The organism is Ruegeria sp. BF7, from assembly GCF_056538605.1.
In genome coordinates this window covers 1-57314 of sequence record NZ_JBQFTM010000001.1, presented here as the reverse complement: position 1 = coordinate 57314, position 57314 = coordinate 1, and the positions used below count along the sequence as shown (strand labels likewise).

Annotated in this window: 54 protein-coding genes (1 of these 54 running past the window's edge); 35 read left to right on the top strand and 19 right to left on the bottom strand. The window is 59.9% G+C overall.

Annotation, left to right across the window (positions count from 1 at the left end; all coding sequences use genetic code 11):
* The 11 genes from cobM to mdoH all read left to right on the top strand — a co-directional run.
* Positions 1-155 carry the 3' end of a precorrin-4 C(11)-methyltransferase gene (gene cobM, locus ACR0IK_RS00270; RefSeq protein WP_480595368.1) on the top strand. 640 nt of this gene lie to the left of the window's left edge, so the window shows 155 of its 795 coding nt (coding positions 641-795); its start codon lies beyond the left edge, outside the window; the stop codon is at positions 153-155.
* Positions 148-1464: a cobyrinic acid a,c-diamide synthase CobB gene (locus tag ACR0IK_RS00265; RefSeq protein WP_480595369.1), complete on the top strand. Its 1317-nt coding sequence runs from the start codon at positions 148-150 to the stop codon at positions 1462-1464. The genes cobM and ACR0IK_RS00265 overlap by 8 nt, the downstream gene beginning before the upstream one ends.
* Positions 1461-2189 (top strand): uroporphyrinogen-III C-methyltransferase, encoded by a 729-nt coding sequence (gene cobA / locus ACR0IK_RS00260; protein ID WP_480639980.1) that lies wholly within the window; start codon positions 1461-1463, stop codon positions 2187-2189. Before ACR0IK_RS00265 ends, cobA begins: the two co-directional genes overlap by 4 nt.
* Positions 2182-2928 (top strand): precorrin-6A synthase (deacetylating), encoded by a 747-nt coding sequence (gene cobF, locus ACR0IK_RS00255; protein WP_480639978.1) that lies wholly within the window; start codon positions 2182-2184, stop codon positions 2926-2928. Before cobA ends, cobF begins: the two co-directional genes overlap by 8 nt.
* Before the next feature lie 61 nt (positions 2929-2989).
* Positions 2990-3448: a DUF302 domain-containing protein gene (locus ACR0IK_RS00250; protein ID WP_480595372.1), complete on the top strand. Its 459-nt coding sequence runs from the start codon at positions 2990-2992 to the stop codon at positions 3446-3448.
* A 79-nt stretch (positions 3449-3527) separates the two neighbouring features.
* Entirely contained in the window at positions 3528-5147 is a 1620-nt protein-coding gene (locus tag ACR0IK_RS00245; protein WP_480639976.1) for a thiamine pyrophosphate-binding protein, read from the top strand.
* Positions 5134-6318, top strand: coding sequence for a CaiB/BaiF CoA transferase family protein (locus tag ACR0IK_RS00240; protein WP_480639974.1), 1185 nt, complete (start codon positions 5134-5136; stop codon positions 6316-6318). Before ACR0IK_RS00245 ends, ACR0IK_RS00240 begins: the two co-directional genes overlap by 14 nt.
* 180 nt (positions 6319-6498) lie before the next feature.
* Positions 6499-7869, top strand: coding sequence for a tetratricopeptide repeat protein (locus ACR0IK_RS00235; protein WP_480639972.1), 1371 nt, complete (start codon positions 6499-6501; stop codon positions 7867-7869).
* Between the two features lie 33 nt (positions 7870-7902).
* On the top strand, positions 7903-9120 hold the full coding sequence (locus ACR0IK_RS00230) for an OpgC family protein (protein ID WP_480639970.1): 1218 nt from the start codon (positions 7903-7905) through the stop codon (positions 9118-9120).
* On the top strand, positions 9117-10616 hold the full coding sequence (locus ACR0IK_RS00225) for an OpgD/OpgG family glucan biosynthesis protein (RefSeq protein ID WP_480595377.1): 1500 nt from the start codon (positions 9117-9119) through the stop codon (positions 10614-10616). Before ACR0IK_RS00230 ends, ACR0IK_RS00225 begins: the two co-directional genes overlap by 4 nt.
* On the top strand, positions 10613-12481 hold the full coding sequence (mdoH, locus tag ACR0IK_RS00220; RefSeq protein WP_480639968.1) for a glucans biosynthesis glucosyltransferase MdoH: 1869 nt from the start codon (positions 10613-10615) through the stop codon (positions 12479-12481). The genes ACR0IK_RS00225 and mdoH overlap by 4 nt, the downstream gene beginning before the upstream one ends.
* 99 nt (positions 12482-12580) lie before the next feature.
* Here mdoH and ACR0IK_RS00215 read toward each other — a convergent pair whose 3' ends face one another.
* Both ACR0IK_RS00215 and ACR0IK_RS00210 read right to left on the bottom strand, forming a co-directional pair.
* Complete coding sequence (locus ACR0IK_RS00215) at positions 12581-13396, bottom strand: CE1 family esterase (RefSeq protein WP_480639966.1); 816 nt, start codon at positions 13394-13396, stop codon at positions 12581-12583.
* Positions 13393-13866, bottom strand: coding sequence for a rhodanese-like domain-containing protein (locus tag ACR0IK_RS00210; protein ID WP_480639964.1), 474 nt, complete (start codon positions 13864-13866; stop codon positions 13393-13395). Before ACR0IK_RS00210 ends, ACR0IK_RS00215 begins: the two co-directional genes overlap by 4 nt.
* Positions 13867-14090: 224 nt before the next feature.
* On the opposite strand from ACR0IK_RS00210, the gene ACR0IK_RS00205 reads away from it, so the two are divergent.
* Genes ACR0IK_RS00205 through selD form a run of 7 tightly spaced genes read left to right on the top strand, consistent with a single transcriptional unit; the run spans position 14091 to position 22174 of the window.
* A complete protein-coding gene (locus ACR0IK_RS00205; RefSeq protein WP_480639962.1) occupies positions 14091-16958 on the top strand; it encodes a monovalent cation/H+ antiporter subunit A in 2868 nt (955 codons plus the stop codon).
* Positions 16958-17317 carry a Na+/H+ antiporter subunit C gene (locus ACR0IK_RS00200; protein WP_480595382.1) on the top strand — a complete coding sequence of 120 codons (360 nt, stop codon included), beginning with the start codon at positions 16958-16960 and terminating at the stop codon, positions 17315-17317. The genes ACR0IK_RS00205 and ACR0IK_RS00200 overlap by 1 nt, the downstream gene beginning before the upstream one ends.
* Positions 17314-18852 carry a monovalent cation/H+ antiporter subunit D gene (locus ACR0IK_RS00195; protein WP_480639960.1) on the top strand — a complete coding sequence of 513 codons (1539 nt, stop codon included), beginning with the start codon at positions 17314-17316 and terminating at the stop codon, positions 18850-18852. The genes ACR0IK_RS00200 and ACR0IK_RS00195 overlap by 4 nt, the downstream gene beginning before the upstream one ends.
* Entirely contained in the window at positions 18852-19349 is a 498-nt protein-coding gene (locus ACR0IK_RS00190; protein ID WP_480640765.1) for a Na+/H+ antiporter subunit E, read from the top strand. Before ACR0IK_RS00195 ends, ACR0IK_RS00190 begins: the two co-directional genes overlap by 1 nt.
* A complete protein-coding gene (locus ACR0IK_RS00185) occupies positions 19346-19615 on the top strand; it encodes a K+/H+ antiporter subunit F (protein WP_480639958.1) in 270 nt (89 codons plus the stop codon). Before ACR0IK_RS00190 ends, ACR0IK_RS00185 begins: the two co-directional genes overlap by 4 nt.
* 7 nt (positions 19616-19622) lie before the next feature.
* Positions 19623-20009: a Na+/H+ antiporter subunit G gene (locus ACR0IK_RS00180; RefSeq protein ID WP_480595385.1), complete on the top strand. Its 387-nt coding sequence runs from the start codon at positions 19623-19625 to the stop codon at positions 20007-20009.
* 5 nt (positions 20010-20014) lie between these two features.
* Positions 20015-22174 (top strand): selenide, water dikinase SelD, encoded by a 2160-nt coding sequence (gene selD / locus ACR0IK_RS00175; RefSeq protein ID WP_480639956.1) that lies wholly within the window; start codon positions 20015-20017, stop codon positions 22172-22174.
* On the opposite strand, the gene mnmH is transcribed toward selD, so the two are convergent.
* A complete protein-coding gene (gene mnmH, locus ACR0IK_RS00170) occupies positions 22165-23217 on the bottom strand; it encodes a tRNA 2-selenouridine(34) synthase MnmH (RefSeq protein WP_480639954.1) in 1053 nt (350 codons plus the stop codon). The two genes, selD and mnmH, sit on opposite strands and share 10 nt — an antisense overlap.
* A gap of 44 nt (positions 23218-23261) precedes the next feature.
* A complete protein-coding gene (locus tag ACR0IK_RS00165; RefSeq protein ID WP_480639952.1) occupies positions 23262-23927 on the bottom strand; it encodes an SOS response-associated peptidase in 666 nt (221 codons plus the stop codon).
* Between the two features lie 55 nt (positions 23928-23982).
* On the opposite strand from ACR0IK_RS00165, the gene ACR0IK_RS00160 reads away from it, so the two are divergent.
* Positions 23983-25635, top strand: coding sequence for a tetratricopeptide repeat-containing sulfotransferase family protein (locus ACR0IK_RS00160; protein WP_480595389.1), 1653 nt, complete (start codon positions 23983-23985; stop codon positions 25633-25635).
* A 63-nt stretch (positions 25636-25698) separates the two neighbouring features.
* On the opposite strand, the gene ACR0IK_RS00155 is transcribed toward ACR0IK_RS00160, so the two are convergent.
* Complete coding sequence (locus tag ACR0IK_RS00155) at positions 25699-27282, bottom strand: bifunctional metallophosphatase/5'-nucleotidase (RefSeq protein ID WP_480639950.1); 1584 nt, start codon at positions 27280-27282, stop codon at positions 25699-25701.
* Positions 27283-27390: 108 nt separating this feature from the next.
* Here ACR0IK_RS00155 and ACR0IK_RS00150 point away from each other — a divergent pair, with 108 nt between their 5' ends.
* Genes ACR0IK_RS00150 through arsC form a run of 4 tightly spaced genes read left to right on the top strand, consistent with a single transcriptional unit; the run spans position 27391 to position 29550 of the window.
* Positions 27391-27729: a DUF952 domain-containing protein gene (locus ACR0IK_RS00150; RefSeq protein WP_480639948.1), complete on the top strand. Its 339-nt coding sequence runs from the start codon at positions 27391-27393 to the stop codon at positions 27727-27729.
* Positions 27726-28157 (top strand): DUF1330 domain-containing protein, encoded by a 432-nt coding sequence (locus ACR0IK_RS00145; RefSeq protein WP_480639946.1) that lies wholly within the window; start codon positions 27726-27728, stop codon positions 28155-28157. Before ACR0IK_RS00150 ends, ACR0IK_RS00145 begins: the two co-directional genes overlap by 4 nt.
* Entirely contained in the window at positions 28154-29212 is a 1059-nt protein-coding gene (locus ACR0IK_RS00140; protein ID WP_480639944.1) for a quinone-dependent dihydroorotate dehydrogenase, read from the top strand. The genes ACR0IK_RS00145 and ACR0IK_RS00140 overlap by 4 nt, the downstream gene beginning before the upstream one ends.
* The gene (gene arsC, locus ACR0IK_RS00135; protein WP_480639942.1) at positions 29209-29550 is read left to right on the top strand and encodes an arsenate reductase (glutaredoxin); all 342 of its coding nucleotides are present in this window, start codon (positions 29209-29211) and stop codon (positions 29548-29550) included. Before ACR0IK_RS00140 ends, arsC begins: the two co-directional genes overlap by 4 nt.
* Here arsC and ACR0IK_RS00130 read toward each other — a convergent pair.
* The 3 genes from ACR0IK_RS00130 to ACR0IK_RS00120 are packed head-to-tail and all read right to left on the bottom strand — an operon-like array spanning position 29547 to position 31807.
* Positions 29547-30863, bottom strand: a complete 1317-nt coding sequence (locus tag ACR0IK_RS00130) for an MATE family efflux transporter (protein ID WP_480595395.1) — start codon at positions 30861-30863, stop codon at positions 29547-29549. The two genes, arsC and ACR0IK_RS00130, sit on opposite strands and share 4 nt — an antisense overlap.
* 6 nt (positions 30864-30869) lie before the next feature.
* On the bottom strand, positions 30870-31388 hold the full coding sequence (locus tag ACR0IK_RS00125; protein ID WP_480595396.1) for a PaaI family thioesterase: 519 nt from the start codon (positions 31386-31388) through the stop codon (positions 30870-30872).
* The gene (locus tag ACR0IK_RS00120; RefSeq protein ID WP_480639939.1) at positions 31388-31807 is read right to left on the bottom strand and encodes a PaaI family thioesterase; all 420 of its coding nucleotides are present in this window, start codon (positions 31805-31807) and stop codon (positions 31388-31390) included. The genes ACR0IK_RS00125 and ACR0IK_RS00120 overlap by 1 nt, the downstream gene beginning before the upstream one ends.
* Before the next feature lie 112 nt (positions 31808-31919).
* Between ACR0IK_RS00120 and ACR0IK_RS00115 the strand changes: the two genes are divergently transcribed.
* From ACR0IK_RS00115 to ACR0IK_RS00080, 8 genes are all read left to right on the top strand, one after another.
* Complete coding sequence (locus ACR0IK_RS00115; protein WP_170325474.1) at positions 31920-32288, top strand: MerR family transcriptional regulator; 369 nt, start codon at positions 31920-31922, stop codon at positions 32286-32288.
* Positions 32289-32569: 281 nt separating this feature from the next.
* Entirely contained in the window at positions 32570-32971 is a 402-nt protein-coding gene (locus tag ACR0IK_RS00110) for a MerR family transcriptional regulator (protein ID WP_480595398.1), read from the top strand.
* A 46-nt stretch (positions 32972-33017) separates the two neighbouring features.
* Positions 33018-34799, top strand: a complete 1782-nt coding sequence (locus ACR0IK_RS00105) for an acyl-CoA dehydrogenase C-terminal domain-containing protein (RefSeq protein ID WP_480595399.1) — start codon at positions 33018-33020, stop codon at positions 34797-34799.
* Between the two features lie 54 nt (positions 34800-34853).
* A complete protein-coding gene (locus ACR0IK_RS00100) occupies positions 34854-35066 on the top strand; it encodes a hypothetical protein (protein WP_480595400.1) in 213 nt (70 codons plus the stop codon).
* A gap of 132 nt (positions 35067-35198) precedes the next feature.
* The gene (locus ACR0IK_RS00095) at positions 35199-35837 is read left to right on the top strand and encodes a glutathione S-transferase family protein (protein ID WP_480595401.1); all 639 of its coding nucleotides are present in this window, start codon (positions 35199-35201) and stop codon (positions 35835-35837) included.
* 11 nt (positions 35838-35848) lie between these two features.
* Positions 35849-37060 carry an acetyl-CoA C-acetyltransferase gene (locus ACR0IK_RS00090; RefSeq protein WP_480595402.1) on the top strand — a complete coding sequence of 404 codons (1212 nt, stop codon included), beginning with the start codon at positions 35849-35851 and terminating at the stop codon, positions 37058-37060.
* Positions 37060-37548, top strand: coding sequence for a cupin domain-containing protein (locus ACR0IK_RS00085; RefSeq protein ID WP_480639935.1), 489 nt, complete (start codon positions 37060-37062; stop codon positions 37546-37548). Before ACR0IK_RS00090 ends, ACR0IK_RS00085 begins: the two co-directional genes overlap by 1 nt.
* A complete protein-coding gene (locus ACR0IK_RS00080; RefSeq protein ID WP_480639933.1) occupies positions 37541-39742 on the top strand; it encodes a 3-hydroxyacyl-CoA dehydrogenase NAD-binding domain-containing protein in 2202 nt (733 codons plus the stop codon). The genes ACR0IK_RS00085 and ACR0IK_RS00080 overlap by 8 nt, the downstream gene beginning before the upstream one ends.
* 65 nt (positions 39743-39807) lie before the next feature.
* Here ACR0IK_RS00080 and ACR0IK_RS00075 read toward each other — a convergent pair whose 3' ends face one another.
* The 3 genes from ACR0IK_RS00075 to ACR0IK_RS00065 all read right to left on the bottom strand — a co-directional run bounded on the left by ACR0IK_RS00075 (position 39808) and on the right by ACR0IK_RS00065 (position 42324).
* Positions 39808-40566 (bottom strand): Hint domain-containing protein, encoded by a 759-nt coding sequence (locus ACR0IK_RS00075; protein ID WP_480639931.1) that lies wholly within the window; start codon positions 40564-40566, stop codon positions 39808-39810.
* Positions 40567-40738: 172 nt separating this feature from the next.
* Positions 40739-41401, bottom strand: a complete 663-nt coding sequence (locus tag ACR0IK_RS00070) for a sulfotransferase family 2 domain-containing protein (RefSeq protein ID WP_480595406.1) — start codon at positions 41399-41401, stop codon at positions 40739-40741.
* Positions 41398-42324 (bottom strand): DMT family transporter, encoded by a 927-nt coding sequence (locus ACR0IK_RS00065; RefSeq protein WP_480639929.1) that lies wholly within the window; start codon positions 42322-42324, stop codon positions 41398-41400. The genes ACR0IK_RS00070 and ACR0IK_RS00065 overlap by 4 nt, the downstream gene beginning before the upstream one ends.
* A gap of 150 nt (positions 42325-42474) precedes the next feature.
* Here ACR0IK_RS00065 and ACR0IK_RS00060 point away from each other — a divergent pair, with 150 nt between their 5' ends.
* Positions 42475-43491, top strand: coding sequence for a hypothetical protein (locus ACR0IK_RS00060; RefSeq protein WP_480595408.1), 1017 nt, complete (start codon positions 42475-42477; stop codon positions 43489-43491).
* A gap of 1 nt (position 43492) precedes the next feature.
* Here ACR0IK_RS00060 and upp read toward each other — a convergent pair whose 3' ends face one another.
* From upp to ACR0IK_RS00025, 7 genes are all read right to left on the bottom strand, one after another.
* Complete coding sequence (gene upp, locus ACR0IK_RS00055; RefSeq protein WP_480595409.1) at positions 43493-44125, bottom strand: uracil phosphoribosyltransferase; 633 nt, start codon at positions 44123-44125, stop codon at positions 43493-43495.
* Positions 44122-45108, bottom strand: a complete 987-nt coding sequence (locus tag ACR0IK_RS00050) for an adenosine deaminase (RefSeq protein ID WP_480639926.1) — start codon at positions 45106-45108, stop codon at positions 44122-44124. The genes upp and ACR0IK_RS00050 overlap by 4 nt, the downstream gene beginning before the upstream one ends.
* A complete protein-coding gene (locus ACR0IK_RS00045; protein WP_480639924.1) occupies positions 45105-46316 on the bottom strand; it encodes a phosphopentomutase in 1212 nt (403 codons plus the stop codon). Before ACR0IK_RS00045 ends, ACR0IK_RS00050 begins: the two co-directional genes overlap by 4 nt.
* Entirely contained in the window at positions 46313-47620 is a 1308-nt protein-coding gene (locus ACR0IK_RS00040) for a thymidine phosphorylase (RefSeq protein WP_480639922.1), read from the bottom strand. Before ACR0IK_RS00040 ends, ACR0IK_RS00045 begins: the two co-directional genes overlap by 4 nt.
* Positions 47621-47624: 4 nt before the next feature.
* Positions 47625-48017, bottom strand: coding sequence for a cytidine deaminase (locus ACR0IK_RS00035; RefSeq protein ID WP_480595413.1), 393 nt, complete (start codon positions 48015-48017; stop codon positions 47625-47627).
* A gap of 89 nt (positions 48018-48106) precedes the next feature.
* On the bottom strand, positions 48107-49204 hold the full coding sequence (locus tag ACR0IK_RS00030; protein WP_480639919.1) for a cupin domain-containing protein: 1098 nt from the start codon (positions 49202-49204) through the stop codon (positions 48107-48109).
* Positions 49173-49862: a hypothetical protein gene (locus tag ACR0IK_RS00025; RefSeq protein WP_480595415.1), complete on the bottom strand. Its 690-nt coding sequence runs from the start codon at positions 49860-49862 to the stop codon at positions 49173-49175. The genes ACR0IK_RS00030 and ACR0IK_RS00025 overlap by 32 nt, the downstream gene beginning before the upstream one ends.
* A gap of 180 nt (positions 49863-50042) precedes the next feature.
* On the opposite strand from ACR0IK_RS00025, the gene ACR0IK_RS00020 reads away from it, so the two are divergent.
* From ACR0IK_RS00020 to ACR0IK_RS00010, 3 genes are all read left to right on the top strand, one after another.
* Entirely contained in the window at positions 50043-52316 is a 2274-nt protein-coding gene (locus tag ACR0IK_RS00020; protein ID WP_480639917.1) for an NADP-dependent malic enzyme, read from the top strand.
* Positions 52317-52589: 273 nt separating this feature from the next.
* Positions 52590-54479, top strand: a complete 1890-nt coding sequence (prpE, locus tag ACR0IK_RS00015; RefSeq protein ID WP_480639915.1) for a propionate-CoA ligase PrpE — start codon at positions 52590-52592, stop codon at positions 54477-54479.
* A 94-nt stretch (positions 54480-54573) separates the two neighbouring features.
* Entirely contained in the window at positions 54574-56031 is a 1458-nt protein-coding gene (locus tag ACR0IK_RS00010; protein WP_480595418.1) for an amidase family protein, read from the top strand.
* A gap of 237 nt (positions 56032-56268) precedes the next feature.
* Here the strand turns inward: ACR0IK_RS00010 and ACR0IK_RS00005 are convergent, their stop codons facing one another.
* Positions 56269-57030 (bottom strand): NAD kinase, encoded by a 762-nt coding sequence (locus tag ACR0IK_RS00005; protein WP_480639913.1) that lies wholly within the window; start codon positions 57028-57030, stop codon positions 56269-56271.
* Between the last annotated feature and the right edge of the window lie 284 nt (positions 57031-57314).

The following is a 57314-nucleotide window of genomic DNA, read 5'->3' as shown; positions in this document are numbered from 1 at the left end:
AAAGCATTTCGCGCACCGCCCTGATCATGGTTGGCCCCGCGCTGGCCGGTGAAGGTTTCGACGAAAGCTGCTTGTATTCAAAGGATTACGATCGCCGCTATCGTCCGCAAAGCGCTGACAGCCCGTGGTCGAGCTGGAGCCACGGTGATGACTAACCCTCCGGGTCTTCTGATTTCCGCGCCGTCTTCGGGCACAGGCAAAACCACCGTCATGCTGGGCCTGCTGCGTGCGTTAGCCGAAGACGGGCTGGCCGTTCAGCCGTTCAAGAGCGGACCTGATTATATTGACCCGGCCTTCCACCACGCGGCAGCGGGGCGGGCCTCGTTCAACCTCGACAGTTGGGCGATGGGGGACCCGCTGCTAGGCGCCATTTCGGCGCAGGCCGAAGGGGCTGATATCGTGGTCGCCGAAGGCTCGATGGGTCTGTTCGACGGCGTCGCCAAGCCCGGAGAGCTGGGCCACGGGTCCAGCGCCGAAACTGCGCTGCAGATGGGATGGCCTGTAGTACTGGTGCTGGATGTTGGTGGTCAGGCGCAATCGGCAGCCGCCACCGCGCTGGGGTTTCGGATGTATAACCCGGATCTGCCGTTTGCGGGCGTGATCCTGAACCGCTGCGCCAGCCCTCGGCACGAGCGGCTGACGCGCTTGGGAATGGAGCGTGCAGGTCTGCCGGTTCTGGGCGTATTGCCCCGTCGCGGAGACCTGACCCTGCCCGAACGGCATCTGGGCCTGATCCAGGCGGTCGAGCATCCCGATCTGGAAAGTGCGATTGCCGGTTATGCAGCGTTTCTGCGCGAACATGTGGATCTGGAGGCGATCAAGGCGGCGGCTTCCTCAGGCCCAATGGAGCCATCGTCAGCCGCGCTGCCGCGTCCTCCGGCGCAACGGATCGCGCTGGCCCGGGATTCCGCGTTTTCCTTTACCTATCCGCATTTGCTGGAAGGCTGGCGCGCGGCAGGGGCCGAGATTCTGCCGTTTTCGCCGTTGGCGAATGAGGCCCCTGCACAGGATGCTGATCTGGTCTGGCTGCCCGGTGGATACCCCGAATTGCACGCCGGGACGCTGGCCGCGGCGGAGACCTTCCTGACCGGGCTGCGCAAGCACGCCGAAACCAAGCCCGTCCACGGGGAATGCGGCGGGTACATGGCGCTGGGTCAGGCACTGATCGACAAGGAAGGTGTTCAACACCAGATGGCCGGTCTGCTGGGACTGGTGACCTCGTATGAGAAGCGCAAGTTCAACCTTGGTTATCGCAAGGCGGAACTTTTGGCACCGATGCCCGGCTTTACGTCCGGAGCGGCTCTGCGTGGGCATGAGTTCCATTACTCGTCGATTGTCCAGCAACCGGATGCGCCGCTGGCACGGGTCTTTGATGCTGAGGGGGCCGAGGGTCCGCAGACCGGTTCGGTCCGCGGCAACGTCACCGGCACATTCTTTCACCTGATTGCGGAGGCCACGGCATGAACGGCTTCGTTTCCTTTATCGGATCCGGCCCCGGCGACCCGGAACTTCTGACGCTGAAAGCGGTCGACCGGATGCAGAAGGCCAACGCGGTGCTGTTTGACGACCTGAGCAGCGGTCCGATTCTGAGCCATGCGCACGAGGACGCTGATTTGGTTGGTGTTGGCAAACGCGCCGGGCGGCCCTCGCCAAAGCAGGATCATGTCAGTCGCCTGCTGGTGGATTATGCCAAGACCGGTGCCCGCGTGGTGCGGTTGAAATCAGGCGATGGCGGGTTGTTCGGACGGCTCGAGGAAGAACTGGTCGCCCTGCGGGAAGCCGGAATTGAATACGAGATCATCCCCGGCATTCCCTCGGCCGTGGCTGCTGCGGCGGCAGCCGGTATTCCGCTGACGCGGCGTCTGACCGCCCGTCGGGTGCAATTCGTCACCGGCCATGACGTCAGCGGCCAACTGCCCGAAGACCTGAACCTGCCCGCGCTGGCCGATCCGGATGCGACAACCGTGGTGTTCATGGGCAAGCGGACCTTTCCCTTGCTGGTCAAAACACTCCACGATCACGGACTGCCGCTGGACACACCTGCCTTGATGGCCGAGTCGGTCTCGACACCAGACCAGAAATTGCAGCGGGCGACCATCGGCGCGTTGTCGGAACAACTTACAAACGAGATCGGCACCGCCCCGGCGCTGATCCTTTATGGGCCGCTGGCAGAGTTTGACGATGTATGACCTGACCCTGATTGGCATCGGCACCGGCAACCCGGGTCACGTGACGTTTCAGGGCGCGCAGGCCATCCGCGATGCAGATCTGATCCTGATCCCTCGCAAGGGTGATAACAAGGCCGATCTGGCCGGGTTGCGCGAAGATATCATCGCAGCCGTGACTGACACGCCACCTCAGATCGCTTATTTCGACATCCCCAAACGTCGCTCGGACGACGGCTACCTGCGCGGCGTGGACGAATGGCATGACGCGATTGCCCTGCGCTGGCATGAGGCGATCTCAGCACACCCAGAGGCGCAACACGTGGCCTTGCTGATCTGGGGCGACCCGTCGCTCTATGACAGTTCGCTGCGGATCGCTTCACGGCTGGACCCACAGCCGGAGACGCGAGTGATACCGGGCATTACGGCGCTGCAGGCGTTGACGGCCGCCCATGCGATTCCCATCAACGACCTTGGTGCGCCGTATGTTGTTACCACGGGCCGGCGCATCCGGGACGAAGGTTGGCCTGCAAATGCCACGAAAGTAGCGGTTATGCTGGACGGCGAATGCTCGTTCCAAAGCCTTGAGATGCAGGACTATGACATCTGGTGGGGCGCCTATGTGGGTATGAAAGAGGAACTGCTTATCAAGGGGCCTTTAGCCGACGTGGCGCAACAAATTCTGGAAACCCGCGCTCGCGCACGGGCTGACCATGGCTGGATCATGGATATCTATCTGCTGCAAGAACGCACGGGATTGTGAGTGCACCGCCCCGTGTTCTCTGTCATCAATAGAGCCAATCATGGTGCTGGAGGTATCACGAATGCGCGCTCTTTGGGCTTCGCTTTGCTGTCTGGTCATGCCTGCCTGGGCCGAAGAACCCCTATCCGGCTGGGCGGTTTACCCGACTGACAAGAGTTATGAGGAACTCGTAGCCGACACAAAGGCTGCAGTGAAAGAAAACGGGCTGATCGTGGTCACTCAGGCCGGACCGACCAAAGCCGCGGCCGCGCGCGGCATCGTCATTCCCGGCAATCTGGTGATCGGGGCCTTCAACAACGACTACGCTGTACGTGTTCTGGAGACCTCGGTCCAGGCGATGATCGAGGCCCCAATCCGGTTCTACGTCACCGAAAACGAGGATGGTACCGCCACCCTATCCTACAAAACGCCCAGCTTTGTGTTTGCGCCCTATGTCTACGAGGGGGGCGAGCCCCTGAGCGACATTGCCGCCGAGCTGGATACAAAGTTTCAGGCAGTGGCGGGAGCCGCAGTCAAATAGTCACACTGACGTGAACCTGCTTGCGTCCGGGCGCGTCCTCCGCAATCTCCTGTGAAACACGTTTTTCGGAGCTTTCCTGATGCAGGACCTATCCCCCCGCGCAGCGGACCTATTGGCCCAACGTCTTTTCGAGGCCGGGTGCCGCCACGCCTTTGGTATGCCCGGTGGAGAAGTTCTGACGCTGGTGGATGCGCTGGAGCAGGCGGGGATCACTTTTCACCTGGCCAAGCATGAAAACGCCGCCGGGTTCATGGCTGAGGCCGTGCATCACCGCGACGGCGCGCCTGCGATTCTGGTGGCCACCCTCGGCCCCGGCGCGATGAACGGGATTAACGTGGTAGCCAACGCGCTGCAGGACCGGGTGCCGATGATCGTTCTGACCGGCTGTGTCGATGCGGATGAGGCGCTGACCTATACGCATCAGGTCATGGATCATGCGCAGGTCTACCGTTCTATCACCAAGGGGACATTCACCCTGACCGCGCAAGGCGCGGACATCGTGGCTGACAAGGCCGTGTCATTGGCTAACCAACCACGCCCCGGCCCGGTTCATATCGACGTGCCGATCTCGGTCGCGGATACGCGCGTATCCGGGGTGAAGCGCCGTCGCCTCACCAAACCCGCCGCCGTCGCGCCCGAGGGGAATTGCGTCGAAAAGGCCCGCCGCTGGGTCGCCGACGCTGAGCGGCCCATCGCCATCGTCGGCCTGGACGTGCTCTATGACGCCTCACGCAACGTGGTACAGGCGTTTCTGGAGCATTTCAGTATTCCCTTCGTGACTACCTACAAGGCCAAGGGTGTGATCCCCGAGGACCATCCTCTCTGCCTCGGCGGCGCGGGCCTGTCACCGCTGGCCGACAAACAACTGGTGCCGCTGGTTGAACAGTCCGATCTGGTGCTGTGTCTTGGCTATGACCCCATCGAAATGCGCCCCGGCTGGCGCGAAATCTGGGACCCCGAGGAAAAGCGGGTCATCGACATCTCTGCCGTGGTCAATGATCACTATATGCATCAGGCGGGACTGAATCTGGTGGCCCATACCGGTGCCACGCTGGAGGCCATCGCCAAGGGCAACCCTGCCCGCGCGACATGGCCGGGTGGTGAGCCCGCGCTGGTCAAGGCCGCGCTGGCGCAGGCCTTCCCAACTGATGACGATTGGGGCCCAGCGGCGGTGATCGCCGAAGCCCGCGCCGCCCTGCCTGCCGAGACGCTGGCGACCGCTGACAGTGGAGCGCATCGCATTCTGCTGAGCCAGATGTGGGACTGCCACGAAGAACGCGGGCTGATCCAGTCCTCGGCTCTGTGCACCATGGGCTGCGCCGTGCCGATGGCCATTGGCCTGAAACTGGCCGAACCGGACCGTCCGGTGATCAGCTTCTCGGGCGACGCCGGATTCCTGATGGTTGCCGGAGAGCTGTCGACCGCCGCCGAAATGGGCGGCAACCCGATCTTTCTGGTCTTTGTCGATGCCAGCCTTGCGCTGATCGAATTGAAACAGCGGCAGCGGCAGATGGGCAACATGGGCGTCGATTTCGACCGCCACGATTTTGCCGCCATGGGCCGGGCCTTTGGTGGCAACGGCCATACCGTCAGCAATCGGGAAGAACTGCGCGCAGCGTTAAACGCGGCCGTCAAGGCCGACGACTTCACCGTGATCGCCGCCGAGATTGACCGTGGAGGGTATGATGGCCGTATCTGAGGGACCGCTGAAGGGCGTTAAAGTACTGGACCTATCCCGCATTCTGGCCGGGCCGACCTGCACGCAACTGCTGGGCGATCTGGGCGCCAGCGTCATCAAGATCGAAAACCCGGCAACAGGTGGTGACGACACGCGGCAATGGGGTCCTCCGTACGTTGAGGATGCAGACGGCAACCGCTCGGACCTGAGCGCCTATTTCATGTCGACCAACCGCAACAAAAAGTCCGTTGCGATCGACATCACCACAGCTGAGGGTCAGGCACAGATCAAACGGCTGGCCTCGCACGCGGATATCCTGATCGAGAATTTCAAACCCGGCGGGCTTGCAAAATACGGGCTGGACTACGCGTGCCTGTCGGAAGAGTTTCCCAGCCTCGTCTATTGTTCGATCTCGGGCTACGGCCAGACCGGGCCGAACGCATCCAAACCCGGCTACGACCTGATGGCGCAAGGCTATGGCGGGATCATGTCGCTGACCGGTGACCCCGAAGGCGCGCCGATGAAGGTGGGCGTGGGCATCTCCGACGTGATGTGCGGAATGTACGCAACTGTCGGTATTCTGGCTGCGCTGCGCCACCGCGATCAGACCGGTGAAGGCCAGCAGGTAGACTTAGCACTGGTCGATACACAGGTTTCCTGGCTGATCAATGAGGGCGTGAACTATCTGACTTCGGGTGATGTGCCACAACGGCGCGGCAATGGGCATCCCAATATCGTGCCATACGACGTCTATGAAACCGCGGATGGTCACGTCATTCTGGCGGTCGGGAACGATGGCCAGTTCCGTCGCTTTTGCGAGTTCATCGACCACCCGGAACTGGCGGAAGACCCGCGCTTTGCCACCAATCCAGCGCGGCTGGAAAACCGTGACGCCCTGAATTCGGTGCTGCGCCCGGCGGTGCAAAGCCACGACACCGCCACGGTCATTGCCGAGCTTGAAACGCGTAAAGTGCCCGTTGGCCCGGTGCAGACGCTGGATCAGGTATTCGCCACAAAACAGGTCGCTGCGCGGGAGATGCAGATCGCCATGCAGGCCGCCCCGGGCGAGGTGAAATTGATTGGGAACCCGCTGAAACTGTCCCGAACGCCCGTAACATATCGCAGTGCTCCGCCCGTGTTTGGGGCTGACACTCAGGCCGTACTGAACGCCAAAAATCCATTCGAAGATTGAAACACAGCGCCCATTTCGGCGGCATGTTGCTGAAACATGCCGTTGAATCGGCGGTTTTTTTCACGTTTTCCACACACGGCATTTCACCAATTCGAGAGCAGCAGCGATACTGATACGACGCCGCCGAAGTCTCTGCTACATCGAATATGTAGAAATTTACAATTGGATCGGATCACACGCATGAAACAAGATGTTTTCGGACAGATGAACACCCTGAGCCAGCCCGCAAGCGTCGAGGCGTGGAATGGTGTTCTGCTTGGTTTCATGGCGCATTCGGCCAGCACGCCGCTACATCTGGGCAAAGTGCTTGAACTTGAGCCCGACTTTGCCTTGGGTCACGCGATCAAAGGTCTGTTCATGGTTTTGCTGGGTCGGCGTGAGATGACGGCGGTCGCGGTTGAGGCTCTGGCAGCTGCGAATGCGGCGGTGGAACGACAGCCGGTCTCCACGCGCGAGCGGTTGTATATCGAGGCGCTGGGTCTGTATCTGGCCGACCTGCCCTCTCAGGCCGTAAAGAAGTTCGAAGAGATTCTGCGCGCCGATCCTCAGGATACGCTGGCGATGAAGCTCAGCCACGCAACGCGGTTTGTTCTGGGCGATTCGGCCGGAATGCGCCGTTCGATTGAACGGGTAATGCCCGCCTATGAACCTGACCATGCCGGACGTGGATATCTGCTGGGCTGTCATTCCTTCGCGCTGGAAGAAACGGGCGCTTATGAAAAGGCCGAGATCGCGGGACGTCAGGCGCTGTGGATGGTATCCGACGACGCCTGGGGCCTGCACGCGGTGGCCCATGTGCATGAAATGACCGGTAACGCGCAGTTGGGTCTGGATTGGCTTGCCGGGCGCGAGGACGCCTGGACCCACTGCAACAACTTCCGCTATCACGTCTGGTGGCACAAGGCGCTGATGCATCTGGATCTGGGTCAGGTTGATCAGGTGATGGAGTTGTATGACAACTATATCCGTCAGGACAAAACCGACGATTACCGCGATATTTCCAACGCAACATCGTTGCTGTCGCGGATGGAACTAGAGGGTATCGATGTCGGCAACCGCTGGGAAGAGCTGGCCGACCTGAGCGCTGCCCGGACCGAAGATGGCTGCCTGATCTTTGCCGATTTGCACTATCTTCTGGCGCTGACCGGCGACAAACGTACCGACGCGACCAACAAGATGTTGCAACGCATCCAGAAGGACGCGCAGCGCAATCAGGGGGATACTCCGATCCGCATGTCCGATCCGGGCATTGCAGCCGCTAAGGGGCTCGAAGCCTTCGGCGATGGTCTCTACGGTGCGGCATTCGACTTTTTATCGAGTGCCCGAAATGGTATGCAACTGGCAGGTGGAAGTCACGCCCAACGTGATGTATTCGAGCGCATCACAATTGATTCTGGCCTGCGCGCGGGCCGTCTGGATGCTGTCGAGCACATTCTGGACGATCGCCGCGCCAAACGCGCCGGAGGCGAGGATAATTATGCACTGGCGCGCCGCGCATTGATTGACGCGGCGCGCGACAACGGAGACGCACAAAGCGTCCCGGCTGAATAACAAAACAAAAAAACCAAGAAGGACAGAATACGTATGGCGACAGCTTCGCCCGCTTCTGATTTTGCGCCTGTGGTGGCCTCGACGGCTGCCCCTGCGCGCACGCGCGACCCGCGGCTGGATTTCTATCGCGGCATAGCGATGTTCATCATCCTGATCGCACATATCCCCAATGACCCATGGGCCAACTGGATTCCAGCCCGGTTTGGGTTCTCGGACGCGACTGAAATTTTCGTGTTCTGTTCGGGCATGGCTTCGGCCATTGCTTTCGGCGGGGCGTTCCTGCGCAAAGGCTGGTGGATGGGCACCGCCCGCGTCGCCTTCCGCATCTGGCAGGTTTACTGGGCGCATATCGCGCTGTTCTTCTTTGTCGCCATGACCATGGCGGCACTGGATCAGAGCGGGCTGTTCGAGAAAAATTATATCTCGTCGCTGAACCTGCAGCATTTCTTCAACGACCCGTCGCCGCAGATCGTCGGGATGTTCACCCTGACCTATGTGCCGAACTATTTCGACATCCTGCCGATGTATCTGGTGGTTCTGGCGATGATGCCGCTGGTCATGGGCCTGTCTCGGATCGGGTTCTGGGCGGTTGCCTTGGCCTCGGTCACGCTGTGGCTGGTTGCCCAGACCGACGTTTTAGACCTGCCGGCCGAGCCGTGGTCGGACCGTCAGTGGTTCTTCAACCCCTTCGGTTGGCAGTTGTTGTTCTTCACCGGCTTTGCCTTCATGCGCGGCTGGATTCCCGCACCGCCGGTGTCCAAGACCCTGATCTGGGCGGCGGCGCTCTTTCTGATCTTCTCGATGCCATTTGGCTCGTGGAAAGTGTTTAGCTGGATCAATGCTGCAGCCCCCGATCTGGCTGACGAAATCCGTAAGGTCTGGCCGGTCACCAAGGAGTTACGCGACAAGACAGACTTTGGCCTGTTCCGGTACCTGCACTTCCTGTCGCTGGCCTATCTGGGCTGGGTCATCGCAGGCGAGCACGGCCACCGCCTGATCGCCACCGGGCACGGAGCCGCTGCCAAAGTATGGCAATTCCTGCTGACCGTGATCACCAAGGTCGGGCAACAATCGCTGGCAGTGTTCGTATTTTCCATGGCAGCAGCACGACTTATCGGCGTCGGACTGGACCTGAGTGGGCGGGATGTTGCCAGTGTGTTCGTCGCTAACACAATAGGCTTTGCTTTGATCATCGGTGTGGCTTACATCGCCGCTTGGTTCAAGTCTCAACCTTGGAAAACAAAGACATGAATTTTACGCGTCGCGCATTTCTGGCCTCGACTTCGGCGCTTGCGTTTGCGCCGGCCACCTTTGCCACAGGAGGTGAGACTCCGTTCGATCGCAACGACGTAATCGCCATGGCCCGGGAACTGGCCAGCCAGCCTTACGCCGAACGCGAGATGGTGCCGCAGGAATGGCAGAACCTGACATACCAGCAATACCGCTCGATCCGGTTCCGTCTGGACCGTGCGCTTTGGTTTGAGACCGAAACACCCTTCAACGTCGATTTCTTCACCCCCGGCCTGTATTTCCCGCGCACGGTGAAGGTGATGACGGTCGAAAACGGGATGGCCGCGCCTGTCGCCTTTGATCTGAGCATGTTCGACAAGTCCGAGGACGTGCCGGAACTGCCGATCGACGAGACGCTGGGTTTTTCCGGCCTGCGCCTGCGCACTGAAATGCACCGCCCCGGCAAGACCGACGAGTTCTGCGTCTGGCAGGGTGCCAGCTATTTCCGCGCGATTGGACTGCACGAGGTCTATGGCCTGTCGGCCCGCGGTCTGGCGTTGAAAACCGGTGACCCGGATGGCGAGGAATTCCCCGAATTCATCCGCTTCTGGCTGGAGCGCCCCAAGCCCGGTCAGCGCGGCATGGTCGTCCATGCGCTAATGGACAGCCCCAGCGTGACCGGTGCCTATCGGTTCAACGTCACCGCTGGTGCGGATTGCGTGATGGATATCGAGGCCACTCTGTTCCCACGCGAAGAGCTGACCCATGTCGGCATCGCACCCGGAACGTCGATGTTCCTGTTCGATCAGACCAACCACAGCCGGTTCGACGATTTCCGCCCTGCTGTCCATGACAGCGACGGCCTGCTGATCCGCAACGGAGCCGGTGAGGTGCTGTGGCGCCCGCTGGCCAACCCCACGCGCCTGCAGTTTTCGTCCTTTGTCGACATGAACCCGCGCGGGTTTGGCTTGTTGCAGCGCAAGCGTGAGTTTTCGGACTATGCAGATCTTGAGGCGAATTACCACAAACGACCCGGCCTTTGGGTTGAACCCAATGGCGATTGGGGCAAAGGTGCTGTCACGTTGGTCGAAATTCCGGCCGATCAGGAAATATATGACAACATCGTAGCCTATTGGCGCCCGATGGAACCCTATGCAGCAGGCACTCAGGTCGATCTTTCCTATCGACTGGTCTGGGGCGAAGAACCGCAGCGCACGCCGATGCCGCGCGTAATCAATACTGCGATGGGTGAAAACACCTTTGGCGAAGGGCGTCTGGCCGTCATCGACTTTGAGGAAAGCGAGCTGTTCGACGATCCCGAGGCGATGACGATCTTTGTCGACTCGCCCCATGCCGCAACCTCCGAGGGCGTGCTGCAACGCAACCCCGATACCGGTGGCCTGCGGCTGGCGTTTTCGTTTCAGCCGGGCGACCGCAACCACGTGGAACTGCGCGCGCAGTTGCTGAAAGACAAACAGCCGGCCTCTGAGGTCTGGCTTTATCGCTGGACCGCATGACCCAGGATTTGCACATCATGCCCCCGGAGGCGCCTTTGGCCATGCCCGCGCAGGATTTCAGCGCGGACTTCCGGGATGCGCAGGTACCCGAGGGCCAGCGGCCCTCGGCCGGGTTCTGGCGCGCGTTGGCGTTTTCTCCGGCGATGGCGGCCACGCTGGGCCTACTGTGGGTCATGAGCGATTGGTTCGGGGCTGAAGGGATCAATCTGATCGAAGGCGTCTTGCTGGCGCTGATCTCGTTCAACTTTTTTTGGATTTCCTTTACGGTCTGCACAGTGCTGCTGGGCATGGTGTCCCTGTCGCGACAGGAACCGCCGAAACGCGAGACCCGACCGCAGCCGCTGCGTGTGGCGCTTCTGACGCCCGTCTACAACGAAGTGCCGTGGAACGTGCTTGGCAACGCCCGCACGATGCTGGAGGATCTGCGCGCGCGGGGGGGGCAGCACCATTACGCGATGTTCATCCTGTCCGACACCCGCGATCCCGAGATCGCGGCGCAGGAGCAGGACAGTGTCGAAGCGCTGCGCACCACCCTCGCCCCCGGTCTGGAGCTCTACTACCGGCGTCGTGAAGAAAACACCGACCGCAAGGTCGGCAACATCGCCGATTGGGTCAGCCGCTGGGGTGCCGATTGGGATGCGATGTTAGTGCTGGATGCCGACAGCCTGATGACCGGGCGCGCCATCCTGCGGCTGACGGACTCGCTGGCGCGTGACCCGGGTGCGGGCCTGATCCAGAGCTATCCACAGCTGATCGGCGCACAGTCGGTCTTTGCCCGGATGCAACAGTTCGCCAATGGTGTTTACGGCATCGCCTTTGCCGAAGGTCTGGCCCGCTGGTGCGGACAGGAAGGCAACTACTGGGGCCACAACGCCATCATCCGCACGCGGGCCTTTGCGACAAGTGCGGGCCTGCCAAAGCTGCGGGCCTACAAAGGTCAGGAAAAGCTGATCATGAGCCACGATTTTGTCGAGGCCGGTCTGCTGCGCCGCGCCGGTTGGGGCGTGCGCTTCCTGCCGCGCATTCGCGGTTCTTATGAGGAAACCCCGCCTACACTGATCGACCACGCCCTGCGTGATCGCCGTTGGTGCCAGGGCAACCTGCAACACCTGAAACTGCTGGGCTCGACAGGTTTTCGTGCCGTCTCGCGCTTTCACATGTTCCACGGTGCGGTCGGTTACCTGATGTCGCCGCTATGGTTCGCGCTGCTGGTAATGTGGGCACTGATCGGCCAGGGCGAGGATGCCTCGGTCCTGCACTATTTCAGCCCTGACAACCCGATGTTCCCGCAGTGGCCCGAGATGTCGGAAACCCGCCACGTGCTGATCATTCTGGTGATGTACGCGATGCTGCTGGCCCCCAAGGTGCTGGGCGTTCTGGCGCTGCCCCTAAGCGGTGTGCGCTATGCCGAGTTCGGCGGCAGGTCCAAGTTCGTGACATCCTTCCTGGCCGAGGTGATCCTGTCGATCCTCTATGCCCCGATCCTGATGGTGCAGCAGATGATTGCGGTGTTCCGCACGGCGCTTGGCATTCAAAAGGGCTGGTCGCCGCAGGCGCGCGACGGCGGCACCTACAGCCTGCGCACCCTGATCCTGTGCCACACATTGGAAACCATCAGCGGCGTCGCGCTGAGCGTCGGTATCCTGTCCGGTCTCGTCTCGGTCTGGCTGGCGCCGATCGCGATCAGCCTTGCGCTGGCAATCCCTCTGTCCGCGCTCAGTGGTGTCTCGGCCGGGGCTGCGCGGCGTATGGTCGGGATGAGAGAGGATTTCCGGGAACCTGCGATTACCCGCTCGGCCCGGCGTCACCGGGACGAACTGAAGCGTCTGATCGAAGGCAAAGGCGTCATGACCCCTGCCGAGTAAAGTGCTTTGCGTTTCATGTGAGCACCAGCAAGGAAATGCGCGTTCGTCCAACAGGAGAGTCAGGGCGTTTCGTTTCCAACTGAACGCAAAGCGCCTGGATCAACCACCCGGCAGACCTTCGTACCAATCGACCATCATGTCCGCCCAGCCCTTGGGCACCCCGTGGCCGCCGGGGAACAGCGCAAATTCCAGCGCGCTGCCCTCGGCGCATCCAGTCCAATAGCGGCGCATGAATTGGCCGGTGGTGGAAAACCCGCTGGGTTTGGTGTCAGCGCATTCGTTGGCAACGCGCCAGATTTCCAGACCGGCAAAGATGTCGCCCTGGTGGAACCGGCCGCCCCCCAACAGCCGCCCCTCCAGCGGCACCACATTATCGGTCCAACCGTGAGTGTGAAACAAGCGCACCGGGCCGTCGCAGGCTACGGGTTGTGGGCGCCAGAAACCGCCCGAGACGGGCACATAGGCCGAAAACGTTTCCGGCGCGGCGCAGGCAAGGTAATAGACCATGAAGGCACCCGCCGAGAAACCACCCAACACCACCCGGTCAGCATCCACCCCGAACCGGTCCGAGGCATCCTGAACAGCCTCGGTCAAAAAAGCCGTTTCTTCGCGCCCTTCCCATCCGGGAAAGAAGTTCCAGCTTTGGCGGCCATTCCGCTGGGACCCTTCCGGGGCCATCACCGCATACCCCCGCGCCAGCAGAGGCTCGACCATGCTGCGATTCTTCAGCGTTCCCGTGGCGGTACCGCCATAGCCGTGCAGAAACACCACCAGCGGCGGGTTTTCCGCCTCGGGCAGTTCGATGTGATAGCCACCTGTTGCGGTTTCGCACATGCCTTCCTGATCGGCACAAGCAGCAAAACCCGTCTGGCCCGCCAGCGCCAGCCCGGTTGCCAGCGTCATTTCCCGGATCATCCTGTCTCTCCCGTATTACGCTGCACAGGCAACCCGGAGCGCACCCATCCCGGCCCTGCGGCCGACCCCAACATGCCCTCGGGCACATCTATGACATTTGTGAACCCGACCTCAATCAACCGGTTGCTCAGACGGGCCGACCGCACCCCGCGGGCGCAAATCAGCGCAACCCGAGTATTGCGGTCTCCACCGACAAGCTGCGCCAGCGCCTGCTCAAAATCATCCCGGCGCATATCCAGCTGGTACGCGCCTTCAGCAACGCCCGTGGCCTTCCACTCGCGCGGGGTTCGGATATCCACCAACAGAACTTCGCCCGACAACGCCTGCTCATGTGCGTCTGCAACACTCAGTTTATCACCCGCGTAATCCGGGGGGATCAGGCGGTATTGCCGGATGGCGAAACCGGCGGCAAAGGCCGCACCCCCGCCAAGCAACACCCATCTTCGGGTCCGGTTCACCATTTCAGCCATACAGCAACCTCCTGCGCGGACAGGCCGGTTCTATCACAGTCGTCGGGTTGGCGCTGTGGTGAAATCCGGGCGGCAGATCAAGTTCGCGTCATTATTTCGCACCTGAAACGCTATCGGCGCGACGCTTCTAGAATGCAGCTAAAAACCTGCAATAGCTGGACAGTCAGAAAATTATCCTTACAAAATCAGGATTACTTTTGACCGCTCAGACCGGAGTATCGCACTTGTCCCTATTCCTCATCGCGGCCCTTCCCTTCCTCGGAGCTGTTTTTCCAGCCCTTCTGATCCGGGCAGGACGAAACGCAGCAGCATCAGCCGCCGGGCTGACGACATTTCTGGCGCTTATGGGGCTGTTGATTCACATCCCGTCGGTCATGCGCGGAGATGTCATTACGGCGCGGTTCGAGTGGATACCAGCGTTGGGACTGAACGCGAATTTCATGCTAGACGGTCTGGGGTTCCTGTTTGCCCTGCTGATCCTGGGGATCGGATTGCTGATCATCCTCTATGCCCGGTTCTACCTGTCGCGCGAGGACCCGATGGGGCAGTTCTATACCTATCTGCTGCTGTTTCAGGGCGCGATGGTCGGGATTGTCCTTTCTGACAACATCCTTCTTCTGCTTATATTCTGGGAGCTTACGTCGCTTAGCTCATTCCTGCTAATCGGCTATTGGAAGCACCTGCCCGAAGGTCGTCAGGGCGCACGGATGGCGCTGGCCGTTACCGGTTCCGGCGGGCTGGCGATGATTGCCGGGATGCTGATCCTTGGCAATATCGTGGGGTCTTATGACCTGAGCGTGATCCTGCAAAACAAGGAACTGATCCAGGCGTCGCCCTATTACACGCCGGCGCTGATCCTGATCCTGCTGGGCTGTTTCACCAAATCGGCGCAGTTCCCGTTTCACTTCTGGCTGCCGCACGCGATGGCCGCACCAACGCCGGTTTCGGCCTATCTGCACTCGGCCACGATGGTAAAGGCCGGGCTGTTCCTGATGGCGCGGATGTGGCCGGTTTTGGCGGGGACCGATGCCTGGTTCTATATCGTTGCGACAACAGGTCTTGTGACCATGTTGATCGGCGCCTGCATCGCGCTGTTCAAAGACGACCTCAAGGCGCTGTTGGCGTTTTCGACTGTGTCGCATCTGGGGCTGGTGACGATGCTGCTGGGCTTTGGCACCAAGATTGCCGCCGTGGCCGCTATCTTCCACATCATCAATCACGCGACTTTTAAATGTGCTCTGTTCATGACCGCCGGGATTGTGGATCACGAAACCGGAACCCGTGATATCAAGCGATTGGGCGGGCTGCGGCAACTAATGCCGATTACCTTTACCATCGGCACGATTGCCGCCCTGTCGATGGCGGGCCTGCCGCCGCTGAACGGGTTCCTGTCCAAGGAAATGATGCTGGAAGAGACAGTCCACACCACGTGGTTGAACTCGCATTATCTGGTTCCGGGGCTGGCGTTGCTGGCGGCGCTATTCTCGGCGGCCTATTCCTTCCGCTTTGTCAGCCATGTCTTCCTCGGCCCACAACGCACCGATTACCCGCACCACCCGCATGACCCACCTGTCGGGCTTTGGCTGGCTCCGGCTTTCCTTGTGGTGCTGGTTGTTTTGATCGGGCTGTACTCGGCGGCTATCGTCGGGCCTCTGGTCGCGGTTGTGTCCAGCGCTGTGATCGGTGGTGAGAAACTGCCTTATTACTCGCTGAAACTGTGGCACGGGTTCACGCCTGCGCTGTATATGTCTGTCGTGGCCACGCTGGGCGGTCTGTTCCTGCTGGGGCTGCACCGCCGGGGAGAGGCACTTTGGAATGCCCTGCCCCGCCCCGAGGCCAAGACGATCTTTGAAGCCGTGATCGGCGCCTTGACCACGCTGAGCCGCGGGGTCACCGACACGTTGCACAATGGTGTGATCAGCCGCTATGCAATCATCCTGATCGCCTTCACCGTCGGGCTTGGCTATTACGCCTATTCGACCGGTGCCATTGGCCCGGAAACGCGAGAGCCCTTGCCGATACAGATCATCCCGTTCATCGGCTGGATTTGTTTGGTTGGTGCAACGCTGGCGATCATGTGGTTCCACCGCAATCGCCTGCTGTCACTGGTGCTGATCGGTGTGGTCGGCCTGATCGTTTCGATGGCATTTAACTATCTGTCGGCCCCGGATCTGGCGCTGACGCAGATCTCGGTCGAGGTGGTGACGATGATCCTGTTGCTGCTGTCGCTGAATTTCCTGCCCACGGATACGCCGTGGGACAGCAGCGCCGCACGGCGCTGGCGAGATGCAGCTATCTCGGTCGTGGCAGGTCTTGGCACCGGCGGCTTGATCTACGCGCTGATGCTGCGGGACTTTGCCTTCCCGACGATCTCGGAATTCCATCTGGCGAATTCGTATAAAGGCGGTGGCGGCACCAACGTGGTCAACGTGATCCTGGTGGACTTCCGGGGCTTTGATACCTTTGGCGAGATCATCGTTCTGGGCATAGCCGCACTGATCATCTTTGCCCTGACCGAGGCGGTTCTGGGCTCGAACGTCCGCGCCTATCTGCTGAACCGAAAACCGCACTGGCCGCAATCGGGGGATTCCCATCCGCTGATGATGGTGGTGGCGACCCGCGTGATGATGCCCATCGCGCTGATGGTTGGTGCCTATATCTTTTTCCGGGGACATAACCAGCCAGGCGGCGGGTTCATCGCGGGCCTGATCGTAGCTATTGCGTACCTGATGCAATACATGGCCAGCGGTTATACATGGGCCATCGAGCGGCAGCGCTTTTATTACCATGGCACAATCGGTTGGGGTGTGCTGATCGCTGCCGCGACCGGTTTGGGTGCGTGGTTCAATGATCGCCCCTTCCTGACCAGCGATTTCGGTTACATCCATTGGCCGCCGCTGGAAGAGTTTGAATGGGCCACCGCTATCCTGTTTGACACTGGCGTGTTCCTTGCGGTTCTGGGCGCGGTGATGCTGGCGCTGGACAGCCTGTCGCGGTTCGCGTGGCAGCCGGGCATGGCGCAGGAATTTCCGATGGATATCAACCCGCTGCGGGACGACCTGAAAGAAGACGAAAAGAAGGAGCAGGCCTGATGGAAGCGCTCGTAGCCTCTGCCGTAGGCATCATGACCGCCGCCGGGATTTTCCTGATCCTGCGCCGCCGGACATTTCCCGTGATCCTGGGCCTGTCGCTCATCACCTACGCGGTGAACGTGTTCCTGTTCGCAACCGGACGGCTGGCACTGGATGCACCGGCCGTTCTGAACAAATACGAAGACGTTCCTTACACCGATCCCTTGCCGCAGGCGCTGGTGCTGACGGCCATCGTGATCTCGTTCGGGATGACAGCGGTGATCGTGATGATCGCGCTGTCCGCCTATCTGTCCTCGAAAGATGACCATATCGACATGACCGCGCGGGACAGCGTGGACGGCGCAGGAGAAGACGCATGAACCATTGGATCGTAGCGCCGATCGTCCTGCCCGCGATCCTGGCTCCATTCATCATCATGGTCCTGCGATACCACCTGGACCTGCAGCGCATCTTTTCAGTTGCTGGTGTGGTGGCGCTGCTTGGCATTGCCCTGACCATCACAGCGCAGGCCTCTGGCGGCGATATTCAGGTCTATGAACTTGGTGACTGGCCTGCGCCGTTCGGTATCGTGATGGTGCTGGATCGACTGTCTGCCATGATGGTTTTGCTGACCGCTCTGCTGGCCCTGCCTATTGTGCTCTATGCAATTGCGTCGGGTTGGGATGACAGAGGTAAGCACTTCCACGCGCTGTTTCATTTCCAACTCATGGGTGTCTGCGGTGCGTTCCTGACCGGTGACGCGTTCAACCTGTTCGTGTTCTTCGAGGTCCTGCTGATCGCGTCCTACGGTCTGATGACACACGGTGGTGGTTCGGTGCGCCTGAAAGCAGGTGTGCAATATGTAGCCTATAACCTGCTGGGCTCGACCCTGTTCCTGTTTGCGCTGGGGACGCTTTATGGCGTGACCGGAACGCTGAACATGGCAGACATGGCGCTGCGCGTGGCCGAGCTTCCGGCTGATGACACAGCGCTGCTGCGTGTTGGGGCCGTTCTCTTGCTGCTTGTGTTCTGTATCAAGGCCGCCGTTCTGCCGCTGCATTTCTGGCTGCCCGCCAGCTATGCCAATGCGCCCCTGCCGGTGGCCGCCCTTTTTGCGATCATGACCAAGGTCGGGGCTTACTCGATCTTGCGGATGTACACGTTGGGCTTCGGCCCCGAGGTTGAGGCGACACAAGGACTGGTCGGCGCATGGCTGCAACCCGCAGCCTTGGTGACGCTGGCCGTTGGCACCGTCGGCATTCTCGGCACACAGCACATCGCGAGGATGGTCGCCTTTTGCGCCATCGCGTCGATGGGGACGCTGTTAATTGCCATTTCGCTGTTCACGGAAACCGCTACCGCTGCGGCGCTCTACTACATCTATCATTCAACCCTTGCGACGGCATTGCTGTTCCTTGTGGCCGATCTGGTTATGGAGCGTCAGGGCGGCTCCATCGAACCCAAGACACCCATGCCGCAGAGCGGTCTGATCTCGGCCTTGTTCTTTGTCGGTGCTATCGCGCTGGCGGGGATGCCGCCGCTGTCGGGCTTCATTGGCAAACTGCTGGTTCTGGACGCGTCCCGCGACGCGCCGGATGCAAACGCGATCTGGGCGGTCGTTCTGATCGGGTCGTTTGTCACCATTGTCGGGCTCGCGCGCGCAGGTTCGCTGATCTTCTGGAAAAGCCACGACGCCCAACACAACCCAACGCCAGAAACGGAAGACGAGACCCCCGCCCTGCCTGCGCCCGAGCCCAATGCTGGACTGGCCTTCACCGCCGTCTTTGGGCTGGTTCTGGGCCTTGTCATGCTGACCCTGTTCGCGGGCCCTGCCTTGACGTACGCTGGTAAAACAGCCGAGCAGCTGTTTACACCCGAACACTACATCTCGGCCGTTCTGGGAGGAGAGGAATGATGAGGCTTCTGCACCGGATTTTCCCGCACCCCCACCTGACCTTCTTGCTGACGATTGTGTGGGTTCTGCTGGCCAACAAACCCTCGCTGAACTCGCTCGTCTTCGGCCTGATCCTTGGGATTATAATCCCGTTTGTCACCCAGCCCTATTGGCCCGACCGCCCCAAGCTGCGCAACTGGCCGATGGTGGTGGAATATATGCTGGTGGTGCTGTGGGATATCGTGATTGCCAATATCACGGTGGCAAAGATCATCCTGTTCAAACGCGATGCCGACCGGCAACCCAACTGGATTTGCGTTCCGCTGGAACTTCGCACGCCCGAGGCAATCACGGTTTTGGCGGGAACCATCACGATGACCCCAGGCACGGTCAGCTCAGACCTGTCGGCACAAGGGCATAACCTGCTGGTTCACTGCCTGGATGCGCCCGACCCGGACGCGGTACGGGATCAGATAAAACAGCGCTATGAGCGTCGCCTGAAGGAGATTTTCGAATGATCGAGGTTGCGATCTGGTTTGCCTTCGCCTGTTTTGGAACGGCCATCATGCTATGCCTGTATCGGATCATCTCGGCCGAAGGCGTTGGCACCCGGGTTCTGGCGCTGGATACGATGGTGATCAACACCATCGCGTTGTTGATCCTTTACGGTCTGGCGCAGGGAACCGAGATTTTCTTCGAGGCCGCGATGATCATCGCCATGCTTGGCTTTGTTTCAACCGTGGCCTACGCGCGCTTCATGCTGCGCGGCAATATCATCGAGTGAGGGCGACATGGAGTTCCTTTTCGAAATTCTGATCGCGTTCTTTCTGATCATTTCTGGCATCTTCGGCTTTGTCGGATCGTTCGGTATGATCAAACTGAAAGACCCGATGTCCCGCCTGCACGCGCCCACCAAGGCGACCACGCTGGGCGTGGGTGGTGTGTTGCTGGCGTCGATTTGCCACTCAGTCCTGATCGAGCAGCACCTGTCGCTGCACGAACTGCTGATCACACTTTTCCTGTTTCTGACCGCGCCGATCACGGCACTGTTCATTGCCAAATGGCACATTCACCGCCATGAAAAGCCCAACGATCTGCCGGACGCGGGCGAGGATGAACTATGGGCCACTCACGCGGTCGAGCAGGTCGAGGATGTCCCTGACCACACTGCGAATTAAATCTCATGCATCACCCTCCGCTGCCCCTGACCCGTGATCTGGTACTGATTGGCGGCGGGCATACCCATGCGCTGGTGCTGCGCAAATGGGGGATGAACCCGCTGCCCGGCGCACGGCTAACGGTAATCAACCCCGGTCCTACTGCGCCTTATTCCGGTATGCTGCCTGGCTATGTCGCCGGACACTATGACCGCCGGGAATTGGATATAGATCTGGTGCGCCTGGCCCGGTTTGCCGGTGCGCGCGTCATCCTTGCCCCGGTCGAAGGGATCGACGTTGGTCGGGGTCTGGTCCGTGCACCCGGCCGCCCTCCGGTGGCGTTCGATGTGGCCTCGGTCAATGTGGGGATCACCTCGGACATGCCCGCATTGCCCGGTTTCGCCGACCATGCGATCCCGGCCAAACCGCTGGGGCCTTTCGCGGCGCGTTGGGCCACGTACCTGCAGGGCACCGGCCCCGCTTCAGTGGCGGTGATCGGCGGCGGCGTGGCAGGGGTGGAACTGGTGATGGCAATGGCTCACGCCTTGCGCGCCAAGGGCCGCGCCGCGCGGGTGACCCTGATCGACAACGCCCAAGCCCTGACTGCTACAAAGCCAAAGGCAAGCGCGACCATTCGGAAGGCAATGGCTGATCTGAACGTTGATCTGATCGAAAACACGCCCATTTCCCGCATCGAGGCCGATCATGTTGTTCTGGAGGATGGCCGTGAAATTCCGGCCGCGTTCGTGACCGGCGCCGCCGGTGCCCGTCCCTATGACTGGATCGCCCAAACGGGCCTTGATCTGCAGGACGGTTACATCCGCGTGAACGGGTTCCTGCAATCCAGCAACCCCGTGATCTTTGCCGCCGGAGATTGCGTCCATCTGTCGGAAAACCCGCGCCCCAAGGCAGGGGTGTATGCGGTGCGAGAGGCTCCGGTCTTGTTCAACAACCTGCGCGCCGCTTTGGGTGCAGGACGGATGCGGCGGTACACACCGCAGAAAGACTATCTGAAGCTGATCTCTCTGGGCGGAAAATCCGCTCTGGCCGAGCGGTTGGGCACCTCTTTCAGCGGACCTTTGATGTGGCGCTGGAAGAACCATATCGACCAGACTTTCATGAACAGATTCCGCGACCTGCCCGAAATGGCGCGCCTTCCAATGCCGCGGTTTCACGCGGCCGGACTGCATGAGGCACTAGGTGAAAAACCCATGTGCGGCGGTTGTGGCGCAAAAGTCGGACGCGGCGCGCTGCAGGCTGCATTGTGCGATCTGCCCGCGCCTGAGCGCGCAGATATCACTTCCCTGCCCGGAGACGACGCCGCATTGCTGACGACCGGTGAGGTGCAGCAAGTGATGACCTCGGACCATTTACGCGGTTTCACCTATGACCCGGCGCTGATGACCCGCATCGCTGCCGTTCACGCGCTTGGGGATATCTGGGCCATGGGTGCCAGCCCGCAAGCGGCAACGGCAACGATCATCCTGCCCCGCATGTCCCCCGAATTGCAGCACCGGACCATGGCCGAGATCATGACCGCCGCAACCGAGGTCATGCGCAAAGCCGGGGCTGAAATCGTGGGTGGCCACAGCTCAATGGGCGATGAGATGACCATCGGCTTCACCCTTACCGGCTTGTGCGAGACCGACCCGATCACCCTGTCGGGTGCCCATCCGGGCGACGCACTGATACTAACAAAACCATTGGGCAGCGGCGTGTTGATGGCCGCCGAAATGGCAGGCAAGGCCCAGGGCGAATGGGTTGTCGATGCCTTCCGGCAGATGGTTCAGCCGCAAGGAGAAGCCTCCCGCATTCTGGCAGGCGCTCATGCGATGACCGACGTGACGGGCTTTGGTTTGGCCGGGCATCTGCTCGGCATGTGCGAGGCTTCGGACTGCGGTGCAACTCTCGATCTGGAAGCAATTCCGCTGTTGGCCGGAGCGCTGGTGTTGAGCACCCAAGGCGTCCGGTCAACAATTTTCGATGACAATCGGTCGATCGCTCCGGATTTACCGCTTGGCGACAGGACCGACCTGTTGTTCGACCCGCAAACAGCCGGAGGGTTGGTGGCCGCCGTCGCGGCTGGCCAGGCGCCGGGGCTGTGCGAACAGCTGAGGCACGCGGGTTATCCGGCGGTCATCATCGGACACATGTCCGACACACCTGGCCTGCGCCTTCAGAGCTGATCCAGAATCCGTTCGATCCGCGCGGCCGCGTCGTTCAGACCCGCGCCGTCAAGCGCTGTCGCGTTTACCTTTGCAACAACCTCGACGCTGCTAACGCGGCTGGATTTGGCATAGGATGGGTCATAATGCTGTTCCATCAGCGCCCGTGTCAGCGCCTGTTTGTCGCCCGCGTCGATCAGGGAAAACCAACCATCCACAACCTCATGCCCCCGATGGAACCGCAGCGGAGAAAGCCGGTCGCGCAACCGCTCTGCATCCGACAGAATGTCGTCATAGGCGCGGGTAAGATAGGCGATGCGCGCCTCGATTGAGGCCTGGACCTGAATACGCGGCGCGTTGCGCAAAGCGGCCCATACGCTTGGTGGCAGGATCAACGAACCGATCTTGGAGGACTCGGCCTCAACCACAACCGGGCGCGCCGGATCGAGCCCGCACAGCGCAGCGGACAGAGCGGATTCGAACGCCTTCTGGCTGGGTTGCCCGCCTGGCATCTCGCCCAGCAATGAGCCGCGATGATTGGCCAGCCCTTCCAGGTCCAGAACCTGAACACCACGCGTTTCCAGACGGGCCAGAAGGTCGGTCTTGGCCGTGCCTGTGTAGCCGTCCAACGCGATCAGACGATGGGGTAAGGGGTCCTGGTACAGAAACCGGTTCACCAGACGACGATAAGTGCGATACCCGCCCTCGACCACCTCGGCCCGCCAGCCGATCTGTTGCAGCATCCAGGTGAAAGACCCCGACCGCTGCCCGCCCCGCCAGCAATAGACCAGAGGTTTCCAGCCACCTTCGTAGTGTGACAGGCTGTGTTCGATGTGGTTGGCCGCGTTACGGAACACCAGCGCCGCGCCCAGCTTGCGGGCCAGAAAGGGGCTTTCCTGTACATAGATCGTCCCGACTCGCGCGCGTTCTTCATCGTCCAGAACCGGCAAGTTAATGGCACCGGGCAGATGATCTTCGGCGAATTCCGCCGGGCTGCGCACATCAATAACCGTATCGAAATCATGCGCGTAAAGGCTGGGCAGGTCGGTGAAGTTCAAAGCCATATCAAGGGTCTATCCTGCTAAGGCCGCATTGAAAAGGCGCGCCGTCATGCCGGGATCGGCTCGATCAGTTCGGACCCGCTGGCGCGGTTCGAATTCACCGCTGGATCGACACGGTAAAAGTCCAAAACACCCTCGGCGCCGGTTCGCAACAGACGCGCGGCCCCCTTTCCGGCCTCACCCAGCCAGAGCGGCCAGTCATCGGGCTCAAGGATCAACGGCATCCGGTGGTGGATGGCACTGAGATGGGTGTTTGCGGGTGTCGTCACGATGGCACAGGTACCTTGCCGAGCCTCATCCTGCCCCCAGTCTTGCCAGACTCCGGCAAAGGCGATCGGCGCGCCATCCTTGCGGTGAATATACCAAGGCAGCCGCGTGCCCTGATCGGTCTTTGTCCATTCGTAGAATCCGGTCGCTGCGATCAGGCATCGCCGTTCGCGACAAGCCGCACGAAACGCAGGTTTTTCCGCCAACGTTTCGGCCCGCGCATTGATCAGCAGGGGTCCGGCGGTTTCGGTCTTGTACCAATGCGGCAGAAACCCCCAGCGTAGCGGGTCCAACCTGCGCCCGCTCTCTCCGGCGCGGACCACGTGCACCTGATTGGTCGGACAGACGTTGAAATTCGGCACCGCTGGCAGCGTGTTCGCCGGTCGCGCAGAAAACAGCTGCGCCATCGCATCATTGGGAAGGGTTATTGCAAACCGTCCGCACATGGGTAATGAACCATCATTAGTCGTTTCATACAGGCACAGGATGTCCCGGGGTCTCATGCAAAATCAAACAGCGAAAACCCTCAAAGGCAAGGCAGTGGCCGCTCTGGAGGCAGGCAAGCTGCAACAGGCGCTAAAAAAAGCTCAGCTCGGCGTCAAGAAATTCCCGAAGGATTCAGATTTCCACGCCATCTCGGGCTTTGTGCTGACCGAGATGGAACAGTACAAGAAATCCATCCCGCATTTTATTGAAGCGTCCCGAATGAAACCGGACGATCCGCAATTCGTGGAAAACTTGGCCAATGCTTTGATGCAGACCGGGCAGATCCCCAAAGCGCTGGATTATACAGAGCAAAAGCTGGAACAGTTCCCGAATAACAAAGAACTGAACCGCGTCCTGGATGAGATCCACCTTAAGGGCAGCAACTGGCGCATGATCATCGAACATGCGAGCAAGAAGCTGGCAAGCGAACCCGACGATGTGCATCTTCTGGCCAAGCGGGCCCGAGCCTACGCGAAGATCGGGTTTGTCGATGACAACTCGCGTGACATTTCCCGTGCCTATGAGCTGGATCCGAACAATTCCGTAATTGCATTCGACAAATCAGTGAACCTGCACCAGAGCGGCGACAAGAATGGTGCCCGAGACATCCTGCTGCGCATTCTGGAGACAAATCCAGAACATATTTCGGCGTTGCTGCAGCTTTCCACAATGGCCACCAAAGAGGAGGCTCCGGAATTGCTTGAGGCCGTCGAAACCGCCATCAGCAACAGAGACGGTGATCATTTGGAGCTTGAATTCGCCAAGGCGCATCTGATCTCAAAAATGGATGGCCTGGACGCGGCCATGCCACAGTTCCTGCGGGCCAACGCGATACAGCATGAGAGCAACCCCTACGACGCGGACGCCGAAGAGAAAAAACTGGAGCGGATCACCGGACTTTTCCCCGCCGGTATCGGTATACCTGACTCTGGGCTAAGCGATACACCGGTTCCGGTCTTTGTTATCGGACAACCCCGATCGGGCACCACGTTGATGGAAATGATGCTGAGTTCGGCCCCTGATATTGCCGGGTGCGGGGAACTGACGCTGGGCGGCGATCTGTCCCGTGAATTCGTAAAAAATGATCAGAGCTTCGATGCGGCAAACTTCGCCGAATTTGCCTGTCAGTTCCGCAAACTGATGCCACCGGTCCCTGACGGATCTGTCGCCTTTGTCGACAAGTTGCCGCACAACTACCAGAATGTTGGTTTCCTGTTGTCCGCCTTCCCCAACGCGAAAGTAATTAACATGCTGCGAGACCCCCGTGACGTCGGGCTGTCCAAATGGATCAGGCGGTTCCCGGCAGGTGGAATGCGCTATGCCTCGAATCTTTCGGCCATTGCACACTCGGCGAATTTGTACCGCCGCTATATGGCCCATTGGGATGCCGTGTTCGGAGACCGCATTCTGACCGTTCCTTACGAAAAGCTGGTCGCCGATCCGAAAAGCTATAGCCAACAGGTCGCTACATTCTGCGGTATTGAATGGCATGAAACGATGATGCGCCCAGAGGAAAACAAAAAGCAGGTCAGAACTGCCAGTATCGATCAGGTCCGCAACAAGATCTCGACCAAATCGGTCGGTGGATGGCAGAGCGTGTCCAAACACCTGCAACCCATGCTGGACGGTTTCGACCCGGCGCTCTGGCCTGAATATGACCTCGGTTGAGCAAGCCGTAAAAACAAAGGCCGCATCGGGCGATGCGGCCTTTTTGATTACAGGGGCACAAGATTATTTCTGCTTGATGCGCCCGTCCAGATAAGGCTGATACGGCGCGTTCTCGGCGAGGTATTCCGCCGTTACATCGGCCAGATCAGGACCAAAATCGTAGGCGTTCTTGTCGTCACCTTCGAACATGGAATAACCGTCACCGCCGTTGCGGACATAGTTGTTGGTGACCACCAGATAAGTGGCAGCGGGATCAATCGGAACGAAACCATCCCCCTCGGCGACCATCACCTCGGTGATCCGCCCTTCGTTCGGCGCAACCGACGGGTCCCAGGTGAAGGTCAGGCCCGCGACCTGCGGGAAGCGGCCCTTGACCTCTTCGACCTGACTGACGCCGTTTTCCAGCGCGTCGATGACCGTCTGACCACTGATCTCAAAGGTTGAAAGCGTGTTCTGGAAGGGCAGCACGGTCAGCACCTCACCCATAGTCACCTCACCAGGATCGATCGAGGCCCGCAACCCGCCCGAGTTGGCAATCGCGATCTGCGCGCCCTGATCGGCAACCCTTGCCAGCATGGCGTCAGCAACCAGATTGCCCATCTCACATTCCTGCACACGGCAGACCGCTCGGTCGCCCTGGATAGCGTCAGCAGAATTGGCAACAACGCGCTTTTTCATCTCTTCAATCGGGGCGCCCATTTCGGCAACACGCGCAGCGATGTCTGCATCCGGTTCAACCGAAGCATCCAGCAAAATGGGTTCGCCTTCAGCCGAAATCAGGTTGCCGTCGTCGTCAAAAGTCAGCGTGACGTCGCCCAGATATTTGGAATAGGCATAGGCCTGAACAACCGGCACATCGCCGACCATCAACGGGTATGAACCCGCCGCGCCTTCCTGCGTGTTGGACAGCAATGTGTGGGAATGCCCACCGATCACCAGATCAAGGCCGGGCACCTTCTCGGCAATCTCGATATCCTTTGCCAGACCAACATGGTTCAGCGCGATGATGATATCGACGCCTTCGGCCTGCAGCGCCTCGACATCGGCGGTCAGGCTGTCGATTTCATCCTGAAAGACCACGTCCTTGCCGGGGCTGGAAGTATCTACCGTGTCCGTTGCCAGAGCAGAGACGATGCCGATCTTCTGACCTCCAACTTCAAGCACAAGATGGTTTTCAACCTTTCCGTTCAACTCGGCCGAGGACGAAAGATCGAGGTTGCCCGAAATGACCGGAAAGCTGACGGCGTCGATGAACGCAGCCAGACCTTCGGGGCCATCGTCGAATTCGTGGTTGCCGACCGCCATGGCGTCATAGCCGATAGCCTCCATAAATTCGGCTTCGGCCGCGCCTTTGTAGGTTGTATAGAACAGCGATCCCTGAAACGGGTCACCGGCATCCAGCAACAGCACATTCTGATCCGCCAGTTCATCCCGCTTGGTGTCCACTATGGTTTTCAGCCGGGCAACACCGCCAAAGCATTTGCCTTCGGCTTCGTCCTCGGCGTCGCAGGTCGAGTCGTATTTGTTGATCGACTCGATACGGCTGTGAAGGTCATTTGTGTGCAGAATCGTCAGCTTATACTCCGCCGCGGCCATACCTGCGGTCAGGCCCAGAACGGCCACTGACGCCAGAAAACGGGTGAACATATTGATACTCCCTGTATTTGTTTGCCGCGATGGTGCGCTCAGCGACAAGAAGAGTCAAAGGGGGAAATCCGGCTTGATTCTGCCTGTTCCGCGGGGCATCACCTCCTCATGCTGATTTACAAGATTTTCCGGGCCGATGAATGGGCTATTTTGCAGGATCAGGGGGCCACTGACGGTGCACCGATTGATGTTGCCGACGGCTTTGTCCATTTCTCGACCGCCGAACAAGCCGCCGAGACCGCAGCCAAACATTTTGCCAAGGCCGAAGGGCTGACCCTGCTGGCCTGCGACGCGGATGCGATGGGTGACGACCTGAAATGGGAGGTATCGCGCGGCGGCGCCTTGTTTCCGCATCTCTACCGCCAAATTCGCATGACGGATGTGGTCTGGTCGCGCGCCCTGCCCTTTGACGGGCAGGCGCACCAGTTCCCGGCAGAGATGGTATGACCGCGTTCATTAATCCCGACCGTGCCCAGTTCGAAGTGTTCAAGGCACTGGACCGCGATCACCCGATTGAGATGCTGAATCTGGTGAAGTTTCGCGACAAGGCCGCATACCTCGCTGGGCACGAACTGGCCAAGGCCGGGCTGACCGGCGCGCAGGCCTATCGCAACTATGGGGTCGAGACCGCCCCGATCATTGCACGGCTGGGGGCGTCGATCCTGTGGCGTGGCGCGTATCAGACCACCCTGATCGGTCCGCAAGATGAGGTATGGGATGAAGTGTTCATCGCCCGATATCCATCGGCACACGCGTTCCTTGAAATGGTGACGGACCCGGTTTACCAAGCGGCGGTCATACATCGACAAGCGGCGGTTGAAACCTCGCGCCTGATCCGATGCGCACCGGCAAATGGCGGAGAGACTTTCGGATGAAATTGACAGAGAAACTGGGGCTTGCCGTCCTCCACAAGTTGGACCCGGAAGCCGCCCATGGCATGTCGATCAAGGCGTTGCGGGCCGGTCTGGCCCCTATGCCGGGACCGGTAACATCGCCCCGGCTGAAAACCCAAGTAGCCGGCCTGGATCTGCCCAACCCAGTAGGACTGGCCGCGGGATTCGACAAGAACGGAGAGGTTCTGACCCCTCTCTCTCGCACTGGTTTTGGTTTCATCGAAGTTGGCGCAGTCACACCGCGCCCGCAACCCGGCAACCCGAAGCCCCGTCTGTTCCGCCTGTCCGAAGACAAGGCCGCCATCAACCGCTTTGGCTTCAACAACGAAGGCATGGAAGCCATGGCAAACCGCCTAGCGGAGCGCCCCAAGGACGCCGTGATCGGCCTGAACCTTGGCGCGAACAAGGACAGTGACGACCGGCCCGGCGACTTTGCCGAGGTTCTCGCCCATTGCGCGGCGTATCTGGATTTTGCCACGGTCAATGTTTCGTCCCCCAACACTGAAAAGCTGCGGGATTTGCAGGGTAAGGCGGCGCTTGGCGCGCTGCTGGGAGGCGTGATCGAAACGCGCAATACGCTGTCGCACCCAATCCCGGTTTTCTTGAAGATCGCGCCCGACCTGACCGAAGCGGAATTGCGGGACATCGCCGAAGTCGCCTCAGAAACCCGCGTGGACGCGGTGATCGCAACCAACACCACCCTGTCCCGTGACGGGTTGCGCAGCGACCACAAGGGGGAAGCTGGCGGGTTGTCAGGCGCACCCTTGTTCGAGAAATCGACGCGGGTTCTGGCCCGGCTCAGCCAACTGACCGAGGGAAATATCCCCTTGATCGGCGTGGGCGGCATCAGCAATGCGGAACAGGCCTACGCCAAGATTTGTGCCGGGGCCTCTGCCGTGCAGTTATATACGGCGCTTGTCTATGGCGGGATATCTCTGGCCGCTGAGATTGCACAGGGCTTGGATGAATTGCTGGCGCGAGACGGGTTCAACTCTGTCACGCAAGCCGTTGGAAGTAAAAGAAAGGACTGGCTGTGATCGCATATTGGCACAACCCGCGCTGTTCGAAATCCCGCGCCGGGCTGGCGTTGCTGGAAGAGAACGGCGCGCAAGTCGAAATTCGCAAATACCTTGAGGACGCGCCTTCGGCGGACGAGCTTCGCAGCGTGCTGGATCAGCTGGGCATTGATGCCATCGACATGATGCGGACGGGTGAAAAGCGGTTCAAAGAGTTGGGTCTGACCAATGACACGCCTGCAGATGACCTGATCACCGCCATGGCCGAAAGCCCGATCCTGATCGAGCGCCCTCTGGCCATTGCAGGCGACAAGGCGGCCATCGGGCGCCCTCCCGAAAATCTGCTTACGCTGCTTTAAGCCACCTGCGCCTCCAACCGGGGATAACGCCAGCCCAGCGTAATGCCGCGCGCGATATTCAGAACCATCAGCGCGGCCCACAGTCCGTGATTGCCCAGCGTCGGCACAAGAATGAACAGCGCGCCGACATAGATTACGACCGACTGAAGCATCGCATTGCGCATGGCGCGGGTCCATGTGGCCCCGATATAGATGCCGTCGAACATCCAGCTCGCCACTCCGATCGCCGGGGCCAGAGCGGCCCAGATCAGATAGTCCCTTGCGGCGCCCCGCACTTCGGGCGAAGTGGTCATCAGGTCGATCAGGGTCGGTCCGGCCAGGTAGAATACAGTACCCAGAGCAAAAGCTCCGCCCACGCCCCATTGCGACGCCATGATCGACGCACGGCGGACCTGATACCGGTCGCGCGCGCCCACGGCGCTTCCGACCAGGGCCTCGGCCGAGAAGGCAAAGCCGTCCAAAGCAAAGGCGGTGATTTCAAGAAACTGCAACAACACCTGATTGGCCGCTAGATTCACATCGCCCAGATCGGAGCCGACAAACAGAAAGGTAGTGAACGCTCCGGTCAGCAGGACCGAGCGGATCATAATGTCCGTGTTCACCTGCATCATCCGCCGCAGCCGGGCCGCATCGAATATGCGCGGCCAGTCGCACCACTGGCTTCCCTGAAACGCGCCGCGGCACAGCCAAAGACCCAGTGCCAACCCGGTCCATTCGGCGATCAGAGTGGCGATGGCGACACCTTCAACGCCCCAGCCAAGTCCAAGCACGAACCACAGATCCAGCAAGATGTTCAGCCCATTCATCCAGACCTGCAGGATGAACACGCCGCGCGTTCGCTCGACCGCGATCAGCCAGCCTGTTACCGCATAGAGGGCAATTGTCGCCGGTGCGCCCCATATGCGTATTTGCAGATAATCCCGCGTCAGCGCTTCGACTTCGGGGCTGGCGGGTGACAGGGCGAATGCCCCCCAGAACACCCAGATCTGCGTGACTATAAAAAACAGCCCCGCCGCACCGCCCAGCAGCAGACCGCGCATCAGCAATGCGCCGGTCTCAGCAGTGTCCCCGGCCCCCCGTGCCTGCGCGGCAAGGCCGGTGGTGCCCATGCGCAGGAAGCCGAAGATCCAGTAGATTGTCGCCAGAATAACCGCGCCCATGCCAACTGCGCCGATGGGGGCCGCCTGCCCCATCTGTCCGACCACACCGGTATCGACAGCCCCCAGAATGGGCACCGTGGCATTGGACAGTACGATCGGAACCGCGATCTTCAACACCCGTTTATGGGTGAGTGGCGCCGAGGCGGTTTGCACGGTGTTCTACCCGGCGACCGGTTTGGATTGCGGCATCAGGAAATGCCCCGTCGCCTGCGCAATCGGGCGCGCGTGATTGTCCTGCCATGCCTCGACCCGGACCGAGGCGTAACGCCGGCCAGAGCGGCTGACAAAGGCGCGCGCATAGGCGTCGCGCGGCAGGCCCGAGCGCAGGTAATCCACCGTGAAATCTACGGTTTTGGGAAACCGCACCGAGTCGGCCTTGAATAGTTCCTCCGCTTCTATCTCGCCACTTTCGATCTTGGGAAAGAAATACTCCCAACTCAGCGTAATAACGGCCGTAACCTCAAGGAATGCAGCCGTAACCCCGCCATGCAGCGCGGGCAGCAGAGGGTTGCCGATCAGCTTGTCGTCGAAATTCAACACTCCGGTCAGTTCGTCACCGCGCCGGTCGAAAGTGATATTCAGGAACCGGATATACGGCACGCCTTCGACAATTGCGTTCAGGGCCGCATCGCGGCGTTGTTTGACCACCTGCATCGGTTCGGGACGGGGCCGCGCCATCACAGACCCTCCATTGTAAAGGAACCTGCGGCGGTTGCCACCGGCAGGTCCTGATTCTCGTCCATCGCTGTGGCCCGAACAAAGGCAACATTGCGAGTGATGTGATAGCAGGTGGCATGGGCGGTGATGCTCTGCCCCGGTGTCGCGGCGCGCATATAGTCGATCCTTAAATCAATCGTGGCAGTCCCTCCGGGCGCCGACGGGTGACACATGACGGCCGCACCGCAGCAGGTATCCAACGCGGCAAATACCGCGCCACCATGGATGACACCGGTTCTGGGGTCTCCGACCAGATCGGCGTTATACGGCATGGAAATCGCGGCCTCACCATCGCTGATTGTAGTCAGCTTGAGCCCAAGCGCTTTGGCGTGTGGAATCGCCTCGATGAACCGGCGCGCAATTTCTACTTTGTCGACCATGCGTGGTGCCCCCCTAATTTCCTTCTTTATGAGCCTGTGCCTTGCAAAAGAGCAAGACCGCCTGTTGCGCTTGCCGCCGCGACGGCCTAGTTTGCAGCCAAGGAGATCGAAAATGACTGACAACCGTTTGTCATTAAACGAGATGTGCGAAGAGTTCGACGTAACCAAGCGCACCTTGCGTTACTACGAGTATATCGAGCTTTTGCAGCCGGAACGCGAAGGCCGCAGCCGGTATTACGGTCCCCGTGAATGCGCCCGGATGAAGCTGATCATGCGCGGTCGCCTGTTTGGATTCTCGCTGGAAGAGATTCGCCAGTGGCTGTTGATCTATGAAGATCAGGGTAATCAGGCGCAGATGGCCGAGTTCGTGAAACTGGCTGACCGGCAGATGCCCGAACTGCAGAAGCAGCGGCAGCAGCTGGATGAGGCGATGGACGAACTTCAGCGTCTGCGTGACCAGACCGCCAAATCGCTGCGCTGAACATACTCACTTCCTTTGCTGATACCTGAAGCCCGCGCATTGCAGCCTTGGGCTGGCCCGTTGTGGTTCCGTGTCAGATAGCCAACGCCCTCTCCCGGCTGAAATTCCGTTACGTCAATTCCAAAAACCTGCGCATCAGGCACCTTGACGCGAAAGGATGCTACGTCAACTTTCAATGTGACGTAGCGTTTGCATTACGTGAACGTCATCTACGTGTTGTAACGTGCGCATCGACTGCGCACCTGACTTTTTTAGACGCCAGTGACGAGAGTGCTGAAACCATGACCGAAGACCTGATGACCATCCGTGAAATGTGCGAGACCTACGATGTCACGCCGCGCACATTGCGTTTTTACGAGGCAAAGGAACTTTTGTTCCCGATCCGCGAGGGCCAGAAACGCCTGTTCACCAAACGGGACCGGGCGCGCCTGAAACTAATCCTGCGCGGCAAGCGTTTCGGCTTCAGCCTGGAAGAGATCCGGCAATTGCTGGATCTGTACCATGTGGGTGACCAACAAATGACCCAGATGATCCGTACGATTGAAATCGCACGTGAACGCCTGTCGGACATGGAAGCCCGCCGCGAAGAGCTGACGCAAGCCATTGACGATCTGAAAGAACAGCTGCGCTGGGGCGAGAAAGTCATCGCCTCGATAAACAACGAGAAAAAAGCCGCCGGGTAACCCCAGCGGCTCAATCCCCGGACATCTGAATTTAAGGGAGCTTCAAATGCCCGTCTACAACGCGCCGACCAAAGACACTCAGTTCATTCTGCACAATGTACTGAAAGTCTCGGAATCCGATATTCCAGGCTATAGCGAACTGGAGGCCGAGTTTACCGGCGCGGTTCTGGAAGAAGCCGGCAAGGTTGCCACCAACGTTCTGCATCCGCTGAACGTGGTCGGCGACACCGAAGGATGCCGGTTGGAAAACGGCATCGTCTACACCCCCACTGGATTCAAGGATGCTTTCGAGCAGATGAAGGAAGGCGGCTGGACTGGTCTGGACATGCCGGAAGAGTATGGCGGCCAGAACATGCCGTACGTACTGGGAACCGCTGTGGGCGAGATGTTCTCGGGCGCAAACCAGGCATTTGTGATGTATCAGGGCCTGACCCACGGCGCGGCCTCGGCCATTCTGGCGCACGGCACCGAAGAGCAGAAGAACACCTATCTGCCCAACATGGTCAGCTGTGAATGGACCGGTACCATGAACCTGACCGAACCGCATTGCGGCACCGATCTGGGCCTGATGCGCACCAAGGCGGAACCACAGGGTGACGGCAGCTTCAAGATTTCGGGACAGAAGATCTTTATCTCGTCCGGTGATCACGACATGGCCGACAACATCATCCATCTGGTGCTGGCCAAGATCCCCGGTGGCCCCGAGGGCATCAAGGGCGTATCGCTGTTCATCGTGCCAAAGTTCATCGTCAATGAAGACGGTACGCCAGGCGAACGCAACGGCGTTTCGGTCGGCAAGATCGAAGAAAAAATGGGCATTCACGGCAACTCGACCTGTGTCATGAACTATGACGAAGCCACCGGCTGGCTGTTGGGCGAAGAGCACAAAGGCATGCGCGCCATGTTCACCATGATGAACGAAGCGCGTCTGGGTGTGGGGATGCAGGGCCTGTCGCAGGCCGAGGCCGCGTTCCAGAACGCTCTGGAATATGCCAAGGACCGTCTGCAGGGCCGCGATGTAACCGGTGTGAAGAACCCAGACGGCCCGGCCGATCCGCTGATCGTACACCCGGACATCCGCCGCAACCTGATGGATCAGAAAAGCTTCACCGAAGGAGCACGTGCGTTCATCCTGTGGGGCGCGACCATGATCGACAAGGCACACCGCTCGGGTGACAAGGACGCAGACGGGCTGATCTCGCTGCTGACCCCGGTCATCAAGGGCTTCCTGACAGATCAGGGTTATGACATGACCGTTCAGGCGCAACAGATCTACGGCGGCCACGGCTACATCGAAGAATGGGGCATGTCGCAATACACCCGCGACGCCCGGATCGCGATGATCTACGAAGGTGCGAACGGTGTGCAGGCACTGGACCTTGTGGGCCGGAAACTGGCACAGGATGGCGGTAAGCACGTCATGGCCTTCTTCGACATGGTCAAAACCTTCTGCAAGGAAAACAGCGGCAAGGACGAAGCCTATGACAAGGCCTTCATCGAACCGCTGAAAGCCGCGTCCAAGGATCTGCAGGCAGCTGGAATGTACTTCATGCAGGAAGGTATGAAGAACCCGAACAACGCACTGTCCGGCTCTTATGACTTCATGCACATGTTCGGCCACGTCTGCCTGGGGCTGATGTGGGCACAGATGGCCAAGGCCGCGCAGGACGCGCTGGACGATGGCGCGTCGGACAAAGAATTCTACGAAACCAAGATCAACACGGGCCGATTCTACATGGCACGTCGCCTGCCTGCCACGGCAATGCACCTGGCCCGCATCCAGACCGGAGCGGACACGGTCATGGCTCTGGAGGCCGCGAACTTCTGATCAATCTCCGGTTTCGGGGCCCCGCCCCGGAACCGGCTTTTCGGAGGAGACACAATGCCAAAACGCTTTCGCCTGACCCGTCGCATTCCGGTCGCCATGACCGAGGACGGTTACCGCAGGCTCAGGGCTTTTGCCCGCGATGCCGGGCTGGACGAAGGTGAAGCACTGTCGTTTCTGTTCGAGAACTTCAACAGCGTCATAGATGAGGAGAACCTGACGCGCCGGCTACGAGAATTCAATACCGAGCTTGAGGCGCGCAAACGCTGACGGCTTTATTCGCACCCGTTTTGGGCGTGCGTGTTTTCAGAAAGACGAACCTCATATCGACCAGACCGGTTCGGCTTTCTCGAAATACGCAGATTGCGGCACTGCACCATGCGCCTTGGGAGGGGCGATCGCATGACCATAAAGCTTCACTGTTTCGGCGAGAGCGGAAATTCTTACAAGGCCGCACTGGCGCTGGAAATGTCCGGGCTGGACTGGGAACCGGTCTTTGTCGATTTCTTCAATGGTGAGACACGCACGCCCGAGTACCGCGCCGAGGTCAACGAGATGGGTGAAGCCCCCGTCATGATCGACGGCGATTTTCGCACCACACAATCCGGAGCGATACAAGCCTATGTAACCGAGAAATCGGGCAAGTTCGGCGGCAAGGATCGGGACGAGAATTACGATATTTTCCGCTGGGTACTGTGGGACAATCACAAGCTCAGCTCGGTGGCAGGGTTGACCCGTTTCCTGATCCACTTCTTGCCCGAAAAGCACCGCAACCCGGATGTCATCGCTTTCAATCAAGGGCGCTTGAAGGCGGCCTATGAAACTCTGAACAACCACCTTGAAGGCCGCGATTGGATCATCGGAGACGGCGTGACTAACGCCGATCTCAGCTGCTGCGGCTACCTCTACTACCCCGAACCATTCGGCTTTGACCGGGGCGACTGGCCCCATATCGACGCTTGGCTGTCTCGCCTCAGCGAACAGCCCGGCTGGAAACACCCATATGACCTGATGCCCGGCAAACCGTCGGATCGAGCTTAAGGAGAAGACCCATGACCGAAGCTTACATTTATGATGCCCTGCGCACGCCGCGCGGAAAGGGCCGCAAGGATGGCAGCCTGCACGAGGTAACCTCGGTGCGCTTGTCCGCCCTGACCCTGAACGCGATGAAAGAGCGCAACAACCTCGAAGGCCACGCCGTCGAGGACGTGATCTGGGGCAACGTTACGCAGGTGATGGAGCAAGGCGGCTGTCTGGCACGTTCCGCGGTTCTGGCCTCCGAACTCGACCAGTCGATCCCTGGCCTGGCCATCAACCGTTTCTGTGCCTCGGGTATGGAAGCCGTGAACCTGGCGGCAAATCAGGTCAAAGGCGGCGCAGGCGAAGCCTATATCGCCGGTGGTGTCGAAATGATGGGCCGCGTGGCCATGGGCAGCGACGGTGCCGCGATTGCTGTCGATCCCACGCTGGCGATGGACACCTATTTCGTTCCGCAAGGTATCTCGGCCGACATCATCGCGACCGAGTATGGTTTCAGCCGGGATGACGCAGACGCGCTGGCCGTGGAATCCCAAAGACGCGCGGCAGAGGCTTGGGAAGACAACCGGTTCGAAAAATCGGTCATCACCATCAAGGATCAGAACGGCCTGACCATTCTGGACCGCGACGAATACATGCGCCCCGGCACCGACATGCAGAGCCTTGGATCTCTGAACCCGTCCTTCGCGATGATGGGTGAGCAGATGCCGGGCTTCGACAAGGTGGCGATGCTGAAATACCCGCACCTTGAGCGGATCAACCACATCCACCACGCGGGCAACAGCTCGGGCATTGTGGACGGTGCCGCCGCTGTTCTGATCGGCAACAAGGAATTCGGTGAGAAATACGGCCTGAAACCGCGCGCCCGGATCAAAGCGACCGCCAAGATCGGCACTGACCCGACTATCATGTTGACCGGCCCGGTTCCGGTGACCGAGAAGATCCTCGCCGACAACGGTATGAAGATCAGCGATCTGGACCTGTTCGAAGTGAACGAAGCCTTCGCCTCGGTAGTTTTGCGCTTCCAACAAGCATTCGAAGTCGATCCTGCGCTGGTAAACGTCAACGGCGGCTCGATCGCAATGGGCCACCCGTTGGGTGCGACCGGCGCGATGATCATTGGCACGCTGCTGGATGAGCTGGAGCGTCAGGACAAAGAAACCGGTCTGGCCACGCTCTGCATCGCATCCGGCATGGGTGCGGCAACCATTATCGAGCGGGTCTGATGCCCAAGCTGGATCTCTCTCAGATCCCGTTTCAGGGCGGCTCGGCCTATCCCGGCAAGCTGGCCGAGGCGACCGCAGGTCGTTTCGCCCAGCGTGTGGGTGACGCGGGCGGGCTGACCCAATACGGGGTCAACATCGTGCGGCTCGAGCCGCAAGGCATGTCCTCGCTGCGCCATTACCACATGGAGCAGGACGAGTTTGCCATCATGCTCAGCGGCACCTGCGTGCTAATCGATGATGATGGTGAGCATGAGATGCAGCCCGGCGACTGCGCGGCATGGCCAGCTGGTGAGGCCAACGGCCATCACCTTGTGAACAAAACCGATGCGCCTGCGACCTTTCTGGTGGTGGGCACTCGGACCCCGACTGAGACCGGCTATTACAGCGACATAGACATGATGGTGAAGGATGATGAGAACGGATTCGCCTTCACCCGCAAGGATGGCAGCCCGCTGACGGCTGACCAGATTGGAGATGACAATGACTGATTTCACTCTGACCAAAGACGCGGACGGCGTCGCCTTTGTTTCCTGGGACGCCCAGGGCAAATCCATGAACGTGATGACCCGCGAAGCGTTTGAACTTGTCAGCACGCTGGTTGACCAGGCGTTGGAAGATGACGAAATCAAAGGTGTCGTCATTACCAGTGGCAAAGAAGGTTCCTTCGCTGGCGGCATGGACCTGAACACGCTGGCCACTATCCGGCAGGAAGCAGGTGATGAGCCGGCACAGGCGCTGTTCGACTTCGTCATGGGTGGCCACCACATCCTGCGTAAGCTGGAATTGGCGGGCATGGACCCCAAGACCAAGAAAGGCGGCAAGCCGGTCGCCTGCGCCATCAACGGCACCTGCGCAGGGATCGGAACCGAGATCGCGCTGGCCTGTCACCACCGCGTCATGACCTCGAACCCCAAGGCCAAGATCGGTCTGCCGGAAATCATGCTTGGTATCTTCCCCGGCGGCGGCGGCACCATGCGTTTCAGCCGTATGGTTGGCGCGATGGCAGCGGCCCCGGTCCTGCTGGAAGGCAAGATGATGGACCCGGCCAAGGCCAAGGGCGCACAGCTGATCGACGCCGTGGCGGACGATCCGGTTGCGGCGGCGAAAGAGTGGGTTCTGAACGCCAAAGACGCTGATCTGGTCAAACCTTGGGACGCCAAGGGCTACAAGATGCCCGGCGGTGCGCCCTATCACCCTGCCGGTTTCATGACCTTCGTCGGCGCCAATGCAATGGTGAACGGCAAGACCCAAGGCGCTTTCCCGGCGGCCAAAGCCCTGCTGAGTTCAATCTACGAAGGTGCATTGGTCGATTTCGACACTGCCCTGCGGATCGAAGCGCGCTGGTTCACCAATATTCTGATGAACCCCTCCTCGTCGGCAATGATCCGCTCGCTGTTCCTGAACAAGGAAGCATTGGAGAAAGGCGCGGTGCGCCCCAAGGACGTGCCGGATCAGCGGGTCAAAAAGGTTGGCGTTCTGGGTGCGGGCATGATGGGAGCCGGCATTGCACTGGTCTCGGCGCAGGCCGGAATGGAAGTGGTTCTGGTCGACCGCGATCAGGATGCTGCCGACAAAGGTAAGGCCTATACCGAGACCTATCTGGACAAGGGTATGAAGCGCGGCAAGGTCACGGCCGAAAAAAAGGAAGCCATGCTGGCCCGCATCACCGCGACGCCCGATCTGGAGCACCTAAAAGGCTGCGATCTGATCATCGAAGCCGTGTTCGAAGATCCAGGCGTGAAAGCAGAGATGACCCAAAAGGTCGAGGCTATCATCCCCGAGGATTGCATTTTTGCTTCGAACACCTCGACCCTGCCGATCACCGATCTGGCCAAAGCATCCGCACGGCCTGAGCAGTTCATCGGCATCCACTTCTTCTCACCGGTTGAGAAGATGTTCCTGGTCGAGATCATCAAGGGCAAGGAAACTGGTGATCGTGCCGTGGCCAAGGCGCTGGACTATGTCCGTCAGATCAAGAAGACGCCAATCGTGGTCAACGATGCTCGGTTCTTCTACGCCAACCGCTGTATCATCCCCTATATCAATGAAGGTGTGCGGATGATCGCCGAAGGTGTGAACCCGGTGCTGATCGACAATGCCGCGCGTCAACTGGGGTTCCCGGTGGGGCCGATCCAGCTGACCGATGAGACCTCGATTGATCTTGGGGCCAAGATTGCCCGCGCGACCAAAGCAGCGATGGGCGATGCTTACCCGGAAAGCCCCTCGGATGATCTGATCTTCTGGATGGAGGAACTGGGCCGTCTGGGCCGCAAGGCCAATGCGGGTTTCTTCGACTATGACGAAAAGGGCAAGCGCACCGAATACTGGAAAGGCCTGCAGGAGAAATACCCGCATGCCGAGGACCAGCCCGACTTGATCGAAGTACAGGAACGCCTGATGTTCGCGCAGGTTCTGGAAGCGGTCCGGGCGCTGGAGGAAGGCGTTCTGGAAGACATCCGCGAAGGCGACGTAGGCGCGATCCTTGGCTGGGGCTTTGCACCTTGGTCGGGCGGCCCGCTGAGCTGGCTGGACATCATCGGCACGCCTTACGCGGCCGAGCGTTGCGATCAACTGACCGAAGCTTACGGTGAGCGTTTCGCCTGCCCGCCACTGCTGCGTGAGATGGCCGAAAAGGGCCAGAGCTTCTACAGTCGCTTCGCACCCGAAGCCAAGGCTGCCTAAACAAAAACGCTGGCGCATGCCCCCAATGCGCCAGCGTCACCTTGTAGTTTCAGATAGCTTCCCGTTCAGATAATCATCACAGGCCGACCCGGCCGCCCGGGCCGACGCGCACCCCTGACCGGCCGCACCGGAACAATCGGATGATCAAAAACCGGCGCAGGAACCGAGCCCAGCGAATTTGCCAGAACACCAATATCGCCGCGTCTTGTCGTCAGATATATCAAATCCGCAGCGGCTTCGCCCGCGACGACCTCATACGAAGCACCACCGGCAAGGCTGATCGATCCAAAGCGACCCGCGGGACAAAAGGCCCGAAATCCACCCTCGATATAGATCACTTCATCCCGATCGAAGAACAGGGTGCTGATGTCGAAATAAGTCGCAGGCACATCCGAGGTTATCCGGAACATGCCGCTCAGTAGTCTGGCTGAAACAACCGGCAGGCTAACGGGCAGTGTGATCGGATCATGACCCAGCTTGGTGTTGTCCAATGCGACGCCCTGTTCGGGCATCAGCCAGACCGGACGCCCATTATAGGCCGCGTTTGACGGCACTCTGACCGGCATGCTTTCCGAGTTGTTTTCTCCGGGCGGCACCGTGATGCAGTCCGTCGCAACGCGGTTTATCGGTTGGAAACCATTATCCAAAGTTCGAACAAAGTCACCGACCCGCAACTCTTCGACCAGCTTCCACCCACCCTTTGTCGCAACCTTTGTACCGTGTACCAGCCCACCCCGGCGCGCGTTCAGCGCTACTTGCGGCTCAGCTCTCCCCTGGTATTCGGACCCTTCAGCAAAATCTATTACACTCTGTACCTTCAACAAGAACCCACCCACCTATTACACACAAAAACTAAGTCTTATGAGTATCACAGGATCAGGTGGCGCGACTTATTTTTGACATATTGTGGCCCAATTTGGGTCATTTCAGGCCCGTCAAGCCCTTGAAAAAGGAACAACAACGAAAATCCATATATAATTGGAATCAATCTGGAAACTATCTGCTGCTGGCCGGATCAAATGCATACCCGAATCTGGCAATGTCCTCGGCACAGGCTTCGGCAACCGCCGCAGCCGTATGGTCAGAATAGTAGCTGCGGTAGTCCGCACGCCGCCCTGACCGGTTGAGACGGGGCAAAGTCACATGGAATCCAAGATGGTCATCCAAGGGGGCCGCGTCCTGTTCGAAATGCTCAAGTCGGATGAATAAGCGGCACTGCTCGACCCCGTCGGCGCGAGTCACGTACCGGCGGGCAGGGTTCAGACGGAACGATTGCCTAATATCGAGATGTTGCACAAACCCATCGAAGGGCAAGGACTTTGCCAGCGAGACCGACGCGTGATCAAAGCTCTGCTCGCGTAACCAGTGATAGTAGCTGACGATCCGGTCCCACGGGTTACGCACCAAGGTGAACACGGTCAGCACCTGCAGTTCTTCAATCGAAAGAACCCCGTCGATATCCGCCAGCGTGGAATGTTTCCACAAACGTCCCCTGCCAGTCAGAGCCTTGGCGCGCCTGCGGCGCTTGATGGCCTTGGGCGTGTCTCCGAACAGGATGTCATCCTTCATCGCCCGCTGTTCTAACGCTTGCGACAGTGATGTACCGCCCGTTTTAGGGATGTGAACGAAAACATAGCCGCGCCCGCGCGAGATGATCATGCCGTCTTCCCCAATGCGGCGGCACGCCGTGACCGCCAGCCCAGCAGTGCCCCAGCAAGCGCGATCAGCCCGATCCCGGCAATCTGCATGACGCCGATCACCTGACCCAGCGCGACCCAGGCGAATAATGGGCCGAAGATCATCACCGAGTATTCGAACACCGCGACATAAGTGGTCTCACCGATCTGATAGGATTTGATCAGCATGAAGACTGCAATCGTGGACCCAACCGCCTGCACGGCGATCCAGAGCAGCGCCGGTTTCATCTCCCACACCATGCCCCGCGTCACGAAACCATCCGCAAAGGAATGTGGCAAGGTCGAGAACACGGCCAGCCCAATCGCCCCGGCTAGCCCAAGGGTGGCGATCATCGCTGCCAGCAGCGCCACAGTGCTTTCCTGCGCGCAATGGCTGCGCGTGATGATGGAACTGAGCGCATAGAAGAACCCTCCGGCCACCGGCAACAGGGTTTGCGCATCAAATTCATAGGGGTTGGGCTGCAGCACACACAGGATACCGACAAACCCGATTACAACAGCCAAAATGCGCCACGGGCCTATCCTCTGCCCCATCGCAAGGGCCGTAATCAGCAGAACGAATATTGGCGAAGTGAACAACCCCGCCAACGCCTGTGCTATTGGCATCAGCGCCAGCGATGCAAAATAAAACAACATCGCCAGCGTAATCAGAACGCTGCGCAGGATAACCGGCCCCAGCCGTCGCGGGCGCAGACTGCCCAATCCTAGCAGCGACAGACCAACGATCAGCGGCAACATCAGCAGGGCGCGGCTCAGGTGGAACTGCCACAGGCCAATCGTTTCAGCCAACAGGATCACCACGTTGTCAATCACTCCGATGATCGCCATGGCGCCAACCATCAGGGCCGAGGCCAAAACTGGTGAGGTCTGACTGTTCGCCTGCATTCATAGCCCCGGTTACAAAGTGTTGTGCAGCGGCGTGGTTTGCCGCGCATCATGCTATCCAGCACATTTCACAATCCGCGCGCAACAGGTTTGCGCCCTTGGATTTTACCATGCTAAGCTAAGTCAAAATAATCACGAGCATACCTCACCTTGAAGACGGCACTTAAACAGTACCAGCGGATCGAAGCCACCGGTCTGTGGCGTCCCTCGCCCGATGCGCAACGGCGAGAGGTCGTAGTGTCGCTTGGTGAAGCCACGCTGACTATATCGGACTTCAATGAACAGGCTCTGACCCATTGGTCTCTGGCTGCACTGGAACGGCAAAATCCGGGTGTGTTTCCGGCAATCTTCAACCCTGACGGTGACCGGGACGAAACGCTGGAACTGGCAGAATCCGAAACCACGATGATCGAGGCGATCGACCGGCTGCAACGGGCCATCGAACGGGCGCGCCCGCATCCGGGTCGGTTGCGCTGGTTCAGCGTCGCCGGTGTCGTGGCTGCCGTAGCGGCGCTGTTGCTGCTGTGGCTACCGTCCGCGTTGCAGAACCACGTTGTCGCGGTCGTACCGGACATCAAGCATCAGGATATCGGGAACACAATTCTGCACCGGATCGAGCGAGTATCTGGGCGGGCCTGCGCCTCCGAAGACGCAGAGGCGGCACTGGATCAACTGGCCGCCCGCACCGGGGTTCGGAAGGTCATCATTCTTCCCGCCGGGGTGCAAACCAGCCTCAGCCTGCCGGGCGGCATCGTGCTACTGAACCGAGCCCTGGTAGAGGATCACGAAGATCCCTCGGTCGCTGCGGGCTACATCATCGCCGAACGCGCAAGGGCCGAGGCGCAAGATCCGCTGGACGATCTGCTGGACCGCACCGGCGCTACGACAGCCTTCCGCCTGCTGACGACCGGAGAGCTGACGCCGGAGAACGTCGACATCTACACCGAGCAGGTTCTGTCAGAACCACGTCCCACCCTGCCCGAGGATGATTTGCTTGAAGTCTTCGCCCAAGCCGCGCTGCCATCGACCCCCTATGCCTATGCAATGGATGTTACCGGCGAGACTGTGTTGGGCCTGATCGAGGCCGACCCGATGGCGGGTCGCCCCCTGCAACAGATTCTGCCGGACCGTGATTGGGTCCGGCTTCAGAATATCTGCGGCGAATAGCTTACTTGGTGCCGAACATCCGGTCGCCCGCATCGCCCAGACCAGGCATGATGTAGCCTTTCGAATTCAACTCGCGATCCAAAGACGCCGTCACAATTTTCACATCCGGATGCGCCTCTTTCATGCGCTCTACACCTTCGGGCGCGGCCAGCAGGCAGAGGAAACGGATATCGGTCGCACCCGCCTTTTTCAGCAGATCTATCGCTGCGGCCGAGCTGTTGCCGGTGGCCAGCATAGGATCAACGGCTATAACAAGACGGTCCTTCAGACCTTCGGGGGCCTTGAAGTAATACTGCACCGGTTTCAGAGTCTCTTCGTCGCGATACAGGCCGACAAACCCGACGCGCGCCGAGGGCACCAGCTCAAGCACGCCGTCCAACATTCCGTTGCCCGCACGCAGGATCGACACCAGCGCCAATTTCTTGCCGGCCAGAATGGGGGCGTCCATCTCCTCCATCGGGGTTTCGATGTGGCGGGTGGTCAAAGGCATCTCACGCGTGACCTCATAGGCCAGCAGCAGCGTGATCTCGCGCAGCAACTGACGGAACTCAGCGGTCGAGGTGCCCTTGTCTCGCATGAGCGTCAGTTTGTGCTGCACCAGCGGATGGTCAACGACGGTCAGGTGTTCGCTCATGTTCTCTCCAGTCTTTTCTTGACCCGCGCTCGGGTGTTTTCATCGCAGAAGGCCGCGTTCAGGGCCGTATCATTCAGAGCAGCAAAATCTTCGATCTCCCAGCCGAAGGCTTGGCTCAACATCTCATATTCGCGCCGCATGGTGGTGTGGAAAAACGGCGGGTCGTCGGTTGAGATAGTGACGTTGACCCCGTGGTCGCGCAACCGGGCAATCGGGTGCGCTGCGAAATCGGGGAACAAGCCCAAAACCACATTAGAGCCCGGACACACCTCGAGCGTGATTTCACGATCGACCAGTTCGCGAACCAAGTCAGGATCTTCGATGGCGCGGACGCCATGGCCCACACGCTCCACACCCAGATCGCGTACCGCGTCGCGCACGCTTTCCGGCCCGCCGAATTCACCGGCATGGGTGGTTAGGCACAACCCGGCTTCGCGGGCGCAGTCGAAGGCCCATTTGTAGTCGCCCTGCGTTCCGACGGATTCGTTGCCACCCATGCCAAAGCCGGTGATCCAGTCTCCGGCCGTCTCGGCGGCGCAGTGGGCGCTGCGTTTTGCCTGTTCCGGTCCGAAATGGCGGACACAGGTGACAACTCCGCGAAGGGTGATATCAAACTTGCGCTCGGCCTCATCCGCCGCGTCTTGAATGGCGTTCAGATAGTCACGCCAGGCGTGCAGGTCTCCGCCGCCGCAGAAATCAGGGCTAAGGAAGGTCTCAGAGTAAACCACGCCATTGGCGGCGCTTTCCTCAAGGATCGCTAACGTCAGGCGACGGAAATCCTCGGGCGTTTTCAGCACCTCGCAGGCGGCCTCGTAGACGCTGAGGAAATGGGCAAAATTGCGGAAGTCATAGCTACCGTCTGGCTTGAAAATCCCGCTCAGGTCGATGCGCTTTTCATGCGCCAACTGGCGGATAAAGGCGGGCGGGGCCGCACCTTCGTGGTGCAGGTGCAACTCGATCTTGGGCAGGTCTGCGACGGTCATAGAAAGCTCTTCCCCGGTCCTTGCGCCGGAATGTTCAGATGGTGCGCAATGCTGGCGGCGACGTCAGCGAATTCGACCGCACCGATCTGCCCAGTGCCGCGTCCGGCGATCAGCACTGGCACTTGTTCGCGCGTGTGGTCGGTGCCGATCCAGCTGGGATCATTGCCGTGATCGGCAGTCAGCAGCATCAGGTCGCCGGGACGCAAGCGCGTCAGGATCGCACCGATCTCATGGTCGAACCACTCCAGCGCCCGGGCGTACCCGCTGATGTCACGGCGGTGGCCATAAAGGCTGTCGAACTCGACGAAATTGGCGAAGGTCAGGCTGCCCTCTTCGGCCTCATCCACCAGGTCGGACAGGTGGCCCATCAACTCGGCATCCGAGCCTTTTAGTAGGGTGTCGATCCCCTGCATCGAGAAGATGTCGCCAATCTTGCCCACCGCATGAACACGCCGCCCGGCGTCCTGCGCCCAGTTCGTCAGAACCGGCGCAGGCGGCAGGATGGCAAAATCCTTGCGGTTGATGGTGCGGGTGAAACCCTGTTCCGGCGAACCGACAAAGGGCCGCGCGATGACACGGCCCACCTTCATCTCATGCAGTCGCGGGGCCAGTGTTTTGCACATGTCCAGTAGACGGCCGAGACCAAAGCTTTCCTCATGTGCGGCGATCTGGAACACGCTGTCAGCCGAGGTGTAGCAAATCGGCCAACCGGTTCGCATATGTTCCGCTCCCAGTTCGACGATGATGGCGGTGCCCGAGGCGTGGCAGTCGCCCAAAATACCCTCAGTGCCGGCGGCCTCGGCGGCAGCTCGGCTTAGGTCGGTGGGAAAAGATGGCGTGGTGTCCGGGAAATAGTGCCAGTCCCACGGCACCGGCAGACCCGCCAGTTCCCAATGACCCGAAGGCGTGTCCTTGCCGCGCGAATGTTCGCGCGCGCAGCCCCAAATGCCCGTTTGCGCGGCCTCCAACCCCGGTGTTTTCGCCCCCGAGGCCAAGCGTGTGGCAGCGCCCAGACCCAACGCATCCAGATAGGGTAAACGCAACGGCCCCGAACGCCCATCCTCGGCGCGCCCCTCAGCGCAAGCCTGCGCGATATGGGCCAGAGTATTGGCGCCGGTATCGGGCGTTTCGCCATTAAAGAAACGGTCCGCATCCGGTGCACCGCCGATGCCGACAGAATCCATCACCACAAGAAAAGCGCGGGTCACGGTGTGATCCTTTCGTGAACAAGCGTCAACATCGCCCCTGCGTCCGGGCCTATCGTTATGGCATTCTTCACTGCATCAGCCGCTTGCCGGGCGGCATCTTCACGGGAAGCGTGGACCACCGCCAGCGGTGCGCCCTTTTCGATCCGGTCACCCAACCGGACAATGCCCGACATGCCAACCGCCGGGTCGATCACGTCATCCTCGACCTGCCGACCACCGCCCAGCGCAACCACAGCCAGGCCCAGCGTCTCGCCATCCATTGCGGTGACATAGCCGCTGATTTCGGCGGGAACCTCAAGGATCACGCTGGCTTCGGGTAGATAGCGAGACCAATTATCAACAAACTTTAACGGCCCTCCCACGGCAGCCATCATGCGGCCAAACCGCTCGGCCGCGCGGCCATCGCGGATGACGTCAGTGATCTTGTCGCGCCCTTCATCAGCGGTTGCGAACATACCCGCATCGGCCAGCAGCATCCCGCCCAGTTCGGCCGAGATTTCGGCCAGTGGTTCATAATGCGCCTTGGTAAGAACGTTCATCACCTCGGCCACTTCCAACGCGTTGCCCAGCGAAGGGGCCAGAGGTTGATGCATATCGGTGATCACCGCCGATGTCCGGCACCCCGCTGCGTTGGCCGTTTCCGTCAGGGCCTGCGCCAGACGTCGTGCATCCTCCAAGGTCTTCATGAACGCGCCAGAGCCAACCTTGACGTCCAGCACCAGTGCCTCGGGGCTGGCCGCCAGTTTCTTGGACAGGATCGACGCGGTGATCAGATCCAGGCTTTCCACCGTCGCCGTTACATCACGGATCGCATAAAGCCGCTTGTCCGCGGGCGCTATCTGCCCCGTCGCACCGACAATAGCCGCACCGGTGTCGCGCAGGATCTGGGTCAGACGTTCCTGCCCAATCTGAGTACTGACGCCCGGGATGGATTCCAGTTTGTCCAGCGTGCCGCCGGTGTGACCCAGCCCCCGGCCCGAGATCATCGGAACATAGGCACCTAGTTCAGCCAGCGCAGGCGCCAGCACCAGTGAAACGCTGTCACCGACCCCTCCGGTCGAGTGTTTGTCGATCACCGGGCCATCAAAATCCCAACTGAGTACATCGCCGCTGTCGCGCATGGCCACTGTCAGGTCGGCACGCCCCTGCGCACCCAGCCCGCCCATGCAAACGGCCATGGCAAAGGCCCCGGCTTGCGCATCGCTGACGCCGCCATCGGCCAGACCTTGCGCGAACCATATCAGTTCCTCACCGGTGGGCACGTGCCCCCGGCGCAGCTTTGCGATGATCGAACGGGCGTCCATGGCCTCAGACGTCCTCCATATGCGAAGCGTCGAACGCCCCCGGCAGCAGGTCTCCGATCGTGGTTTCGAACTCGGCCCCATCGACCGTGGCCAACGTCACCTTGACGTCACGCTTGCCAAATTCAGCCAGTTTCTGACGGCATCCTCCGCAGGGCGGCACGGGTTGCGGAGAAGAAGCGACCACGTAAACCTCGGTCAAAGTCTGCTCGCCTGCGGCAACCATTGCGGCGATGGCCCCGGCCTCGGCACAGGTGCCTTCAGGATAGGCCACGTTTTCAACGTTGCAGCCGAAATAAACAGCGCCTGAAGTCGACCGGATCGCCGCGCCGACTTTGAAGTTGGAATAGGGTGCGTATGCTTTTTCCCGGACAGACAGTGCGGCGTCTTTCAAAGTCATAGCGATTCCCCAATTTTTGATCATCTGGTCAGAAAGACATACCCTAAATGAAACAACCCGGGGAGTTGAAGCCCCGGACAGAAGATTCCTTATCCCAAAGCGGTTTTGAACCGACCCGGCAGCGTGACCTCGAGCAATTCAATATCGTCCGAGGGGGCAGCCAACCGAGTGCGCATACCGGGCGGGATGACAAAAGCATCCCCCTGTTCAAGCCGGAAGGGATCGCGGCCTTCGCCTTCCAGCGTGACTTCCCCATTCATGACGAATGTAAAGTGGATATCCGTGTCATGGGTAGCCCAGACCGGATCGCCCTGCCCTTTGCGCACGACCTGCACCCCTGCAACGCCCTTGGTATTCTCTGCAATCGTCGTGTCGCGGCATATATAGCCCGGCAGGCGAAACGGGCCCCACTCGGCCCCTTTCGCTTGATTGAAAACGAACCGCTGGCCCTGCCACTCCCGATCCGGGCGGTACCGAGGTGTGGGAAGTTCCATCTCATGATCGATCTCGGTTACATGTTCGGCGGGGACACCGATCTCGATCACCTGCACATTGTCGGATGCTTCGAGCACACGGTGGCGTATTTCCGGCGGCTGGATAAAGCAGTCGCCCGCCGTCAGGCGCATCTTGTCGCCCTGGTCTTCGTAAACCACATCGACCCAACCATGGATGCAGAAGATCAGCTGAAATCCGACTTTGTGGAAATGCACCATATCGGGAACAGGGCCACCGTCGGGAATACGAATATGGCTGGCGATGATCGACCCGCCCAGCCGATCCGGCACCAGATCACGGTAATGCATCCCGGCCCGACCAATAATCCAAGGCGCCTGGTCCTTTAGCCTGCGCACTACGAAGGAATGGACCGTTTCCGGCATGACCAGGGGTGGGTTCAGTTCGTCGATCTCAACCCGGGTACCATTGGGAGCCACAAGGCTGCGCTGACCACCCGCGAAGTCGTCGGGGTTGTTCGTCAGAATACGCAGCGTTCCGGGTGTTTCGGGCGCATCCTTCTCGACCCGCAGGCGCAAACCGTGACCAGAGAACACAGCAATCCGCGGATCATCAGCGGGATAGATCATATCCATCCGCATCCCCAGAACCCTGGTGTAAAACGGAATATCGTCGCGCAATTCCTGCGTTGGCAGGCGGATTTCAGCTTGGGTCTGATTGTGCGGTTTGGTCATTGGTGGTCTCATCGGCCTTGGCTTTCGGCCATCCGATCAGAACGGCGGCCAAAATGCCAATCGAAAAGAACATCTCAAGCGTTTCTTCCAGCACGAACAGACGGGTCGCCATGACGTCCGTCATTTCGGTGCCTATGGCACTGCTGACTTCTTCCAACCCCTGCGCGACAACGGCGCACATACCGGCCAGAAAGAACACCAGTAGAAACGGAGCCCGTTCCTTCATAGCCCGCCAGGCGTTCGGCACCCCATGCCAGACAACCCCACCCAGAACGATCACGGCAAGTACTATCCGCACCATTGTCATATCCAGCAGGACATCCAGACCGTGCAGAATAAAATAGGGTGTGCTGTCCACGGCATAAATATCGGCCTCAAGCTCTCGTTCCGCCAGCAACAGCAGGACCACGCCAATATACAGGCGGCTGATCCCGCGATACCGATAGAGCGCTATCAATCCGGCGGCCAGCAAAGCCGCAGCCGAGCCGGTTTCGATCAGACCGCCCTCTTGGTTGAACTCCGCCGCCTGCATCGGCCACAGCGAGATGGCACACAGGATCACAATACCCAGAACAATGACTGCGCTGAACGTAGCACTAAATCTGCCTTTTTTCGACGAGAGGGCCGCGACCGTCTCGACGTCTTTCTGATAGCTCATGCCGGTTTTCTCGATACAAAAGGGGGTGGGTTCGAAAGTTGCGGGAATTTAAATGTTTTGCGACGGAAATCAAGCACAGCGGCAAAACGGCCCGCTCTGAGTTCTTAAGTGACGCAGCGTAGCCAAGCTGGAAAAATTAGTTTAGGGCTAAATCAAATTTCAAAATGGAGCTGAATCTCGATGTCGGATACACCCAGTTTGCGGCAGGCCGCACTTGAATATCATGCCCATCCAAAGCCCGGGAAGCTGGAAATCAAGGCGACCAAGCCGATGGCGAACGGCCGTGATCTGGCGCGTGCCTATTCACCCGGTGTCGCCGAGGCCAGCCTTGAGATCAAGGCGGATGCAGCCAATGCTGAACTGTATACAGCACGAGGCAATCTTGTAGCCGTCGTTTCGAACGGAACGGCAGTTCTGGGGCTGGGCAATATTGGCGCGCTGGCCTCGAAACCGGTGATGGAGGGCAAGGCGGTTCTGTTCAAGAAGTTCGCCGGCATCGACTGTTTCGATATCGAGGTCGATCAGCCTGATCCGGAAAAGCTTGCCGATATCGTCTGCGCGCTTGAACCGACCTTTGGCGCGATCAACCTGGAAGACATTAAGGCCCCCGATTGCTTTATCGTCGAAAAGCTGTGTCGCGAGCGGATGAACATCCCGGTCTTTCACGATGATCAGCACGGAACTGCCATCGTGGTGGGTGCGGCCGCCAAGAACGCGCTGCATGTGGCCGGAAAGAAGTTTGAGGATATCAAGGTTGTCTCAACCGGTGGCGGCGCGGCGGGGATCGCCTGCCTTAGCATGTTGGTAAAACTGGGCGTCAAGCGCGAGAACATCTGGTTGTGCGACATTCACGGGTTGGTCTACGAGGGCCGCGCCGAGGATATGAACCCGCACAAGGATCAGTTCGCGCAGAAATCCGACCTGAGGACACTGGATGACGTGATTGGCGATGCTGACCTGTTCCTTGGCCTCAGCGGTCCCAATGTGCTCAAACCCGAGATGGTTGGAAAAATGGCCAAGCGCCCGATCATCTTCGCGCTGGCCAACCCGTCGCCTGAAATCCTGCCCGATGCCGCACGAGAGGTCGCCCCGGATGCGATCATCGCCACCGGCCGAAGCGACTTTCCCAATCAGGTCAACAACGTGCTGTGCTTCCCCTTCATATTCCGGGGTGCGCTGGATGTGGGAGCGACCGAAATCAACGACGAGATGCAGATCGCCTGCGTGGATGGCATCGCCGAGATGGCCCGCGCCACCACCAGCGCCGAAGCCGCCGCAGCCTATAAGGGTGAACAACTGACCTTCGGTCCGGACTATCTGATTCCGAAGCCGTTTGACCCGCGTCTAGTCGGTGTCGTTTCTTCATCAGTGGCCAAAGCCGCGATGGACAGCGGCGTTGCCAAGCGCCCGATTGACGATATCGAGGCGTACAAGGGGCGGCTGAACCAGACCGTGTTCAAATCCGCCCTGCTGATGCGCCCGGTGTTCGAGGCCGCCGCTGCCGCCTCTCGCCGGATTGTCTTTGCCGAGGGCGAGGATGAACGCGTGCTACGCGCTTCGCAGGCCATCCTGGAGGAAACCACGGAAACGCCCATCCTGATCGGTCGTCCCGATGTCATCAGCGCTCGCTGCGAGCGGCTGGGGCTGACGGTCCGCCCCGGCGAGGATTTCCAGATCGTGAACCCGCAGGACGACCCCCGGTATTATGACTATTGGAACTCGTACCATGAGATCATGCAGCGCCGAGGCGTGACACCCGATCTGGCCAAGGCGATCATGCGTACGAACAACACCGCGATTGCCGCCATCATGGTGCACCGGGACGAGGCCGAAAGTATGATCTGCGGCACATTCGGCGAGTACCGTTGGCATCTGAACTACGTGCAACAGGTTCTGGCCGATGGCGACCTGCGTCCCCATGGCGCGCTGTCATTGATGATCCTGGAAGATGGCCCCCTGTTTATCGCCGACACCCATGTGCGGCAATTGCCAACGCCTGAGGAACTGGCCGAATCCACAATCGGGGCTGCGCGCCACGTGCGCCGTTTCGGGATCGAACCGAAGATCGCGTTCTGCTCGCAATCGCAGTTCGGCAATCAGGCCGAAGGGTCGGGCAAACGTCTGCGCGCTGCGCTGAAGATTCTCGATTCCGATCCGCGCGACTTTACTTATGAAGGTGAGATGAACCTCGATCTGGCGCTGGATCCGGAGCTGCGGTCGCGGATATTCCCGAACTCACGTCTGGAGGGCGCGGCAAATGTTCTGATCTTTGCCCATGCGGATGCGGCCAGCGGTGTACGCAATATCCTTAAGATGAAAGCCGACGGTCTGGAGGTTGGGCCGATCCTGATGGGGATGGGCAACAAGGCACATATCGTGACCCCATCCATCACGGCTCGCGGCTTGCTGAACATGGCTGCCATTGCCGGAACCCCGGTGGCGCATTACGGCTAACGCCCGTAACAGATGCTCGGGTGCCCGCGTCGGCATCCGAGCGCAAGCTGAGCGTCGGTGATTCTTTGCATGTATAGATTTGCAGATTTGCAAAAACTAAAGCTCGTTACGCGCAACTTTGCTCTACCAAATTACTTTGCAAAACTTTGCAGGCGATTCTAGTACATTCTGCAAATATTTTGCGATAAAGTGACGCCCCGTCATTCCCCTCGCTTGTGCGCAGCCCCCTGCCCACCTTACACACTGCACAAGGGATTTAAGGAGGAGACCAACGTGGCATATCAGGACGTTTACGAAAGCTGGAAATCCGATCCAGAGGCATTCTGGATGGAGGCCGCAAAAGGAATAGATTGGGTTCAACCTCCGACCAAGGCATTGTTTGACGACAATGCGCCGATGTATGAATGGTTCTGCGACGCCAAGGTCAACACCTGCTGGAACGCAGTGGATCGCCACGTCGAAAACGGCCGAGGAGAGCAGACGGCCATCATCTATGACAGCCCGATCACCCACACCAAGCGCGAGATTTCCTATGTCGAGCTGCGCAACCGTGTTGCCAATCTGGCCGGGGCGCTGCGGGCCAAGGGCGTCGAAAAGGGTGACCGGGTCATCATCTATATGCCGATGATCCCCGAAGCGCTTGAGGCGATGCTGGCCTGCGCCCGTCTCGGTGCCGTGCACTCGGTTGTTTTCGGCGGGTTTGCCAGCAACGAACTGGCTGTCCGCATTGACGACGCCAAGCCCAAAGCGATCATCGCCGCCTCGTGCGGGATGGAACCGGGTCGGGTGGTGCACTATAAACCCCTGCTCGACGGCGCCATCGAGATGGCCAGCCACAAGCCCGATTTCTGCGTGATCTTCCAGCGCGAGCAGGAAGTAGCGCAACTGATCGAGGGGCGTGACTATAACTGGCACGGGTTCCAATACGGTGTTGAACCAGCGGAATGTGTACCAGTAGACGGCAATGATCCGGCTTATATCCTGTACACCTCGGGCACCACTGGCGCGCCAAAGGGTGTCGTGCGCCCGACCGCAGGCCATCTGGTGGCGCTGAACTGGACGATGAAGAACGTCTATGATGTCGATCCCGGTGATGTATTCTGGGCGGCGTCGGACGTGGGCTGGGTCGTGGGGCATTCCTACATTTGCTATGCCCCGCTGATCCACGGCAACACCACCATTGTCTTTGAGGGCAAGCCGGTCGGCACCCCCGACGCGGGCACCTTCTGGCGGGTGATTTCCGAACACAAGGTTAAAAGCTTCTTCACCGCCCCCACCGCTATCCGCGCCGTAAAGCGCGAAGACCCCAAGGGCGAGATGCTGGCAAAATACGATCTGTCCAGCCTGCGTGCCCTGTTCCTGGCAGGTGAACGTGCCGACCCGGACACGATCGAATGGGCGCAGGACGCGCTGAATGTTCCGGTGATCGACCACTGGTGGCAGACAGAAACCGGCTGGGCCATCGCAGGCAACCCGCTTGGGATCGAGGAACTGCCGGTCAAGCTGGGCTCACCGGCCAAGCCGATGCCGGGTTATGACGTGCAAATTCTGGACGAGGGCGGCCATCCGATGAAGCCGGGTGAGCTGGGTGCAATTGCAGTCAAACTGCCTCTGCCTCCGGGCACCTTGCCAACGCTGTGGAACGCAGAAGAACGCTTCAAAAGCTCGTACCTGAACCACTTCCCCGGCTACTACGAAACCGGCGATGCGGGTATGATTGATGAGGACGGCTACCTTTATATCATGGCGCGCACCGATGACGTGATCAACGTCGCAGGCCACCGCCTGTCCACTGGCGGGATGGAAGAGGTTCTGGCCGCCCACCCCGACGTCGCCGAATGTGCGGTGATCGGCGTGACCGATCAGCTCAAAGGTCAGATGCCGGTTGGCTTCCTGTGCCTGAACGCGGGTTGCGACCGCGACCATGGCGAGGTCGTGCAGGATGTGGTCAAGCTGGTCCGCGAAAAGATCGGCCCGGTGGCAGCTTTCAAGAAGGCCGTCGTGGTGGATCGCCTACCCAAGACCCGGTCGGGCAAAATCCTGCGCGGTACGATGGTGTCGATTGCGGACAGCCAGGACTACAAGATGCCCGCGACCATCGACGATCCGGCCATCCTGGACGAGATCAGCGTGGCGCTGAAATCCATAGGCTACGCCCAGTAAACACGCTGCGGGCGGTCTCTGGCCGCCTGCCTAGCGCCTTTCCCTTGCAACCGGGAACAGGGCCCCTACTGTCTGACCAAGACAATGAGGCCACATGACACATTCCGACATCTGGCGATTGAGCGCCACCGACCTGACCACTCTCACCCGCAGCGGTGACCTGAGCGCCGAAGACGCGGTGCGCGCGTCCATTGACCGGATGCATCAGGTCAACCCGGACCTGAACGCGGTAGTCGAGGACCTGAGTGCCGAGGCCCTGGAGCGTGCGCGCGACCTCGATCAGGCCCGGGCTAACGGAACGGTTCCCGGGCCGCTGCACGGCGTGCCGGTGACGATCAAAATCAACGTCGATCAAAAGGGACATGCCACGTCGAACGGTGTCGTGGCCTTGAAAGACGTGATTGCCCCCGATGACGCTCCGGTCGTGCGAAACTTGCAAAACGCCGGGGCGGTGGTGATCGGGCGGACCAATACGCCCGAGTTTTCGTTCCGCGCCGACACTGACAACCCTCTGCACGGGCGCACGCACAATCCGTGGGGGCGACACATCTCAGCCGGCGGCTCTTCGGGCGGTGCCGGTGCAGCCGTAATGGCCGGGATTGGCGCGCTGGCGCATGGCAATGATATTGGTGGCAGCCTGCGCTTTCCGGCGGCTGCCAACGGTGCAGTCACGGTAAAGCCCGGTCTTGGTCGCGTACCAGCTTGGAATCCGAGCCAACAGGCCGAGCGCGGAATTCTGGCGCAATCCATGTCCGTACAAGGACTAATCACACGCTGCGCCGCCGATTTTCACCTGTCGATGCCCAGCCTGATCGCAGGCGACCCGCGCGATCCGTTCCACGTGCCGATGCCTTGGCGAGGAGAAACGCAGGACGGCCCCATCAAGGTTGCCTTTACCAAGGACACCTTTGGCTATGCCTTGCACTCCGAGGTCGAAAAGGCAATGGACACAGCGCGCGACGCTCTGGTCGATGCGGGTTATCAAGTCGAAGAGATCAGCCCACCCGATGTTTTTGAATGTGGTCGATCCGGATACCGCACGCTGATGGGCGAGGTTCTGACCCTGTTGAAAGGCGACATCGAGTCTGCGGGCTCCGAGACCATTCGAAATATCTTCGACGTATACTTCCAGGAATTCCCGCCCATCATCGGCACCGATCTGGTTCGGATGCTGGCCAATCGCACCCGCTATGCGAGGGAATGGTCGCTGTTCATGCAGGACTACCCTTTGATCCTGTCCCCTTTCCTGCCGCAACCGTTTTTCAAACCCGACCGAGATACCGAAGGTGTCGAAGGCGTACACGAGGTTCTGGGCTGCGCGGTGTATTCCTATGCGATGAATTTTCTGGGCTTGCCCGCCGCCAGCGTTCCCGCGCGGCTGGCCGATCTGCCGCAAGGACCGCAACCGATCAACGTCCAAATCGCCGCCCAACGCTGGCGCGAGGACATGACAGTGGACGCCGCCGCCGCAATCGAGGCCCGCGTGGGTCAGATGTGCCTGCCGCTGTGGGATAAGATGGATGCGACCAAACCGGCCGAACCAACAAAATAGACCCCGGGTTTTTTTGCCCGGGGTCCTCTTGCTTAAATAAACCCGGAGATCGGTCAACGAGCGTAGCACCACCTACCCTCGCCGGCGCGAAAACTGCGCAATCATTCGACAACGCCGCTTGGTGGCCACTCACTCCCACCTAGGCGTGTTCTCCGGGCAAGTTTAGGTTAGCAAAAGATGAATCAAACGCCTGTGAACTGGGTCACATAAGCCGCGAAAAGCACGGGTTCCGAAGAATCAAGTGAACTGTTCCGAGATCAGGCGCTCTTCCAGCCCGTGCCCAGGGTCGAACAGGATGCGGTGCTGGATGGAGGGTTCCGAACGAATCTCGACCCAATCGATATCTGCGAACGAAACCGAATCCGCATCAGCCATGACCGGGCGCTTGTCGGCATCCAGAACGTCAAAGCGAACCTTTGCGATCTTGGGTAAAAGCGCCCCGCGCCACCGGCGGGGGCGGAATGCGGCGATCGCTGTCAAAGCCAGCACGTCGGACCCGATTGGCAGAATCGGCCCGTGCGCCGAATAGTTATAAGCCGTTGATCCGGCGGGCGTAGACAGCAAGGCACCGTCACAGACCAGCTCGGCCATCCGCACCCGCCCATCGACACTGATTTTCAGCCGCGCAGCCTGAGGACCGGCGCGCAGCAGCGACACCTCGTTGATGGCCAGCGCCTCGTGCAGTTTGCCGGACTGATCCATGGCCTGCATTGCCAGAGGGTTGATGACCTCTTCTTCCGCATCAGCCAGACGCTCCATCAAGTCGGCTTCGTGGAATTCATTCATCAGGAACCCGATGGTACCCCGGTTCATACCATAAACAGGCGTATCAAGATGCTGCATGTTGTGAAGCGTGTGCAACATGAACCCGTCACCGCCCAAGGCGACAACCACATCCGCATCCCGGGGGGCCGCATTGCCATACAGTTTCACAAGGCCGTCCCGCGCGTTTTGCGCCACTTTGGCGTCACTGGCGAGAAAGGCGATTCTCTTTGTCATCTTTTCCGGTTTCCGGTCTTACACATTTGGTTCCGAAACAAACATACCTTTCCCCGATAGGCGAGTCTTGACGCCACAGCGGGCCAAATCGTCGCTTTACAGCTTTTGGATATCCATCGTTTCCGATAGGAAATCCGCAAGATTTACCCCAGCAATCTGGAGCCCCCATGAACGCCAATCTTCGTGATACCGGTTTTTTCACCCAGTCCCTTGCCGACCGTGACCCTGAGCTGTTTGGCTCGATCACATCCGAGCTTGGCCGTCAGCGCGACGAGATCGAGCTG

Bases quoted from the DNA above. Each gene is read 5' to 3' on its own strand.
- ACR0IK_RS00265 (WP_480595369.1), top strand. From the start codon at position 148: ATGACTAACCCTCCGGGTCTTCTGATTTCCGCGCCGTCTTCGGGCACA.
- cobA (WP_480639980.1), top strand. From the start codon at position 1,461: ATGAACGGCTTCGTTTCCTTTATCGGATCCGGCCCCGGCGACCCGGAA.
- cobF (WP_480639978.1), top strand. From the start codon at position 2,182: ATGTATGACCTGACCCTGATTGGCATCGGCACCGGCAACCCGGGTCAC.
- ACR0IK_RS00250 (WP_480595372.1), top strand. From the start codon at position 2,990: ATGCGCGCTCTTTGGGCTTCGCTTTGCTGTCTGGTCATGCCTGCCTGG.
- ACR0IK_RS00245 (WP_480639976.1), top strand. From the start codon at position 3,528: ATGCAGGACCTATCCCCCCGCGCAGCGGACCTATTGGCCCAACGTCTT.
- ACR0IK_RS00240 (WP_480639974.1), top strand. From the start codon at position 5,134: ATGGCCGTATCTGAGGGACCGCTGAAGGGCGTTAAAGTACTGGACCTA.
- ACR0IK_RS00235 (WP_480639972.1), top strand. From the start codon at position 6,499: ATGAAACAAGATGTTTTCGGACAGATGAACACCCTGAGCCAGCCCGCA.
- ACR0IK_RS00230 (WP_480639970.1), top strand. From the start codon at position 7,903: ATGGCGACAGCTTCGCCCGCTTCTGATTTTGCGCCTGTGGTGGCCTCG.
- ACR0IK_RS00225 (WP_480595377.1), top strand. From the start codon at position 9,117: ATGAATTTTACGCGTCGCGCATTTCTGGCCTCGACTTCGGCGCTTGCG.
- mdoH (WP_480639968.1), top strand. From the start codon at position 10,613: ATGACCCAGGATTTGCACATCATGCCCCCGGAGGCGCCTTTGGCCATG.
- ACR0IK_RS00215 (WP_480639966.1), bottom strand. From the start codon at position 13,396: ATGATCCGGGAAATGACGCTGGCAACCGGGCTGGCGCTGGCGGGCCAG.
- ACR0IK_RS00210 (WP_480639964.1), bottom strand. From the start codon at position 13,866: ATGGCTGAAATGGTGAACCGGACCCGAAGATGGGTGTTGCTTGGCGGG.
- ACR0IK_RS00200 (WP_480595382.1), top strand. From the start codon at position 16,958: ATGGAAGCGCTCGTAGCCTCTGCCGTAGGCATCATGACCGCCGCCGGG.
- ACR0IK_RS00195 (WP_480639960.1), top strand. From the start codon at position 17,314: ATGAACCATTGGATCGTAGCGCCGATCGTCCTGCCCGCGATCCTGGCT.
- ACR0IK_RS00190 (WP_480640765.1), top strand. From the start codon at position 18,852: ATGAGGCTTCTGCACCGGATTTTCCCGCACCCCCACCTGACCTTCTTG.
- ACR0IK_RS00185 (WP_480639958.1), top strand. From the start codon at position 19,346: ATGATCGAGGTTGCGATCTGGTTTGCCTTCGCCTGTTTTGGAACGGCC.
- ACR0IK_RS00180 (WP_480595385.1), top strand. From the start codon at position 19,623: ATGGAGTTCCTTTTCGAAATTCTGATCGCGTTCTTTCTGATCATTTCT.
- selD (WP_480639956.1), top strand. From the start codon at position 20,015: ATGCATCACCCTCCGCTGCCCCTGACCCGTGATCTGGTACTGATTGGC.
- mnmH (WP_480639954.1), bottom strand. From the start codon at position 23,217: ATGGCTTTGAACTTCACCGACCTGCCCAGCCTTTACGCGCATGATTTC.
- ACR0IK_RS00165 (WP_480639952.1), bottom strand. From the start codon at position 23,927: ATGTGCGGACGGTTTGCAATAACCCTTCCCAATGATGCGATGGCGCAG.
- ACR0IK_RS00160 (WP_480595389.1), top strand. From the start codon at position 23,983: ATGCAAAATCAAACAGCGAAAACCCTCAAAGGCAAGGCAGTGGCCGCT.
- ACR0IK_RS00155 (WP_480639950.1), bottom strand. From the start codon at position 27,282: ATGTTCACCCGTTTTCTGGCGTCAGTGGCCGTTCTGGGCCTGACCGCA.
- ACR0IK_RS00150 (WP_480639948.1), top strand. From the start codon at position 27,391: ATGCTGATTTACAAGATTTTCCGGGCCGATGAATGGGCTATTTTGCAG.
- ACR0IK_RS00145 (WP_480639946.1), top strand. From the start codon at position 27,726: ATGACCGCGTTCATTAATCCCGACCGTGCCCAGTTCGAAGTGTTCAAG.
- ACR0IK_RS00140 (WP_480639944.1), top strand. From the start codon at position 28,154: ATGAAATTGACAGAGAAACTGGGGCTTGCCGTCCTCCACAAGTTGGAC.
- ACR0IK_RS00125 (WP_480595396.1), bottom strand. From the start codon at position 31,388: ATGGCGCGGCCCCGTCCCGAACCGATGCAGGTGGTCAAACAACGCCGC.
- ACR0IK_RS00120 (WP_480639939.1), bottom strand. From the start codon at position 31,807: ATGGTCGACAAAGTAGAAATTGCGCGCCGGTTCATCGAGGCGATTCCA.
- ACR0IK_RS00115 (WP_170325474.1), top strand. From the start codon at position 31,920: ATGACTGACAACCGTTTGTCATTAAACGAGATGTGCGAAGAGTTCGAC.
- ACR0IK_RS00110 (WP_480595398.1), top strand. From the start codon at position 32,570: ATGACCGAAGACCTGATGACCATCCGTGAAATGTGCGAGACCTACGAT.
- ACR0IK_RS00105 (WP_480595399.1), top strand. From the start codon at position 33,018: ATGCCCGTCTACAACGCGCCGACCAAAGACACTCAGTTCATTCTGCAC.
- ACR0IK_RS00100 (WP_480595400.1), top strand. From the start codon at position 34,854: ATGCCAAAACGCTTTCGCCTGACCCGTCGCATTCCGGTCGCCATGACC.
- ACR0IK_RS00095 (WP_480595401.1), top strand. From the start codon at position 35,199: ATGACCATAAAGCTTCACTGTTTCGGCGAGAGCGGAAATTCTTACAAG.
- ACR0IK_RS00090 (WP_480595402.1), top strand. From the start codon at position 35,849: ATGACCGAAGCTTACATTTATGATGCCCTGCGCACGCCGCGCGGAAAG.
- ACR0IK_RS00085 (WP_480639935.1), top strand. From the start codon at position 37,060: ATGCCCAAGCTGGATCTCTCTCAGATCCCGTTTCAGGGCGGCTCGGCC.
- ACR0IK_RS00080 (WP_480639933.1), top strand. From the start codon at position 37,541: ATGACTGATTTCACTCTGACCAAAGACGCGGACGGCGTCGCCTTTGTT.
- ACR0IK_RS00070 (WP_480595406.1), bottom strand. From the start codon at position 41,401: ATGATCATCTCGCGCGGGCGCGGCTATGTTTTCGTTCACATCCCTAAA.
- ACR0IK_RS00065 (WP_480639929.1), bottom strand. From the start codon at position 42,324: ATGCAGGCGAACAGTCAGACCTCACCAGTTTTGGCCTCGGCCCTGATG.
- upp (WP_480595409.1), bottom strand. From the start codon at position 44,125: ATGAGCGAACACCTGACCGTCGTTGACCATCCGCTGGTGCAGCACAAA.
- ACR0IK_RS00050 (WP_480639926.1), bottom strand. From the start codon at position 45,108: ATGACCGTCGCAGACCTGCCCAAGATCGAGTTGCACCTGCACCACGAA.
- ACR0IK_RS00040 (WP_480639922.1), bottom strand. From the start codon at position 47,620: ATGGACGCCCGTTCGATCATCGCAAAGCTGCGCCGGGGGCACGTGCCC.
- ACR0IK_RS00035 (WP_480595413.1), bottom strand. From the start codon at position 48,017: ATGACTTTGAAAGACGCCGCACTGTCTGTCCGGGAAAAAGCATACGCA.
- ACR0IK_RS00030 (WP_480639919.1), bottom strand. From the start codon at position 49,204: ATGACCAAACCGCACAATCAGACCCAAGCTGAAATCCGCCTGCCAACG.
- ACR0IK_RS00025 (WP_480595415.1), bottom strand. From the start codon at position 49,862: ATGAGCTATCAGAAAGACGTCGAGACGGTCGCGGCCCTCTCGTCGAAA.
- ACR0IK_RS00020 (WP_480639917.1), top strand. From the start codon at position 50,043: ATGTCGGATACACCCAGTTTGCGGCAGGCCGCACTTGAATATCATGCC.
- ACR0IK_RS00010 (WP_480595418.1), top strand. From the start codon at position 54,574: ATGACACATTCCGACATCTGGCGATTGAGCGCCACCGACCTGACCACT.
- ACR0IK_RS00005 (WP_480639913.1), bottom strand. From the start codon at position 57,030: ATGACAAAGAGAATCGCCTTTCTCGCCAGTGACGCCAAAGTGGCGCAA.